Annotated in this window: 50 protein-coding genes (1 of these 50 cut by a window edge); 17 read left to right on the top strand and 33 right to left on the bottom strand. The window is 67.6% G+C overall.

Annotated elements, in window-relative coordinates; all coding sequences use genetic code 11:
• Positions 1-581, top strand: the 3' portion of a protein-coding gene (locus ABE463_RS17425) for a response regulator transcription factor (protein ID WP_123731154.1). The gene continues 22 nt to the left of window position 1, outside the view; only the last 581 of its 603 coding nucleotides appear in the window; the start codon falls outside the window, past its left edge; the stop codon is at positions 579-581.
• Positions 582-702: 121 nt separating this feature from the next.
• On the opposite strand, the gene ABE463_RS17420 is transcribed toward ABE463_RS17425, so the two are convergent.
• The 10 genes from ABE463_RS17420 to ABE463_RS17375 all read right to left on the bottom strand — a co-directional run bounded on the left by ABE463_RS17420 (position 703) and on the right by ABE463_RS17375 (position 9,391).
• A complete protein-coding gene (locus ABE463_RS17420; protein ID WP_346469015.1) occupies positions 703-1,269 on the bottom strand; it encodes a cytochrome b/b6 domain-containing protein in 567 nt (188 codons plus the stop codon).
• The gene (locus tag ABE463_RS17415) at positions 1,266-2,378 is read right to left on the bottom strand and encodes a catalase family peroxidase (RefSeq protein WP_346469014.1); all 1,113 of its coding nucleotides are present in this window, start codon (positions 2,376-2,378) and stop codon (positions 1,266-1,268) included. Before ABE463_RS17415 ends, ABE463_RS17420 begins: the two co-directional genes overlap by 4 nt.
• Positions 2,379-2,546: 168 nt before the next feature.
• Positions 2,547-3,914 (bottom strand): leucyl aminopeptidase family protein, encoded by a 1,368-nt coding sequence (locus ABE463_RS17410; protein WP_265309990.1) that lies wholly within the window; start codon positions 3,912-3,914, stop codon positions 2,547-2,549.
• Between the two features lie 28 nt (positions 3,915-3,942).
• Positions 3,943-4,653, bottom strand: coding sequence for an HAD family hydrolase (locus ABE463_RS17405; protein WP_346469013.1), 711 nt, complete (start codon positions 4,651-4,653; stop codon positions 3,943-3,945).
• A gap of 64 nt (positions 4,654-4,717) precedes the next feature.
• Positions 4,718-5,194, bottom strand: coding sequence for a hypothetical protein (locus ABE463_RS17400; protein WP_346469012.1), 477 nt, complete (start codon positions 5,192-5,194; stop codon positions 4,718-4,720).
• An 85-nt stretch (positions 5,195-5,279) separates the two neighbouring features.
• On the bottom strand, positions 5,280-6,371 hold the full coding sequence (locus ABE463_RS17395; RefSeq protein WP_346469011.1) for an AI-2E family transporter: 1,092 nt from the start codon (positions 6,369-6,371) through the stop codon (positions 5,280-5,282).
• Between the two features lie 136 nt (positions 6,372-6,507).
• A complete protein-coding gene (locus ABE463_RS17390) occupies positions 6,508-6,981 on the bottom strand; it encodes a protein sip-5 (RefSeq protein ID WP_346469010.1) in 474 nt (157 codons plus the stop codon).
• Positions 6,978-7,478, bottom strand: coding sequence for a phage holin family protein (locus ABE463_RS17385; protein ID WP_346469009.1), 501 nt, complete (start codon positions 7,476-7,478; stop codon positions 6,978-6,980). The genes ABE463_RS17390 and ABE463_RS17385 overlap by 4 nt, the downstream gene beginning before the upstream one ends.
• Before the next feature lie 8 nt (positions 7,479-7,486).
• Positions 7,487-7,852, bottom strand: coding sequence for a hypothetical protein (locus ABE463_RS17380; protein ID WP_121044161.1), 366 nt, complete (start codon positions 7,850-7,852; stop codon positions 7,487-7,489).
• A gap of 111 nt (positions 7,853-7,963) precedes the next feature.
• Positions 7,964-9,391, bottom strand: coding sequence for a Do family serine endopeptidase (locus ABE463_RS17375; protein WP_346469008.1), 1,428 nt, complete (start codon positions 9,389-9,391; stop codon positions 7,964-7,966).
• Between the two features lie 555 nt (positions 9,392-9,946).
• Here ABE463_RS17375 and ABE463_RS17370 point away from each other — a divergent pair.
• The gene (locus ABE463_RS17370) at positions 9,947-10,966 is read left to right on the top strand and encodes a histone (protein ID WP_259260480.1); all 1,020 of its coding nucleotides are present in this window, start codon (positions 9,947-9,949) and stop codon (positions 10,964-10,966) included.
• A 197-nt stretch (positions 10,967-11,163) separates the two neighbouring features.
• Entirely contained in the window at positions 11,164-11,844 is a 681-nt protein-coding gene (locus ABE463_RS17365; RefSeq protein WP_346469007.1) for a hypothetical protein, read from the top strand.
• A gap of 16 nt (positions 11,845-11,860) precedes the next feature.
• Here ABE463_RS17365 and ABE463_RS17360 read toward each other — a convergent pair whose 3' ends face one another.
• Complete coding sequence (locus ABE463_RS17360; protein WP_259260478.1) at positions 11,861-12,220, bottom strand: DUF1428 domain-containing protein; 360 nt, start codon at positions 12,218-12,220, stop codon at positions 11,861-11,863.
• Between the two features lie 622 nt (positions 12,221-12,842).
• Here ABE463_RS17360 and ABE463_RS17355 point away from each other — a divergent pair.
• Positions 12,843-13,415 carry an Ax21 family protein gene (locus tag ABE463_RS17355; protein WP_346469006.1) on the top strand — a complete coding sequence of 191 codons (573 nt, stop codon included), beginning with the start codon at positions 12,843-12,845 and terminating at the stop codon, positions 13,413-13,415.
• A gap of 133 nt (positions 13,416-13,548) precedes the next feature.
• A complete protein-coding gene (locus ABE463_RS17350; RefSeq protein WP_346469005.1) occupies positions 13,549-13,974 on the top strand; it encodes an NUDIX domain-containing protein in 426 nt (141 codons plus the stop codon).
• A 19-nt stretch (positions 13,975-13,993) separates the two neighbouring features.
• Here ABE463_RS17350 and ABE463_RS17345 read toward each other — a convergent pair whose 3' ends face one another.
• The 6 genes from ABE463_RS17345 to ABE463_RS17320 are packed head-to-tail and all read right to left on the bottom strand — an operon-like array spanning position 13,994 to position 22,814.
• Positions 13,994-15,097 (bottom strand): sugar kinase, encoded by a 1,104-nt coding sequence (locus ABE463_RS17345; RefSeq protein ID WP_346469004.1) that lies wholly within the window; start codon positions 15,095-15,097, stop codon positions 13,994-13,996.
• Positions 15,094-16,275 (bottom strand): GDSL-type esterase/lipase family protein, encoded by a 1,182-nt coding sequence (locus ABE463_RS17340; RefSeq protein ID WP_346469003.1) that lies wholly within the window; start codon positions 16,273-16,275, stop codon positions 15,094-15,096. The genes ABE463_RS17345 and ABE463_RS17340 overlap by 4 nt, the downstream gene beginning before the upstream one ends.
• A gap of 30 nt (positions 16,276-16,305) precedes the next feature.
• The gene (locus ABE463_RS17335; protein ID WP_346469002.1) at positions 16,306-17,061 is read right to left on the bottom strand and encodes a glucose 1-dehydrogenase; all 756 of its coding nucleotides are present in this window, start codon (positions 17,059-17,061) and stop codon (positions 16,306-16,308) included.
• Between the two features lie 43 nt (positions 17,062-17,104).
• Positions 17,105-18,397: an MFS transporter gene (locus ABE463_RS17330; protein WP_346469001.1), complete on the bottom strand. Its 1,293-nt coding sequence runs from the start codon at positions 18,395-18,397 to the stop codon at positions 17,105-17,107.
• A complete protein-coding gene (locus tag ABE463_RS17325; protein WP_346469000.1) occupies positions 18,394-20,634 on the bottom strand; it encodes an oligoalginate lyase in 2,241 nt (746 codons plus the stop codon). The genes ABE463_RS17330 and ABE463_RS17325 overlap by 4 nt, the downstream gene beginning before the upstream one ends.
• A complete protein-coding gene (locus ABE463_RS17320; RefSeq protein WP_346468999.1) occupies positions 20,631-22,814 on the bottom strand; it encodes a polysaccharide lyase 6 family protein in 2,184 nt (727 codons plus the stop codon). The genes ABE463_RS17325 and ABE463_RS17320 overlap by 4 nt, the downstream gene beginning before the upstream one ends.
• Positions 22,815-23,137: 323 nt before the next feature.
• Between ABE463_RS17320 and ABE463_RS17315 the strand changes: the two genes are divergently transcribed.
• Complete coding sequence (locus ABE463_RS17315; protein ID WP_346468998.1) at positions 23,138-26,029, top strand: TonB-dependent receptor; 2,892 nt, start codon at positions 23,138-23,140, stop codon at positions 26,027-26,029.
• A 90-nt stretch (positions 26,030-26,119) separates the two neighbouring features.
• Positions 26,120-26,863, top strand: coding sequence for a FadR/GntR family transcriptional regulator (locus tag ABE463_RS17310; RefSeq protein ID WP_088432357.1), 744 nt, complete (start codon positions 26,120-26,122; stop codon positions 26,861-26,863).
• A 21-nt stretch (positions 26,864-26,884) separates the two neighbouring features.
• Here ABE463_RS17310 and ABE463_RS17305 read toward each other — a convergent pair whose 3' ends face one another.
• Entirely contained in the window at positions 26,885-27,274 is a 390-nt protein-coding gene (locus ABE463_RS17305; protein ID WP_259260470.1) for a DUF6165 family protein, read from the bottom strand.
• A 174-nt stretch (positions 27,275-27,448) separates the two neighbouring features.
• Here ABE463_RS17305 and ABE463_RS17300 point away from each other — a divergent pair, with 174 nt between their 5' ends.
• Positions 27,449-28,147, top strand: coding sequence for a TorF family putative porin (locus tag ABE463_RS17300; RefSeq protein WP_346468997.1), 699 nt, complete (start codon positions 27,449-27,451; stop codon positions 28,145-28,147).
• 72 nt (positions 28,148-28,219) lie between these two features.
• On the opposite strand, the gene ABE463_RS17295 is transcribed toward ABE463_RS17300, so the two are convergent.
• Positions 28,220-29,401, bottom strand: coding sequence for an MFS transporter (locus ABE463_RS17295; RefSeq protein ID WP_346468996.1), 1,182 nt, complete (start codon positions 29,399-29,401; stop codon positions 28,220-28,222).
• Positions 29,402-29,573: 172 nt separating this feature from the next.
• Positions 29,574-30,044 carry a DUF1456 family protein gene (locus ABE463_RS17290; RefSeq protein ID WP_046274114.1) on the bottom strand — a complete coding sequence of 157 codons (471 nt, stop codon included), beginning with the start codon at positions 30,042-30,044 and terminating at the stop codon, positions 29,574-29,576.
• Positions 30,045-30,234: 190 nt separating this feature from the next.
• On the opposite strand from ABE463_RS17290, the gene ABE463_RS17285 reads away from it, so the two are divergent.
• On the top strand, positions 30,235-30,687 hold the full coding sequence (locus ABE463_RS17285) for a hypothetical protein (protein ID WP_346468995.1): 453 nt from the start codon (positions 30,235-30,237) through the stop codon (positions 30,685-30,687).
• A gap of 97 nt (positions 30,688-30,784) precedes the next feature.
• Positions 30,785-31,534, top strand: a complete 750-nt coding sequence (locus ABE463_RS17280) for an SDR family NAD(P)-dependent oxidoreductase (protein WP_121044105.1) — start codon at positions 30,785-30,787, stop codon at positions 31,532-31,534.
• Positions 31,535-31,734: 200 nt separating this feature from the next.
• On the opposite strand, the gene ABE463_RS17275 is transcribed toward ABE463_RS17280, so the two are convergent.
• The 3 genes from ABE463_RS17275 to radC form a co-directional block, all read right to left on the bottom strand.
• On the bottom strand, positions 31,735-32,601 hold the full coding sequence (locus ABE463_RS17275) for an SPOR domain-containing protein (protein WP_346468994.1): 867 nt from the start codon (positions 32,599-32,601) through the stop codon (positions 31,735-31,737).
• An 18-nt stretch (positions 32,602-32,619) separates the two neighbouring features.
• Complete coding sequence (gene argS, locus ABE463_RS17270; RefSeq protein WP_259260463.1) at positions 32,620-34,308, bottom strand: arginine--tRNA ligase; 1,689 nt, start codon at positions 34,306-34,308, stop codon at positions 32,620-32,622.
• A 101-nt stretch (positions 34,309-34,409) separates the two neighbouring features.
• Positions 34,410-35,099 carry a DNA repair protein RadC gene (gene radC, locus ABE463_RS17265; protein WP_346468993.1) on the bottom strand — a complete coding sequence of 230 codons (690 nt, stop codon included), beginning with the start codon at positions 35,097-35,099 and terminating at the stop codon, positions 34,410-34,412.
• 194 nt (positions 35,100-35,293) lie between these two features.
• Here radC and coaBC point away from each other — a divergent pair, with 194 nt between their 5' ends.
• Genes coaBC through ABE463_RS17250 form a run of 3 tightly spaced genes read left to right on the top strand, consistent with a single transcriptional unit; the run spans position 35,294 to position 39,384 of the window.
• A complete protein-coding gene (gene coaBC, locus ABE463_RS17260; RefSeq protein WP_346468992.1) occupies positions 35,294-36,553 on the top strand; it encodes a bifunctional phosphopantothenoylcysteine decarboxylase/phosphopantothenate--cysteine ligase CoaBC in 1,260 nt (419 codons plus the stop codon).
• Positions 36,550-37,023 carry a dUTP diphosphatase gene (gene dut / locus ABE463_RS17255; protein ID WP_046272982.1) on the top strand — a complete coding sequence of 158 codons (474 nt, stop codon included), beginning with the start codon at positions 36,550-36,552 and terminating at the stop codon, positions 37,021-37,023. Before coaBC ends, dut begins: the two co-directional genes overlap by 4 nt.
• Before the next feature lie 12 nt (positions 37,024-37,035).
• Complete coding sequence (locus ABE463_RS17250) at positions 37,036-39,384, top strand: phosphomannomutase/phosphoglucomutase (protein WP_346468991.1); 2,349 nt, start codon at positions 37,036-37,038, stop codon at positions 39,382-39,384.
• A 30-nt stretch (positions 39,385-39,414) separates the two neighbouring features.
• Here the strand turns inward: ABE463_RS17250 and ABE463_RS17245 are convergent, their stop codons facing one another.
• From ABE463_RS17245 to pyrE, 8 genes are all read right to left on the bottom strand, one after another.
• Positions 39,415-40,134 (bottom strand): response regulator transcription factor, encoded by a 720-nt coding sequence (locus ABE463_RS17245; RefSeq protein WP_346468990.1) that lies wholly within the window; start codon positions 40,132-40,134, stop codon positions 39,415-39,417.
• Entirely contained in the window at positions 40,115-42,775 is a 2,661-nt protein-coding gene (locus ABE463_RS17240) for a sensor histidine kinase KdpD (protein WP_346468989.1), read from the bottom strand. Before ABE463_RS17240 ends, ABE463_RS17245 begins: the two co-directional genes overlap by 20 nt.
• A 37-nt stretch (positions 42,776-42,812) precedes the next feature.
• A complete protein-coding gene (kdpC, locus tag ABE463_RS17235) occupies positions 42,813-43,475 on the bottom strand; it encodes a potassium-transporting ATPase subunit KdpC (RefSeq protein WP_346468988.1) in 663 nt (220 codons plus the stop codon).
• Positions 43,472-45,523: a potassium-transporting ATPase subunit KdpB gene (gene kdpB, locus ABE463_RS17230; RefSeq protein WP_346468987.1), complete on the bottom strand. Its 2,052-nt coding sequence runs from the start codon at positions 45,521-45,523 to the stop codon at positions 43,472-43,474. The genes kdpC and kdpB overlap by 4 nt, the downstream gene beginning before the upstream one ends.
• 11 nt (positions 45,524-45,534) lie before the next feature.
• On the bottom strand, positions 45,535-47,253 hold the full coding sequence (kdpA, locus tag ABE463_RS17225; protein ID WP_346468986.1) for a potassium-transporting ATPase subunit KdpA: 1,719 nt from the start codon (positions 47,251-47,253) through the stop codon (positions 45,535-45,537).
• Between the two features lie 12 nt (positions 47,254-47,265).
• A complete protein-coding gene (locus ABE463_RS17220; RefSeq protein ID WP_019183961.1) occupies positions 47,266-47,358 on the bottom strand; it encodes a potassium-transporting ATPase subunit F in 93 nt (30 codons plus the stop codon).
• 601 nt (positions 47,359-47,959) lie between these two features.
• Positions 47,960-48,622 carry a hypothetical protein gene (locus ABE463_RS17215; RefSeq protein WP_152152856.1) on the bottom strand — a complete coding sequence of 221 codons (663 nt, stop codon included), beginning with the start codon at positions 48,620-48,622 and terminating at the stop codon, positions 47,960-47,962.
• Between the two features lie 18 nt (positions 48,623-48,640).
• On the bottom strand, positions 48,641-49,300 hold the full coding sequence (gene pyrE / locus ABE463_RS17210) for an orotate phosphoribosyltransferase (RefSeq protein WP_046272987.1): 660 nt from the start codon (positions 49,298-49,300) through the stop codon (positions 48,641-48,643).
• 207 nt (positions 49,301-49,507) lie between these two features.
• Between pyrE and ABE463_RS17205 the strand changes: the two genes are divergently transcribed.
• From ABE463_RS17205 to ABE463_RS17195, 3 genes are all read left to right on the top strand, one after another.
• Entirely contained in the window at positions 49,508-50,308 is an 801-nt protein-coding gene (locus ABE463_RS17205) for an exodeoxyribonuclease III (RefSeq protein WP_346468985.1), read from the top strand.
• Complete coding sequence (locus ABE463_RS17200; RefSeq protein WP_152152854.1) at positions 50,305-51,600, top strand: MFS transporter; 1,296 nt, start codon at positions 50,305-50,307, stop codon at positions 51,598-51,600. Before ABE463_RS17205 ends, ABE463_RS17200 begins: the two co-directional genes overlap by 4 nt.
• A gap of 81 nt (positions 51,601-51,681) precedes the next feature.
• Positions 51,682-51,909 carry a hypothetical protein gene (locus ABE463_RS17195; protein WP_259260452.1) on the top strand — a complete coding sequence of 76 codons (228 nt, stop codon included), beginning with the start codon at positions 51,682-51,684 and terminating at the stop codon, positions 51,907-51,909.
• 66 nt (positions 51,910-51,975) lie between these two features.
• Here the strand turns inward: ABE463_RS17195 and ABE463_RS17190 are convergent, their stop codons facing one another.
• Positions 51,976-53,103, bottom strand: coding sequence for an anhydro-N-acetylmuramic acid kinase (locus tag ABE463_RS17190; RefSeq protein WP_346468984.1), 1,128 nt, complete (start codon positions 53,101-53,103; stop codon positions 51,976-51,978).
• Positions 53,104-53,169: 66 nt separating this feature from the next.
• Complete coding sequence (locus ABE463_RS17185) at positions 53,170-54,633, bottom strand: peptidoglycan DD-metalloendopeptidase family protein (protein ID WP_346468983.1); 1,464 nt, start codon at positions 54,631-54,633, stop codon at positions 53,170-53,172.
• Between the two features lie 168 nt (positions 54,634-54,801).
• Here ABE463_RS17185 and tyrS point away from each other — a divergent pair, with 168 nt between their 5' ends.
• Positions 54,802-56,013: a tyrosine--tRNA ligase gene (tyrS, locus tag ABE463_RS17180; RefSeq protein WP_259260449.1), complete on the top strand. Its 1,212-nt coding sequence runs from the start codon at positions 54,802-54,804 to the stop codon at positions 56,011-56,013.
• The last annotated feature ends 361 nt before the right edge of the window (positions 56,014-56,374 follow it).

Here is a 56,374-nt window from a genome sequence, read left to right as displayed (position 1 = left end):
AAGACCAGGCGATGGTGCGTGGCGCCTTGTCCGCGCTGCTCGGGCTGGAGCCGGACATCGAGGTGCTGGGCAGTGCGGCCGACGGCGAGGCCGCGTGGCGGATGCTGCAGCAGCTGCAGCCGGACATCCTGGTGACCGATATCGAAATGCCCGGCCTGTCCGGGCTGGAGCTGGCGCAGCGGATCGCCCGCCAGGGGCTGCCGATCAAGGTGGTGATCGTCACCACCTTTGCGCGCTCGGGTTTCCTGCGCCGCGCGCTGGATGCCGGCGTCTGCGGCTATCTGCTCAAAGACGCCCCGGCCGAGCGCCTGGCCGATGCACTGCGCCAGGTGCAGCACGGCGGCCGCGCGATCGATCCGCAGCTGGCGCTGGATGCGTGGTCGCAGGCCGATCCGCTCAACGACCGCGAGCGTCAGGTGCTGCGCCTGTCCGGCGACGGCCGCTCGGCCAGCGAGATCGCCACGCAGTTGGGGCTGTCGCACGGTACGGTGCGCAACTACCTGTCCGAGTGCATCGGCAAGCTCGGCGTGGCCAACCGCATCGAAGCGTATCGGCTGGCGCGGCAGAAGGGCTGGCTGTAGTGCCGGCCGCTGGCCGGCTCTGCACCCTCTCTGTCGAGAATAACGGGAGCCGGCCAGCGGCCGGCACTACCGGGGTGCCAGCGATGCATGCGATCCGATACCACCGACCAACGGTCGGTGGCTACCGGGGATCGGTGTCGGTGGGGGAGGTGCGGCCCGGCCCCTTCGCCATCGCCTGGAACACGCCATCGCGGCGCACCCACAGGTGGAACAGCGCGGCTGACAGATGCATCACCACCGTGGCGAACAGCACATAGGCCAGCAGGCTGTGCGCATTGCGCAGCGCCGCGTACAGCGCCGGGTTGTGCGGCAGGATCGCCGGCAGGTGCACGCCGGCCCCCATCACGATCGGGTAGCCGCCGGCAGAGAGCATGCCCCAGCCCACCAGCGGCATGGCCAGCATCAGCCCGTACAGCACCCAGTGCGAGGCATGTGCGGCCGCGGCCTGCCAGGCGGGCAGGTCGGCCGGCAGCGGCGGCGGGCGATGACGCAGGCGGTTGTACAGGCGCACCAGCACCAGCAGCAGGATCGCGATACCGAGTGGCCGATGCAGATCGATCAGCATCGGCCGCCAGTGCAGCGACGCGACCATGGTCACGCCGACGAACAGCATGGTCAGGATCATCGCCGCCATCAGCCAGTGCAGGACGCGTGCGAGGAGATTGAAATGGCCGGCATCACGGTTCATCGCGCACCTTCCTTGCCCGTCGCGGCGGGTGCTTTGCCGCTGGCGATCTCGCGCTCGCGGCGATTGAACGATTGCGAATACACCGCCGAGCGTGCGGCCAGGATCGGGTCATCCGTGCCTGCCACGCCGCTGGGCAGGATCAGCGGATCGTAGTTGAGGTCGCGGCAGGCGCCGGTCGCCTGCGGTTGCATGCTGCTCAGGGTCAGCGTGCCGGCCTTCACCTGGCGGCGGTCTTCCGGCCACACCTGCGAGGGATCATTGATCGGGTCGCCATCATTGGCGATGGTCACCCACATGTCCCAGCGCACCGGACCCTGTGCCAGCCGCTGCGCGAACTCCTCGCTGAGGAAATCATCGTCGGACTGCGCGCGCTGCTCCGGCGTCATGTCTTCGAACGGCGCCTGCGGGCGCATGCTCCAGCGCACGAAGCGGTGGCTGCCATCGGCGGCGGTGAAGCGGAAGCTGTTGACGCCGTTGTAGGCGGTGTTGGCCCAGCTGTTCGACCACGGGGCGGTCTTGGCCCACTGCTGGAAGGCCCGCGCGGACGGGTACTTTTCCAGCACGGCGGCCATCTTCGCCGGGTCCGGTTTGCCGGTGGCCGGGTCCGGCGTGCCGGCGCGGGTCTGTTCCAGGAAGGCCTCGGCGGTGGGCACCGCGAAGAACGGGAAGCTGTTCATCGCCATGCGCCATTCCTGGCCATCGTCGCTGACCAGCTGCAGCGCCATGCTGCGCACGCGGGCCTTGTTGTCGGCGCCGTGCGGGTCGCCGCCGCCGATCGAGAGGCGGCCCAGAACCGGTACCTGGCGCTGGCGGAACACGCGTGCCGAGCTCAGTGCCGCGCCTTCCGGCGTGCCCTGGAACACACCGCTGACGCAGACACCCTTGGTATGCGCACGGCGGAAGCCGGGCTGCGGTGGCCCCGTCGCCTCGATGGCATCGGTGAAGGTCTGCGCGGTGACGCGGTCGCGGCCGATCCAGCCGGCCAGCCAGGCAAAGGCCAACACCAGGCCGCCGGCGATCAGGGCGATCAGCGCGATCCACAGCAATGGTGAGGGAGGGCGTGGGCCGCCCGGTTCGCGACCAGCGCGGGTGTAGCCGAAGAGCGACATGTCCGGATTCCTGCCTTCACGATGCGTGTGGGTGGGCGACAGCGGGCATCGTCGCAGAACACGGCGCAAGCCGATATTCACATTTTCGACAACTCTTCAAAAACGAGGATCCCCGCCGGGGCGGGGATCGTGTGGTTCAGCGCGTGCCGGGCAGTACCCGGCCGTGCCTCAGGCGTAACGCGTCTTCAGCATCGCCCACGCCGAACGCAGCGCCAGCGCTTCGCCACCGGCCGGGCGGCCGGGGCGCTCGCCGTCGTTCCAGGCGTACACATCCAGGTGTGCCCAGGTCTGGCCTTCCGCGATGAAGCGCTCCAGGTACAGCGCGGCGGTGACCGAGCCGGCCATGCGCGAACCGGCATTGGCCAGATCCGCAATGTTGCTGTGCAGGTAGCGCAGGTACGGGCGCCACAGCGGCATGCGCCAGACCGGATCGCGCACCGATTCACCGGCCTGCAGCCACTGCTGGGCCAGGGTGTCGTCGTTGCTGAAGAGCGCCGGCAGGTCCGGGCCGAGCGCGATGCGGGCCGCGCCGGTCAGGGTGGCGAAATCGAGCACGATCTCCGGCTGCTGCTCGCTGGCATAGGTCAGCGCATCGGCGAGGATCACGCGCCCTTCGGCGTCGGTGTTGTCGATCTCGATGCTCAGGCCCTTGCGGGTGGCGATCACTTCGCCCGGGCGGAACGCATCCGGACCGATCGCGTTTTCCACCGCCGGGATCAGCAGGGTCAGCTGCACCGGCAGCTGCTGGGCCATGATCAGCCCGGCCAGGCCGAGCGCATGCGCCGCGCCGCCCATGTCCTTCTTCATGTTGCGCATGCCGTCGCCCGGTTTGATATCCAGCCCGCCGGTATCGAAGCAAACGCCCTTGCCGACCAGCGCCACGTGCGGCTGGCCTGCAGTGCCCCAGCGCAGCACGATCAGGCGCGGCGCGCGATGCGAGGCCCGGCCCACGGCATGGATGGACGGGAAGTTCTGCTCCAGCAGCGCATCGCCGGTGATCACCTCGATCTGCGCGCCATGCGCGGTGGCCAGTTCGCGCGCGGCATCTTCCAGCTGCTGCGGACCCATGTCCTCGGTCGGGGTATTGACCCAGTCGCGCACGCGCAGGCTGGCGGCGATCACGTCGCGCACTTCGGCCGAGGGCGTGGCGGCCAGCTGGGCCGGCGCGCGGTTCGGTTTGCGATACCGCGCGAAGCGGTAGCTGCCCAGGCCCCAGCCAAGCTGCAGCAGGGTCTCGATCTCCGGTGCCAGTGCATCCGCCAGCGTCCAGACGGTGCCTTCCGGCAACGCGAACGGCGCATGCGCGTAGCTGTAGACATCCCCCGGGTCACCCACGCCGACGATGGCGCCGGCCAGGCCGTGTTCGCCCGGCAGCAGGACCACGCTGCCACCGCTGCCGTTGAACCGCTGCGCATCCAGCCACGCGCCGAGCGCGTCGGACTGCTGCGCGCGCCAGCCGGCGTACTGCTCGCGGGTCATCACGTGCAGCGGCAGGGCGTTGCGCGTCTCGGAAGTGAAACCGTTGATCTGGGACATGGGACTCGAGTGCTCCTTGGGCGGCGGCTTACGCGTGCTGGGCGGATGCGTTCGCATCCAGCCAGTCGGCCAGCCCGGTCAGGGTGTCGAACTGCAGATCGGGCTGCAGTGAAGGGTGGGACCAGGTGTGTTCTTCGCGGTTGATCCAGCAGCCGCGCAGGCCGGCCTGCATCGCACCGACCACGTCCATCTCGGCGTGGTCGCCGACGTGCAGGACCTGGGCAGGCGCGACGCCGAGGCGGTCGCAGGCGGCATGGAAGATGCTGGCGGCCGGCTTGGCCGCACCGTGCTCGCGCGAGCCGAGCTGGAAGGAGAAGTGGTGTGACACGCCGATCCGCTGCAGGTCGGCATTGCCGTTGCTGAGGGCGGCGACCGGCACGCGTGCGGCGATCCGGGCCAGCGCCTCCATCGCATCCGGGTAGAACTCCACCTGGTTGCGCGCGGCGTAGAACGCCTCGTAGGCCGGCTCCAGCAGCGCCGGATCGGCGCCGCTTTTCTCCAGCGCCTCGCTCAGCGTCAACCGGCGCAGCGCGCTCAGGTCGTAGTGCAGGTGCGGGTTGTCATGGAAGGAGCGCTCGCGCAGTTCGCGCATCGCCGCCACCGGGTACATCGCGGCAGTGGCGGGGCTGTGCTGGAGCATCCACTCGTACAACACCTGGTCGATGCGGGCGCCGATGGGGGCGAACGGCCACAAGGTGTCGTCGAGGTCGAGGGTGATGGCTTGGACGGGGAAATTCACCCCGCCATTCTACGCCTGCGCGCGCGGGCTTTCATGGCGCGCGCAGGCGCCGAGGTGTGGTGCTTCAGCGCAGGTCGTAGGAGCAGGCGATGGATGCCTGGCCCTCGTCCTGCCGCACGCTCAGGTCGTGGCGGCCCACTTCCAGGGTGTAGTCGCCAGCTTCGTTGCGCGGAATCTTCGCCAGCGCTGCGATCTGGTCGATACCGGCTGTGCTGAAGTAGGCGGTATAGCTGTCGATGCTGTCCTCGCCGTTGGCACCGTCGTACAGGTGCAGGCGGTTCACTGGCTGGCCCAGCACGAGCAGCGGCGTGGTCAGCGCATACTCGCCATCGGACAGTTCGCCGTACGCCTGCAGTTCGGTCGGCTTGAGCACCTTCGCCAGCGCGGCGAACTGCGCAGGCGTCAGGTGACGCTTGCAGGTGACCGCCTCGACCAGCTGGCGGCTGGCCACCTCGGCGCTGGGCAGGGGTGCGGCCAACGTCGGGGCGGCGAGGGTGACAAGGCCGGCGAGGGCCAGGCAACGGGTAGCGAAGGAAGACATCAGGGTCGGGATCCATCCGAAAAGGTGCCGGTATTCTGGCAGCACCCGGGATCGCGCGGCCAGTCGTATCCTTGCCCTGAACCGCTTATTCCAGCAGCTTGGCCCAGCCCTGGGTGCCATCCAGCCGCGCCAGCACCAGCTTGATGCAGACCAGCAGCGGCACCGCCAGCAGCAGGCCGATCATGCCCCACAGCCAACCGAACACCATCAGCGCCAGGATCAGGATCAGCGGCGAGATCGCCATCTGCCGGCCGAGCACGATCGGTGTCACGACCTGGCCCTCGATGGTATGCAGCGCCAGGTAGCAGGCCGCCGGCAGCAACGCCTTGAAGGGATCACTGAACTCCACAAAGCCCATCAGCAGCATCAGCGCCACGCCGATCAGCGGACCCACGTAGGGCGCGAAGTTCAGCAGCGCGGCCACGGTGCCCCACAGCAGTGCCTCCTGCAGCGAGATGCCGAGCAGCAGCAGGATGCCGGAGAACACCAGGCCGACCAGCGTGTTGATCACCGTGATGGTCAGGACATAGCGCGACACTTCACGTTCGATCGAACGCAGGATGTCGGTGGTGAACCGTTGCTGCTGGCGGCTGGGGAACAGCGCGATGGCGTGCTTCTGCAGGCTCTGCCCGTAGATCATGAAGAACAGGGTCAACAGCACCACGGCCAGCACCGAGGCGGCCAACCGGGGCGCCCGGGTCAGTACCTTGTAGGGATCATCGAGCTGGGTGCGCACGATCTGCACGCGGCGGCTGCCTTCGCCCCCCGCCACACGTGCGAAATTCTCGGCCGCCTGGTTGGCCTGCTGCACCGGCTTGGTCAGGTTCTGCACCTGGCGGGCGACCTTGCGCAGCTGCTGCGGTGCCTCCTGCGCCCACTCCATTGCCGGGCCGACCAGCTGCACACCCAGTGCGGCAGCGCCACTCAAGCCAACGCCGAGCACCAGCACCGCGCCAAGGAAGCGGGGAATCCAGATCTTCTGCAGCATCCTCAGGATCGGGTTGCCGACCAGCGCGAAGAACATCGCCAGCAGGATCGGCAGCACCACGTCCTGTGCCGCCCACAGAGTAAAGGCCACGGCCAGGGTGGCCAGGATGACCAGCGACATTGGCGCGCGTGGACGCGGCGGGGAAGGTGCGACAGCGGCTTCAGCGGAAGGGGACACCGGAACGCTCATGCGGGTCGCACACGGGAAAGGAGCGTCATTATTGGGCAAGCCGGGTGCGCGTGGCGTGTGGGGGACGTGCAGATGAAGAAAGGCCCCGCGGCGACGCCGCAGGGCCTTCGGAAGAGACGGCTGAGCACAACTGCGATCAGCGTTCGGAGATATCCGTGGCCGCCTCGGCTGGCTGCGGCTGATGCGGCGAGGCTGGATCGGCACGCCGTTCCGGGTTGAGCCGTGGCGCTGCTGCTGCGGGAGCCGGCGCCGCCTGACGCGGGGCCTGATCGGCGGCATCATCTACCTTGTCCGCCGCCTGCTCGGCGGTGTCAGCCGCTTCGCTGGCCTGCATCGAGGCAAACGCCGCCTGGGTGCTGGCGACGAGATTGGAGACCGAGCCGATCATCTGCAACCACCGTGCGCCCTGCACTTTCGCGCCGAGACCGGTGGGTTCCAGTTTGCCGGCCAGGAAGCCGCCGGCCAGACCCACGGTGATGATGCGCAGCGGTGTCCATCCGGTACGCCAGACGGTGCTGAGGGTGGACCAGCTGCTGCGGGTCTTTTCCACCCGCACCGCCACCACCAGCTCGGCGCGCTGGACGCGTTGCCGCAAGGCTTCGAAGTTCATCGCTTCACCCCCGTGGTATCCACGTCGGCATCAGGATCTTCTTCACTGGGTTCGTCATACAGGCCCAACCGCGACAACTGGCGGCGGGTGGCATGCATGCCGGTATGGCGGAAGAAGAACGAGACACGCCACATGGCGTAACCGGTGACCAGCAGGCTGATGATCGAGGTGATCAGCAGCGAATGGAACCATGACAGGCCCCAACGCTGCATCAGGGCGATCAGCGTACCGGCCAGCAACAACCAGGCCGAGGCGCCGAATACGATCGCTACGCCTGCCCAGGCCAGCGCCCGGCCGAACGCACTGCGCGCCAGTGCGAAATCGGCAGAGGCCAACCGTCGCAGCGAGCGCAGCGTGTGCTTGGCCGAATCGACCGTCTCACGGCCGGCCTCACCGACCTGGCGGATGCTCTCGTCCAGGCGTGGTGCTTTTTCACCGCTGTCCGGTGGCGGGGTATCCGCGCCACCGGGGGCGGTCGACTGGGCTTGATCGCTCACGCCGCTGCTTACTTATCGCCGCCGCTGCGGGCCAGCTTGGCGATGATCCAGCCAGCCGCGAAGGCCACGCCGAAGGAGGCCAGCGGACGCTCACGGATCAGTTCGGCGGCGCTGTCGACCAGGTCCTTGCCCTTGTCCATCAGTGCATCAACCTGTTCCTTGGCGGCGGCACCGCCGAACTCGGCAGCGGCCAGGCCGGACAGTGCGGTATCGGACAGCTCGGCCTTGACGTTGGCCTTGCCGAGGCGCAGCTCGTCACCGGCAGCACCGGTGGCGCCCTTGATTGCACCGCCTGCGGCGGTGGCGGCCGACTTCAGGTGCGAGCCGGCTTCGCCCAGGTGTTCCTTCAGGTTCTCGGTATTGGTGGGGCTCATCGTGTATCTCCTGCTGTGCGATGGGGAAGGTGACCGCGGACGATCCGACGGCACCGAACACAAGGTAATAGCATCGGCCGGGTGTAAGCGACGTTACGGCTGACGCCGCGTTCAGCGCATCACCAGCTGGCCGCCGCCATTTCCACGGATGATCCTGAGCATCAGCTGGGCCGGGCGCTGCTGGAAGTTGGCGCGCCAGCTGGCGAGGTCGGCAAACTCACCTGCCGTTGCCGCGGTGATCACGTCACCCTGTGCAAGCCCGGAGGCTGCCGCGCGGCTGCCGCGTTTGACGTCACTGACCAATACCCCGCTGACGCCGGCCTGGCGCAGCGACTCGGGCAGATCGACGAACGTGGCCCCGCCCAGGCGCGGGTCGAGCGACTCGCCGGTGACCGCGCGCGCCTGTTCCTTCAGCGTGGCCTTGATCTGCAGCGGCTTGCCTTCGCGGCGCACGTCCAGGGTCAGCGTACTGCCGACCGGTTGCAGGCCTTCCACGTTGTGCAGCGCCTGCGCGCTGTCCACGCGCTGGCCGTTGGCCGACACCACCACATCGCCCGGCTTCAGTCCTGCAGCGGCTGCACTGGAACCGGCCAGCACGCGGGTGACCAGCGCGCCGCGTGTCTCGGTCAGGCCCAGGCCCTGCGCGATCTGCTGGGTGAGGTTCTGGCTCTCGATGCCCAGCGTGCCGCGCACCACCACGCCGTGTTTGACCAGCTGGTCGACCACGTCGCGCGCCAGGTTGGAGGGGATCGCCAGGCCCAGGCCGATGTTGCCGGCCATGCTGCCCTGCGGATTGAAACTGGCGGTATTGATGCCGACCAGCTGGCCCTGCAGATTGACCAGCGCGCCGCCGGAATTGCCCGGATTGATCGAGGCATCGGTCTGGATGAAGTTCTGGTAGCCCAGCCCGCGGATGCCGCTGCGGCCCACCGCCGAGACGATGCCGGAGGTGACCGTCTGGCTGAAACCGAACGGGTTGCCGATCGCCACCACGAAGTCGCCCACGCGCAGCTGCGCGCTGTCGCCGAGCTTGATCTCGGTCAGGTTGCCGGTCGGAATGCGGATCAACGCGACATCGGTATCGGCATCGGAGCCGATGAATTCCGCCTTGACCGTCCGCCCGTCGGCCAGGGTCACCTGCACGTCGTCGGCGTTGTCGATGACGTGGTGGTTGGTCAGCACCAGGCCCTCGGCGGCATCGATGATCACCCCCGAGCCCAGCGATTCGTTGATGCGTTCCTGCGGCACTTCCGGGAACAGGCGGCGGAAGAACGGGTCGTTGAAATAGGGGTTGCGCACGCGCACCACCTGCTTGGTGTTGACGCTGACCACCGCCGGCATCACACGGTCCAGCATCGGCGCCAGCGAGGGCACAGGTTGCCCGGCGACCGCTGCGGGCAGCGCGGCCGCGCTGGGAATCGTGTACGCGGCCGGCGCCGCTTCGGCACGGTTGTCCAGGTGCGCGTTGATGGCCGTGGCGGTGAACCCGCCGAAGGCAGCGGCGAGGGCGAGCGTGAGCAGGGTAGGTAGCGGTCGCATGGTCCGGCGGTTCCGTGTCGGAGGGGGCGGGGGCAGGGAAAACACGTATACGGTAATTCAACCTGAATGAGTGTGTCCGCAACCGGCTAAACCCGGGATGAAATTCGCCACGTCGTCAGCCTTCCGGTGACGCTCCCTGGGCGCGGAGGGTGGTGCCGATAGGGCCGGTGGCGAGGCACGAAGGTGGGTGGTGTGGTGCGTTCGGCGTCGTCCAGATGCACCTTGGTCGTGCGCCGGCAAGGCGCATCCGCGTCATTGAAACCAGCGCAAATACCGGGCGCGAGGGCAGGGAATGGATCAAGTGCGACGACCAATCGTCAGCTCATTGCATGCAGCCGACATGCGCATCGAGATACATCGCGCGTGCCACGCGCTGGAACGCCACTGCTGTTTTCAAGGGGTTTCATGCACGTGACCGGTGCGTTGCTTGCTGCCGCCGATGAGGGTGCTACTGTCGGCTTGGCACGAGCATCGCATCAAGACCGTTCCACGATGGACCGCGCCGGTATAGCATCGCCAGCGATTTGACTAACCAGGCCCCTTAGGAGGCACTCAATGAGCAACGGTAATGGTGTGACCACGGTTCTCTCGCAGACCGTCGAAGATGCAAAAGAAACCGCCACCAATGTGGGCGAGACCATCGCACACGTTGCGGAAGATGCAGTGGCTTCGGTGAAGAAGACCGCCAAGCGTGCACGCAAGGCTGCCACCACCCAGGTTGCCAAGGTCAAGAAGGCCGTGACCAAGGTCGAGAAGACCGTCGCCAAGAAGGCTGACAAGGCCGCCAAGTCGGTCGGCAAGACCCTGGCCACCGCCAAGCAGAAGCTGGAAGCAGCCAAGAAGAACGCCAAGGCCGAAGCCACCGCCATCAAGAAGCAGGTCGCCAAGAAGAAGGCCGCCGCTGAAAAGGCCGTGACCAAGACCACCAAGGCTGCCGGCAAGAAGGCCACGACCGCCAAGAAGGCCGTGACCAAGAAGGCGGCTGCTGCCAAGAAGACCGTGACCAAGAAGGTCGCCACCGCCAAGAAGGCTGTCGCCAAGAAGACCGCGACCGCCAAGAAGGCCGTGACCAAGAAGACCGCCGCCGCCAAGAAGACCGTCGGCAAGAAGGTCGCCGCTGCCAAGACCGCTGTTGCCAGGAAGTCGGCGACCGCCAAGAAGGCCGTGACCAAGAAGACCGCAGCGGCCAAGAAGGTGGCCGGCAAGAAGAGCGCCGTCGCCAAGAAGACCGTCGGCAAGAAGGTCGCCACGGCCAAGAAGGCTGTGGCCAAGAAGTCGGCCACCGCCAAGAAGGCGGTGACCAGGAAGACCGCGACCGCCAAGAAGGTGGCCGGCAAGAAGACCGCCGTCGCCCGCAAGTCGGTTGGCAAGAAGGTCGCCACCGCCAAGAAGGCCGTGACCAAGAAGACCGCGGCCGCCAAGAAGACCGTCGGCAAGAAGGTCGCTACCGCCAAGAAGGCGGTGGCCAAGAAGGCCCCGGCGAAGAAGGCTCCGGCCCGCAAGGCCGCCCCGGCCAAGCGTGCCGCCGCCAAGCCGGTTGCACGCAAGGCACCGGCCAAGCGCGCCCGCAAGTAAGTCAGTAGTTACGTGCTGCTCCTGCCTGAGGGCGGGAGCGGCATGGTGGGAACGGCCTTTGCCCGTCCCCGGTCAATTCGGCATCCCCGGTCGAGCGCATCGCGTCACTGTGCGATCAGGCTCCCGGACCCCGTCATCACCATCACCTCCCTGCGTCCCTTGCTAACCTGACCGGCAGACCTTCACGGGGAGACGCAATGCGCGGACTCGACTTCAGCTCCTGGCAGGCCATGCTCTCCACCCTGGTCGGGTTGTCGGTCATCACCCTGATCGGCGTCGGCATCCGGCTGCTGGTCATGCAGACCATGCAGCAGCGCCGCGAGCGCGAGAACCGGCAGATCAACGAGCGTCTGCGCACGCTGATCGCCGCGTACAAAGTCCTCGGCGGCTCGTTCACCGGCACGCTCGATGTCGATCCACGCCATCGCCGTGATTTCCGCGCGCTGCCCGACGGAAACCAAGAAGGCGATGCGCTGCATCTGCCCACGGAGGCGGAGAGCGGTGGCGAGCGTGCGCGCCGGATCCGTGATGCGGTGGAAGCAGCCCTGTCGGACATTGTGCTGCTGGGCACGGATGAGCAGGTGCGCCTGGCTGCGCATGCGGCCAACGAGATGGCCCAAGGCCGCGCCGTGCCCACGGCCGCGCTGGTGGTGTCGCTGCGCGACTTCATCCGCCAGGCGCTGGACCTGGATCCGATTCCCGCCTCGGTCACCATCCCGCGGCAGGGCCCGGCACGGCCCTCGGCCGGTGCGAAGGGCAAGGGCGATGCGGCAGAAAAAGGCGGTGGAAAAACCGGCGGTGGTGGTGGAGGAATGGGCGGCGGTGGCGGCACGGGCGGCGGATTCCAGAGCGACGACGAATCCGCCCACCCGCGCTGAGCGCTAGCAGAACCGCTCAGCCCTTGAGTTCCACCACCGGCACGAAGCCGCCGTAGATCATCCGCTTGCCATCGAACGGCATCGGGTTGTTCTCCGGGTTCATCCGCGGGTCTTCCATCATCTTCTGCATGCCGGCATCGCGCGTGGCCTTGTCCGGCCATTCGATCCAGGAGAACAGCACCGTTTCATCCTCCTTGGCCTCCACCGCGCGATGGAAGTCGGTCTGCTTGCCGTGCGGGACGTCATCGCCCCAACACTCCACCACGCGCAGCGCACCATGCTCGATGCAGATCGCATCGCCCATGCGGGCGTGCGTGAGGAAGGCGTCTTTGTTCGCGGTCGGGACAGCCAGTACGAAACCATCGATGTAAGCCATGGCAATGCTCCAGATGACGCGCCGGAATGGGCGTCTTCAAGACATACGACGAACCAGGGGGCGGGCAATCGACAGTGCGCCGGTGGCCCTTCGCAGCGGGTGAACGCCTTTGATCAGGGGCCGGGGGTCAGAAAACTCTGAATCAGAGTGAGGAACTTCCTGATGTTGCAGCTGACGCATTCAGCACATGATGGCGATGCCGGGCAGGACGCCCCACGGCGCCCTGCGGTCCAATGCCTCGCGGCACGGACCTCGGTGCATTCAGGAGGATGGACGCGTTAGCCGATTACTCCCCAAGAGCGGCTTCCCCAGCGCGTGACGCCCCGCAAGGGCACCGTCGTGACCAGAATCCTTTCCGTGCGCGGTTCGCGCGCGCGGCCCTCGCCCGCCTTTTCAGTTGCCCCTGTGACGGCCCTCGCCGTATGGGCATTCACGCCTTCCTCGCCTGAAAAACGCCACGCGCGTATGCCAGAGCGCGTCTGAACGCCGCCCCAAAATTCACTTTTGTGCACGCGGTCAACTTCAGGGCGGGTTGTGTCGAATAACGGAGAATTTACATTCCCGATGCAGTCCGGCCTCCATGCCGGGTGCAAGTAGTCCAAGACATAAAAGGTGTACCCCCATGAAGACCTCGTTGATTGCTCTGGCCCTGGCTGCCGCCCTCCCGTTCACCGCTTCGGCGGCTGAAGGCCAGTCCTACAACTACGCTGAAGCCGACTACGTCAAGACCGACGCAGATGGCGGCAAGGCCGATGGTTGGGGCGTGAAGGGTTCCTATGCCTTCCTGCCGAACTTCCACGCCTTCGGTGAGTACAACCAGCAGAAGACCGATATCGGCAACTTCAAGGTTGACCAGTGGCGCGTCGGCGTCGGCTACAACCAGGAAATCGGCAACAGCACCGACTTCGTGGGCCGCGTTGCCTACAACAAGTTCGACCCGAAGGAAGGCCTGGATTTCAACGGCTACAGCGCTGAAGCCGGTATCCGTACCGCGTTCGGCCAACACGCCGAAGTCTATGCCATGGCCGGCTACGAGGATTACAGCAAGAAGCACGGCGTCAATCCGGATGGCCAGTTCTACGGCCGCCTGGGTGGCCAGGTGAAGTTGAACCAGAACTGGGGCATCAACGGCGACATCAAGATGGATCGCCACGGTGACAAGGAATGGTCGGTCGGCCCGCGCTTCAGCTGGTAATTCCAGCGTGACCGCATCGCCACGTGCCTGATCGGCGTGGCAGAAAAGGCCCGGCATTGCCGGGCCTTTTCCGTGGGGCGCGATCCAGGCATGGGGCCCGAGGGATAATGAGTCACTTTCATGGAGATGACCGATGTCCCCATCCACCGATCTGCAGCAGCCTCGCCTCGGCTGTGGTGCCGTCATCCAGCGTGCCGATGGCGCGATCCTGCTGGTCCAGCGCGGGCGCCCGCCCGAGCAGGGGCATTGGGGGTTGCCCGGGGGCAAGGTCGATTGGATGGAAACCGTCGAACACGCGGTGATCCGCGAGGTAGAGGAGGAGACCGCGCTTCAGGTGACCGTGGAGCGTCTGTTGTGCGTGGTCGATCATTTCGAGCCGGCGCTTGCCCAGCACTGGGTCGCCCCGGTGTATCTGGTGCGCGCGCAGGACACCACGATCGCCTCCGTGCAGGAGCCCGAGGCACTGCTCGGGCTGGGTTGGTTCACCGCGGATGCACTGCCCGCGCCGCTGACGCTCTCTACGCGCAAGGCCCTGGAACACCTCTCGATCGCCCACTGAGTCCCCGCGCGCAGGGCGCTCAGCGTCGTGCGGCGGCGCCATCTCCCCGCGCCACGGCCTCTACTTCGGCCAGGCTGGTGATGGCGTAGTCACCCGGCGTGGACATCGCCAGCGCGCCATGTGCCGCGCCCAGATCCACGGCCGCCTGCTCGCCCTTGCCGCTGAGCAGGGCATGCACCACGCCGGCCACGAAGGCATCGCCGCCGCCGACACGGTCGAGCAGATCCACTTCGCGTGCGTCGGAGACATACAGCTGCGACCGCGTGCGCAGCGCACCGGCCCAGCCGTGGCGGGCGGCGTTGGCGGCGTCGCGCAGCGTGAAGGCCACCGCCTGCAACGCCGGGAACTGCGCCATCGCGCGCACGGCGGCCGCCTCCGCCGGACCGACATCCATCGGCGTGTGGCGGCAACCGAGATCGCTCAGGTCCATGCCCAGGCACGCCGCGAACGAATACTCATCGCCGATCAACAGGTCGCACTCGGCCGCGATGGCGCAGTTGGCGTGGCGCGCGGCATCCGGGTCGGGGTGGCTGTTCCAGAGGCTGGCGCGGTAGTTGAGATCGTAGGACACCGCCACGCCGTGCCGGCGCGCGGCCCGCACCGCGGTGATCGCGGTCTGCGCGCTGTGCTCGGACAGCGCGGCGAAGATCCCGCCGGTGTGCAGCCAGCGCACGCCGTGCTGCCCGAACAGCGCCTCCCAGTCGAACGCCTCCGGCTGCAGCTGCGAGGCCGCCGAGTACGCGCGGTCGGAAATACCCAGCGGCGCACGCACCCCGAAGCCGCGCTCGGTGAAGTTCAGGCCCATCCGGGTGTTGCGGCCGATGCCATCGTAGTCGCGCCACACGATCTGGCTGGCATCCACCCCGCCGCCCTGGATCAGCTGCTGGGCAAGCAGCCCCAGCTCGTTGCGCGGCAGGGCAGTGAGCACCCCGGTGCGATGGGCGAAGGTGCTGCACAGGCCGCGGGCGACGTTGTATTCGCCACCGCCTTCCCACACGGTGAACTGGCGCGCGCTGCGGATCCGGCCTTCGCCGGGATCCAAGCGCAGCATCACCTCCCCCAGCGCCAGTGCGTCCCAGCGCTGGCCGTTCTCGGCCGCAACCTGGAAGGTCTGGGCACTCATCGCGCCGGGCACCCGAGCAGCGCCAGATCGATGCCCGCGGCCATGCGCCGGTAGCCCTCGTCGTTGGGATGCAGGTGGTCGCGGGTGATCGCCTCGGGCAGGTTCTCCGGGTGGGACGGATCGCGCAGGATCTGGTCGAAGTCGATCAGGCCATCGAAGCCGCTGCGGCCGCCGCGCATCCAGGTGTTGAGCGTGGTGCGGGTGGCGGCCGCGATGGGCTCGTAGCGGTCCGAACCACCGAAGGGCGTGATCGTGGCGGCAATCGGGCGGATGCCGTGGCTGTGCAGGCGTTCGGCGATCTGCCGGTAACCCAGCACCATGTCCTCGGCATTGCGGCCGGCGACGGGCGGGGCGCCGCCATCATGGCGGATGTCATTGATGCCTTCGAACAGGATCACGCGGTCCACGTTCGGCAGCGCGATCACATCGCGGTCCAGCCGCGCCAGCGCGCTGTGGCTGCGGCCGTGATCCATCACCTTGTTGCCGCTGATGCCGGCGTTGACCACCACCACCTGGTCCGGGCACGCCTGCTGCAGACGGGCGGACAGCAGCGCCGGCCAGTCGCCATTGCTGCCGCGGGTGGCAGTGGCGCCTTCGGTGATCGAGTCGCCCAGGGCGACCACCACCACCGGCTTGCTGGCGCGTTCGGCGAGCACGGCGGAGACCACGTTCTGGCGGTAGGCGAGCTTGACCGCGTCGCCGACGGTGGCTGCGCGGCCATCGGCGATGCGCAGCGCGTTGCGGCGCACGGCCGGGCGGGTGGCATCCGGGAAATACACGGTGAGCGAGACGTCGGCCAGCGCCGGCGCGGTGATCGCGACCGGATCGCTGAGCAGCGCGGCGCCGACCGGCACCACGATCTCGCCGCGACCATTGAAGGTGACCGGCTTGGCCGCGGTGGCGGTGCCGGTGAGGTGGGCCGAGGCCCCGCCGATATGCAGCGGGGCCTGGCCGAGTTCATTGCTGATGCGGAAGCGCAGGGCGCGGGCCGAACTGGCCAGGCGCATGTCCTGGCGCACGGTCTGGTTGGCGAACTGCACCGGGGCCTCGGGGGTGCCATCAAGACGATCCGGCGCCGGCGAGGCGGTCCAGGCCGGCACCCAGACCTGGGCCTGGGCGGGCAGCGCCGCGGCGCTGGTGGCAAGTGCAAGAGAGAATGCAGTGATCCAGCGCAGCATGGCGGCCCTCCCAGGCGGTCAGCGGGTCAATCAGGAGAAGTAGGTGCCGCCGTTGACGTCGACGTTGGCACCGGTGATGAAACCGGCTGCATCCGAGGCCAGGTACACCGCGGTATCGGCGGCTTCCTGCGGTCGGCCCTGGCGGCGCAGCGGGGTGTTGCCGGCCACCGCGGTGCGCACTTCCGGCTTGGTGAATTCGTCATGGAAGCGGGTGGCGATCATGCCGCAGCACAGCGCATTGACGCGGATGCCGCGCGGGCCCAGTTCCTTGGCCATGGCGCGGGTGAAGGTCATCACTGCGGCCTTGGCGGTGGCGTAGATCGCCGCGCCCGGGCCACCGCCATCGCGGCCGGCCTGCGAGGCGAAGTTCACGATCGCGCCGCCTTCGGGCATGTGCGGCACCACCGCATGCGTGGTCAGGTAGACCGAGCTCATGTTGAGGTCCATCACCTTGTGGAAGAACGCCTCATCGATCTCGGCCAGCGGACGGCGCTGGACCATGCCCCCGGCGACGTTCACCAGCACATCGATCTGCGGACCGAACGCGGCCTGGGTCGCAGCGACCATCGCCGCCACGGCCTTGGCATCGGTGACATCGGCGCGATACACGATCGCGGTGCCGCCGGCGGCTTCGACCTGCTTGAGGGTCTCCTGCGCGCTGGCTTCGTCGTTGGCGTAGTTGATGCAGACCTTGGCACCGGCCGCGGCCAGCTTGAGCGAGATCTCGCGGCCGATGTCACGGCCGCCACCGGTGACGATCGCCACCTTGTCCTTGAATTGGGTCATGAAACACTCCTGTGATGCGTTGGGGGAAAGGGAAGAAGAGGGCTCAGCGGCGCTCGACCGGGCCGTGGAGTTTTTCCACGCGACCGGTGACCAGCCACAGCGCCAGCAGGGAGGCCGGCACCAGGGCGGCCACCAGGATGAAAATGGGTGCGTAGGAGTCGTGGGTCATCGCCGGCACCAGCCAAGTGGTGATCAGCGTGCCGGCCACCGCGGCCATGCCGCCCAGGCCGGCGACCGAGCCGACCGATTTGCCGCTGAAGATGTCGCCGGGCAGGGTCTGGATGTTGCCGATGGCGATCTGGAAGCCGAACAGTACGAAGGCGATGGTCACCACGGCCCAGACCGGATCGGTGGCCAGCACCGCGCCCAGCAATGCCGGGGCCATGATCGCGCCGCCCAGGGTGATCACCACCTTGCGGGCCTTGTCCACGCTCCAGCCGGCGCCGATCAGGCGCCCGGACAACCAGCCGCCGCCGAGGCTGCCGATCATCGCGCCGACATACGGCACCCAGGCGAAGATGCCGATCTGCTTGATGTCGAAACCGAAGGTGTCGGCCAGGTAGAGCGGCAGCCAGGACACGAACAGCCACCAGATCGGGTCCAGGAAGAACCGCGAGATCAGGATGCCCCAGGTCTGCCGATGTCCCAGCAGCTGGCGCATGCTGGGCACGTACTCGGGGACGGGCACGGCTGGTTGTTCGGTGGGTGCATCCAGGATCAACGCGCGCTCGGCGGCGCTCACCCACGGGTGCTTGTCCGGGCCGGCGCGGTAGATGATCAGCCACGGCAGCAGCCAGATGAAGCCGATCGCACCGATCAGGATGAAGGTGCCGCGCCAGCCCAGCCACAGGAACAGCACGGCGATCAGCGGTGCCGACACGATCGCCCCGATCGAGGCACCCGCATTGAACACGCCCTGCGCCAGCGCACGCTCACGCGCCGGGAACCACTCGGCATTGGCCTTGACCGCACCCGGCCACGCGCCAGCTTCGCTGATGCCGAGCATGGCGCGCACGATGCTGAAGGACAGGATGGAGTGGGTAACCGAGTGCAGCGCGATCGAGATCGACCACACCGCGATCGACAGCGCGAAGCCCAGGCGCGTACCGATGATGTCGAACAGGCGGCCGAACACGAACTGGCCGGCGGCATAGAACAGCATGAACACCGTGACCAGCAGCGCGTAGTCTTCCTTGGTCGCGCCGACGTCCTTGGAAATCTGCGGCCACATCACGGCCAGGGCGTTGCGGTCGATGTAGTTGATCACCGTGGCAATGGCGATCAGCGCCACGATCAACCAACGGACATAGGTGCGGGCCTGCGTAGTGACCTTCATTTGCCGTCCTTGCCAGTACGGGTGCCGGTATCGAAGCGCTTCCAGCCACCGTCCCAGCGCCAGCTGTGTCCGCCGCCGCTCACTTCATGCGACCCGCCCTTGGCCGGATCATCGGCGATGCCCACGGCGAGCTGCTTGCCGCCGGCCAGGTCGAGCACCAGCACGTCCGCATCCTTGCCGCGGTAGTGGGTGAGGCGGTCGATGCGGCTGTTGGCGCCCCGCACGGTTTCGGCGGTGCCGTCGTACTGGCCGTGCGGTTCGAGCACGCCGTAGAACGTGGTGGTGGCCTGGCCATCCACCCGCTGCAGCAGCAGCGGCTCACGGCGCAGGTTGAACGAGGGGTCATTCGCGCCGCTCTCGCCGATCAGGGCGCGCGAGGGCGCGGTGCTCGCGAAGCGGTAGGTATAGAAGCGGCCGTCCAGCAGCCAGGTCAGGCTGCGTGCGTCGCGGGTCGGCTCGCTGGCCGCATCGATCCACACATGCTGGTAGCCGTTGGCCTTGCCCAGAACCGGACGTGCGGCGACCGCGGACTGCGTCTTGAAGCCCACGTCCATGATGTGGCCATTGAAGTGCAGCGGCAGGTCATAGCGTGCGGCCTTGCTGCCGGTGACACGCAGCAGATCCAGCACCACCGGCTCGCCGAGCGAGGGGTGCGAGAGCAGCGCCTGGGTACGGGTGAAGCTGACCCCGTCGTAGGCGCCTTCCATCCGTGCCGAGGCGATCTGGGTGTCGTCGCTGACCGCGAACAGCAGCGGTGTCGGCGCCAGTGGCTGGCCCTTCTTCCAGTCGCCGCCGAAGTGGCTCTGTTCGTTCACCACCAGGGTGTTGTGCGCGATGGTCTGCCGGGCCCAGCTGCTGTTCTCCGGCAGGTAGATGCCACCGGCCTTGGCCTCGATGTTGAGAAAGCGCGCCGCGCCGTAATCGGTCACCACGCGCTGGCCGTTGTCGTAGAACAACCAGTTGAGCTTGTCGAAGTGGCCGTGACCCATGCCCTGCTTGGTGTTCTTCATCACCAGCGCCTGGCCGTTCTCGCCACCCATGCGCAGGATCGCCAGTGCCCCTTCGGTGCCATCCGGGCCATCGCGCAGCTGGGTCGGTACGAAGGCAAATGGCTTGGCCTTGTTCTCCGCCAGCGCCTGGGCCACCTGCAGGCCTTCGGGCGAGAGCAGCACGCGCTTCTGTGTTTTGGCGACGGACAGCAGGCGTGCATCACCGGTCTGCGCGTAGGCGATATCGATGCCGGCCACCAGTTCCTCGGTGTCCAGGCCCTTGTCGAGAATGGCGTCGTTGATCGGGAAGAAGTAGCTGCCGTAGCTGCTCTGCACCAGCGCATCGACTGCCTTGAGCAGCACGCCGTCGCGACGCTTGAAGATGCCGCGTTGCGGTTCGTTGCGCTCGATGGCGTTGGCGAACAGGATGAACGGGGCCAGCGCATAGCGCTGGTAGTACGGGCCTTCTTCGTAATACCCGTCCGGCGAGAACAGCTGATCCACCTGTTTCAGGAAGCCAGCGCTGCCATCGCCTTTGCTGCCCTGCAACGCCTTGTCGACGTAGTTGGTGTCGCGCAGCACATAGCCGGTCATGCCGACGGCAGCGACCGCCCAGGTGGCGTGGTTGTGGATCTTGTCGAAATTTTCCGGTGTGCCGGACAGAAAGTCGGCCATCGCGCGGAACACGTTGTCGTCGATCGTCTTGCGATCCGCGTCACTGAGCGTGTCGCGGATCGCGTCGTAGCCCTGCGCCGCGCTGACCAGCCAGACCGAATCGTTGAGGGTCTGCCAGAACAGCCGGCCGGGAATCTGGCCGCGGCCCTGCGGGTGCGCGCCCAGCCCCGGGTAGAGCTTGGCGTAGCCCAGCAGCAGGTCGCGGGCGAAGGTGGCATAGGCCTTGTCACCGGTCAGCCGATACAGCGCGCCGGCGGCCTGGATGGCCTGGTAATTCCGCTTGTGCTGTTCGTGCGTGTAACCGCCGCCCTTGTCCTTGGGCACCGGCACGTCGATGCCGGCCTTCATCATCGCGCGCACGCGCTGTTCGGCACGCTGTTGTTCCTTGGCGAACAGCGGCGAGCGCGCACCTTCGGCACGCATCTGCGTCCACTGCGCGGCGGTGACCAGCACCGGTGCGGTGGCGGCCTCGGCGGGCGCCTGCCGGGCGGCGGGTGCGGCCTGCGCAGCGGGCAACGCGGCCCCGCCAAGGGTGGCGGCGAGCAGCAGCATCAGGGGCGGGGCGTGATTCATGGCAGGGCCTCAACAGGGGTATCGGACAGCAACGGCGCGGTGGCCGTCAGCGGGTTGTCGCCCATGCGCAGGGTCGGTTCCCCGACGCGATGGCTGAAACGGATGCGGCCGCTGCGGTCGAAGCGGTTGCCGCGGATGCTGGCGAACTGCACGCCATGCAGGCGCAGGCTGGTGTCATCGACTACCCCTGCCTGCTCGAACTGGTTGCCGTGCACCTGCAGCGCCGGACCGAAGGTGCTTTCGTCGGTGCCGCCGCGATACAGGTTCACCACCGGCCCGCCGATGCGGCGGAACCTGGAGTCCAGCAGATCCACCTGCTCGGCGTTGTAGGTACCCAGATCGTCGGTCTCGGCGGCCGCAGCGATCACGCTGCCGGTGATGTCCTCCACCGTGACGTTGGCCAGTGCGATCCGCGCGGCCAGGCTGCCTTTGCCGGTGGCGATCACGTCGAAGGCCTTGTTGGCGGTCAGCCCGTGTACGCGGCTGTCCTCGATGCGCAGCGTGTAGTTGAAGGCCTGGCTGCCCGGCGGCACGCGGATCACCGCGTTGCCGGCGGCATCCGGGGCGAGCGCGCCGTCGATGTCCAGCCGCGCCAGGCGCAGCGAACCGCGCGCGCCGATCTCGAACAGGCTCGGCCGCAAGAACTGCACGCTGGCCTGGCCGCGTGCGGGGCCGACCACGCTGAGCGGATGGTCCACCGCCAGCACCTGGCTCACGGTGTAGCGGCCGCGCTGCAGCTGCAGGCGGTCGCCGGGGGCGCTGGCGGCCACGGCGGCGGTGAGGGTGTCCTCGCCCGGTGCGACCTTACGCACGGCGCCGCTGTCCAAGGCGGTGGTCGGCTGGGTCTTGGGGTACCAGTCCACGCCGACCTGGTCGCGGGCAATCGGGTTCAGATCGCGCGGGGCACCGGCATCGATGGCGGCGGTGGGGTAGAGCAGGCCGTTGGCCGCGCGCTGTAGGGTCAGGGTCTGGCCGCTGACACCGCCAGGGAAGCCGGAAGACGCGGCAGGGCTCTGCACATTGCCCGCGAACGTGATGCCGGAGAGATCGCCCTGCGTGCGCAGCAGCTCGCGGTGTCCATCGCCGATGAACAAGTTGCCGGCGATGCGGCTGTTCACCGGCATCGCATTGCGCTCTTCATCCAGCCCCGCGCCCAGCAACAGGGTACCGACCTGGATGAAGCTGTTGCGTTCGATCACCGCGTGATCGATCTGCTCGTAGCGGTTCAACGGTGCGTTGTGGGTGCCGGCCATCACGCTCAAGGCTGCGGCGAAATTGTCGCCGGCAATGCCTTCGAAATAGTTGTCGCGCACCGTCTGGTTGCGGTTGATCACGCGCACGCCGCCGGTATGCGCCTTGCCATGGCCGAGGAACACATTGCGCTCCACCCGATTGCCGTGGCCGTGGCGCAGCACCAAGGAGCCGCGCGAGTCCTGGAAGACGTTGCCGCGGTAGATGTTGCCGCCGGACTTGTTGGAGACGATCTCCACCTCGCCATCGCACTGCTCGAACCAGTTGTTCTCCACCACGGTGCGCGAATCGGACTGCGAATCGTGGCTGGTGCCGATGCGCATCGTCTCGCCGCCGTTGGAACCGAGGTTGGGGCGCGGGCCGAACCAGTTGTGATCAATGCGGTGCTGGTTGTCCAGGCCGCTGGTGGCGTTGCGCACCACCACCAGGGTAGTACCCGCATTGGTCTTGCCGACCAGCTGGTTGTGGTCGAAGCGGTTGTGCTGGCCGTACAGCGCCACCCAGTGATCGGACTGCTGGCGGTCCGGTTTGTTGTAGCGGTCGATCACGATCCCGGTCACCCGGCTGTGGTTGGCCCACTCACTGGCTGACCGCCGGAATGAAACCACTTCGCCCCCCGGTGCCCAACCATCGCGGAAGACCAGGTTGGACACCTCCAGGTGCTCACCGGCCAGACGCAGCTGGGACTGGCCGCTGAGAATCACCTTGCCGGGGGTCTGCGCCGTCAACTTAATTGGTTGACCAATTTTGCCGGTGGCCCGGAAAAGCAGGTCCACGTCGCGCCAGACGCCGTCCGCCAGGATCACCGTATCGCCGGGGGCGAGGGCGCGTACGGCGGTGGCATAGGCAGCAGCGTCGCGCACCAGATAATCGGCCGCTACGGCAGGGAATGCCGCCAGGGACAGGCTCAACAGCAGGGCTTTGGTCATGGGACGCCGCGCCAACGGCGCATGCGAGTCTTGCAAAGTCACGGGCTTACCCTCCCAGATGAACCGTGGCGACTGACGCGAGCCACGATCCTAACAGGTTGCCCGGCGCGCACGTCAACCACAATCGCATACCACTTTAGGTGCATGTGGTATGTGGTTTGCGCATTTTTCTGCTGCGTCCGCACATTAATTCCATGCAAAGTGGTCTGGACGGTGGTGCGGGGTAGACTTTAGTACCAATTAATTGACATTGGTTCATCAGTCGTGAATCTTCCGGATCGAATCCGTGTAATCGGACGATCCATCCTGGGAGGGAGATCACGATGTTGCATGACCGCCGTACGGCCTCACCACGAGGCCTCCGCCGCACCGCGCTGCACAGCGCGCTGTTCTATGCCCTGTGCGCCACCGCGGCACTGCCGTTGGCCCACGCACAGGATGCCGACGCACCGGCCTCGCCGCCGGGGCAAGCCACCACGCTGGATCAGGTCCAGGTGACCGGCATCCGCGGCACCATCCAGACCTCGATCGACAAGAAGCGCGAGGAGACTGTGGTCTCCGATGTGCTGGCCGCTGACGACATCGGTGATCTGCCGGCGCTGTCGATCGGTGAAGCGATCGAAACCATCACCGGTGCTTCCACCCATCGCGAGAAGGGCGGTGCGTCGGAGATCTCGATCCGTGGCCTGGGCCCGTTCCTCGGCTCGTCCACGTTCAATGGCCGCGAGGCCACCAATGGCAGTGGCGACCGCTCGGTGAACTTCAACCAGTTCCCGTCCGAGCTGATCAACACCGTGGCGATCTACAAGACCCAGCGCGCCGACTTCGTCGAAGGTGGCGTGGCCGGCACGATCAACATGGAGACGGTCAAACCACTGGAGTACGGCAAACGCACGTTCCAGCTCGATGGCCGGGGCACCTGGCAGGACTACGATGACCGTCTGAAGGACAAGGACGGCGTCGGCTGGCGCGGTACCGCCAGCTACATCGACCAGTTCGACATGGGCAATGCCGGCAAGCTCGGTGTCTCCATCGGTGTGCAGGCGCTGGAAGGCAGCAACCCGGAAGAGATGTTCTCCAGCAGCTCCACCTGGGTGGCCTGCGATGGCCGTGAAGTGGTCGGCGCGACGCGCAACTGCACCCAGGTCAACGGCAACCAGGTCGCCAACGGCGTGCCGTATTACCTGGTGCCCAGCAGCCGCATCTACCGTCAGTTCATCGAGCACGACAAGCGCGATTCGCAGTTCGCCGCGCTGCAGTGGCGGCCCAGCGATACGGTGGAAGTGAACCTGGATTACCAGCACTCCAAGCGCGATTACACCGAAGACCGCTCGGATCTGTCGCTGTCCTCGATGATGCGCAACCTCAACAACCGCGTGGTCACCGACGATGGCGCGCTGCTGCACCACACCGGCAGCACCACGGTCGATTCCACCGGCAATTTCCTGGAGCGGCAGGAGGAATACACCGGCGGCGGGCTCAACGTGATCTTCCGGCCGAGCCCGGCGTGGACGTTGTCCACCGATCTGTCCTACTCCAACACCGAGCGCGATCAGATCGAACGCAGCACCCGCCTGCGTGCCGGTCGCACCGACGTCAACGGCAGGCCGGTCGGCGGCATCAAGAACACCCGCTACGTCGATTACACCTACGACTACAGCGGTGACGTGCCGAGCATCTATCTTGATCCGGCGTTCGATGTGAACAACCCGGACAACTTCACCGATTCGGCGCTGGTACGTCGTCGCCAGCAGCATCGCGAGCACACCATCCGTGCCGGCCGCTTCGATGCCACCTTCACCCCCGAAAGCGGCTTCTTCACCGCGATCAAGGGTGGCCTGCGCCGCTCCGAGGCGACCTACACCGATTACACCGACACCGTGGATGTGACCACCACCAATGTCGCTGCGATCCGCGCTGCCAACCTGGCCTGCCGCCAGGCCTTTCCGCAGGACGATTTCCTGGCCAATGCCAGTGGCAACACCATCGACCAGTGGGCCAGCTTCGACAGCCGCTGCCTGTTCAAGGCCTTCACCGGCGCCGACGACACCGGCCTGAGCGCGGACCTGCGCAACCCGGCCAACAACGATGTCACCGAGAAAACCAGCGCGCTGTACCTGATGGGCGATTACAGCGCCGAATGGTTCGGCCTGCCGGTGACCGGCAACATCGGCGTGCGTGGCGTGCGGACCGAAGTGCGCTCGGTCGGCCTGCGCAGTGGCCTGGATGTGATCAACAATCCCGACGGCACCGTGACCCTGGAGCCGACCGGCGATTTCACCTCGCAGGTACTCAAATCCAGCAACACCGAATGGCTGCCCAGCTTCAACGCCGCCTTCGAACTGCGCCCGGACCTGCTGCTGCGCGTCGGCGCGTATCGGGCGATGTCGCGTCCGGATCTGGCCGCTGAAGGCTACGGCCGCACCTTCAACCTGGGGGAGGTGGATACCGAGTTCAACAGCGTGGGCGATGCGCTGCGCAGCATCACCGCCACCGGCAACCCGCGCGCCAAGCCGTTGATGTCATGGAATGGCGATCTCTCGCTGGAGTGGTACGCCAACGAAGACACCATGCTGTCCGGTGCGCTGTACTACAAGCAGTTCAACGGCGGCTCGATGCCGGTGATCGTCAACGAGACCTTCGATATCGATGGTCAGAGCGTGACCGTGCCGGTGGAGCAGCTGGCCACCAGCGACCAGAAGAGCGATCTGTTCGGCGTGGAGTTCACCGCCTCGCACAGCTTCTCCTACCTGCCGGGCATTTTCTCCGGGCTGGGCGTGAAGGCCAGCTACAACTACGCCGATTCCAACTTCAAGACCGAAGACCTGCGCCTGGGCGAGTCCACCGACCCGGCCACCGGCGTGGTGACCCCGGGCATCGTCGAGCCGGCCAACATCTTCGGTTTGTCCAAGCATGTGGCCTCCGCGCAGGTGTACTGGGGCCTGGGCAAGCTCGATCTGCAGGCGATCTACAAGTACCGCTCCGACTATTACCAGCAGTTTGTCGGCGACCCGTCGCAGAACCGCTATGTGCGGGACAATGGCTCGCTGGACTTCCGCGCCACCTACAAAGTGAACAAGCACTTGTCGTTGTCGCTGTCGGCCAGCAACCTCACCGATGAGCCGCGGGTGTCGGATATGCCCATCCTCGGCAGCTTCCGCGAGTACACCACGTACGGGCGGCGGTATTATCTGGGGGTGCGCTACCGCTTCTGAGGTCAGTGGCGCGGTTTTTCCGACCGCGCCGCTCTCTGAAGGCGCGGTCGCGTGTCGGTCCCCAGCCACCTGTCAGCCAGGCCTTTGATGATGTCCGAACCCCGTCTGTACCAGTCCATTGCTGCCGAAATCGTCGCGCTGATCGAGAAGGGCGAATTCCCGCCGGGCTCGCGCCTGCCGGGCGAGCGTGACCTGGCCGAACGCCTGGGCGTGAGCCGGGTGACGGTGCGCGAGGCGGAAATCGCGCTGGAAGCGCAGGGCCTGATCACTATCAAGACCGGCTCCGGCGTGTACGTGAAGGCCAAGCCGTCGCAGGCGCCGGGCGCACTGCCCGACGTCTCGGCGTTCGACCTGACCGCGGCACGTGCGGTGATCGAGGCCGAGGCGGCCGCGATGGCGGCCAGCCGCATCACCGATGCCGAACTGGAGGACCTGGCCGGCCTGATCGCGGCCATGGTCGACCCGAATTCGGGCGAGGCGGCGGCCAGCGAGGCGGATCGGCAGTTCCACCTGTCGATCGCGCGGATCGCCGGCAACCCGGTGGTGGAGCACTGCGTGCAGCTGATCTGGCGGATGCGCAACGAGCTGCCGCGGGTCAAGCAGGTCTACGCCAACGTCTGCCACAACGACGATGACACCCGCGACGAGGAACACACCCGGATTCTGGATGCGTTGCGCCAGCGCGACCCGGCAGCGGCGCGGTCGGCCATGCGCAACCACTTCCAGCGGCTGTTCGAATCGATGCTGGAAGCCACCGAGAACGAAGCGCTGGCTGAAATCCGTCGGCGCACCCAGCAGGACCGCGAACGCTTCATGGCCGCGACCGGGCACTGAGCCCGGCGCGCACCGGCGGGCTTACTCGCCCTGGTACTGCTTTTCTTCGACCAGCTGCGAACCGGCGATGCGGTTGATCTCGTTCTTCACTTTGACCCGCTCGCCATTGGTGCCATAGACACCACGCGCCAGCTGGATGAAGGCATCGTCGAACACCTGCGCCGCTTCCTTGTCGCGCAGCTGATCCTGGATCTCCCACATGCGCTCGTTGATCGCCTTGAGCTGCGTCTTCAACGCCTCCAGCCCCGGCTGAGCGCTTACCTGCTGCTGCCACAGCGGCCACAGGCCCTCGAGTTCCTTGCGGACGTTGGCGTTCTTGCCGGCATCGGCGATGCGTTCGGCCTTGATTTCCAGGATGGTGATCTTGTCGATCAGCTCGCCAATCGATACCGGGGTCAGGATCGCGTCCACGCCATTACTCGCAACAGGTCAGAGCGGCCATGATACCGCGCACCCCCGGGCATCACCTGACGCAGGATTTACAGAAACGTTGCGCCGATCACGCGGGTACGCCATGGCGGCGTTACGCCCCGCCTGACGACACTGTCGCTCTCGACGGCGCGGCCGTCATCTGGAGTGGGTCACGTGGTGGATCAACAGTGGAAACAGCGCCTGTGCTGTGGCGCGGTGCTGGCGGGGCTGGTCATGAGCGGGGCGGCATCGGCCGCGGTGGAAGGCAATGCGACACTGACCTCGGATTACGTCTGGCGCGGCAGCTCCCAGAGCGACGGCGATCCGGCCGCGCAGGCCGGCGTGAAGCTCGGTACGGCCAACGGCTGGTATGCCTCGGCGTGGGGCTCGGGCGTCTCGTTCCGCCCGGACAACAGCGCGCGCAGCGAATTCGATCTCATCGCCGGCTGGAGCGGGGCGGTGACGCCGGACTGGAGCGTGGACGTCAACCTGACCCGCTACCTCTATCCCTCGACCACCGTCGATCTGGACTGGACCGAGCTCAATGGCACGGTGACCTGGCGGCAACGCGCCTGGCTGCAGGTTGGCGTCTCCGACAACGCGCTGGCCGGCGGCCACGGCGGCACCTATGCGCAGCTCGGCGCGCGTCTGCCGCTGGGCGAGCAGTGGCGTGTCGAGGGCGCGGTGGGCCATTACTGGCTGGACAGCGCGCAGGCCGATGATTACCTGCACGGCCAGCTCAGCGTGGTGTGGCGTGTGCACGGGCCGTGGGAGCTGCGGGTGACCGGGCACGACACCGACGGCGCCGCGAAGCAGCTGTTCCCGGGCAATGCGGGATCGCGCATCGAGTTCGCGCTGCAGACCGCCTTCTGAGGCGCGTTCGGGTAGATCCACGCCATGCGTGGATCTACCGTTCCCTTGCCCACGTCCCGCAGTGGCGTGGATTCAAAGCTTCCGCTTTGCCTGCGACACCGCCCAGATGCCCATCGCCACCAGCGCAACGCTTGCACCGGTGACACACACGCCGGTCCAGCCGAAGCGATCAAAGACCTGTGCCGAGACCAGTGAGCCCAGTGAACCACCGATGAAGTAGCCGGTCATGTAGCCGGCATTGAGCCGGTTGCGTGCTTCCGGGCGCAGTGCATACACCACGTTCTGGTTGCTTACGTGCAACAGCTGCGCAGCCAGATCGAGCACGATCACGCCCAGCACCAGTGCGATCAGCGAGTGCGTGGAGAAGCCCAGCGGCAGCCACGACGCGGCCAGCAGCACCAGCGCCACGGTCGTCGCCAACGCAGCCCTGCCACGGTCGGCCATGCGCCCGGCCACACCGGCGGCCAGCGTGCCGGCCGCACCCACCAGCCCGAACAGCCCGATCGTCGCATCGCTGTAGCCATAGGGTTCGGCCGCGAGCAGGAACGCCAACGGCGTCCAGAAGATCGCGAACATCGCAAAGCTCAACGCGCCCAGTACGGTGCGCAGGCGGAACACCGGTTCCTGCGCGAACAGCGTGCCGATCGAGCGCAGCAGCTGCAGATAGCCCAGTCCGGCGGTCTGATGGAAGCGCGGCAGATGCCGATACAACATGCCCGTGGTCAGCACCAGCGCGGCCGCGGCGATCCAGTACACGGTGCGCCAATCGCCCAGCGAGGACAGCGCCCCGGCTACGGTGCGCGCCAGCAGGATGCCGAGCAGCAGGCCGCTCATCACCGTGCCGACCACCTGGCCACGCTCTTCCGGCCGGGCCAGCGTCGCCGCGAACGGCACCAGCACCTGCGCCACCACCGAGAACAGCCCGGTCAGCGCGGTGCCCACCAGCAGCCAGACGAACTGATGGCTGAGCGCGCTCAGCACCAGCCCCGCCGCCGACAGCAGCGACATCACCACGATCAGCCGGCGCCGTTCAAACAGATCGCCCAGCGGCACCAGCAGGATCAGGCCCGCCGCATAGCTCAGCTGGGCCACGGTCACCACCGTCCCGGCACGCGCGAAGGACACCCCGAACTGCCCGGCGATGGTGTGCAGCAGCGGCTGCGCGTAATAGTTGCTGGCCACGGCCACGCCGGTGGCGAAGGCCATCAGCAGGACCTGCCAGCGGCTGAGCGGGGAGGGCGCGTCGTGGGTCATGACGGGCTCCAGGAAAGAAGGGGCGCCAGTGTCCGCCCGATCGGCGGATGAGGGAAATGAAACGTCTTCATCCAACGCATCTGGAATCCAGATGGCCAGCCATTTCGGGCAGCCGAGTTCGCAGCACTGCAGCACGTGGCCCCGACACCGGAGCCACGCACCAAGGCCTCACTCAGGCGCCGCGCACGCGCAGGGTCAGGCCCTTGAGGAAGTTGCGCAGCATCTGGTCACCGCAGGCGCGGTAGTTCTTGTGGTCCGGCTGACGGAACAGTGCGGACAGTTCCGGCTTGGAGACCGAGAAACCCGCGGCGTCGAACACTTCGTGCATGTCCACGTCCTTCAGCTGGAAGGCGACGCGCAGCTTCTTGAGCACCAGGTTGTTGGTGATGCGCTTTTCCACCGGGCGCGCCGGCTGGCTCTCGTCGCGGCCACGGAAATGCACGATCAGGCCATCCAGGAAATGCGCCAGGGTGCGGTCGTCGCAGGGCACGAAGCCTTCTTCGTCTTCCTTGCGCAGCCAGCCGGCCACATCGGCCTTGTCGACCACGAAGGCCGGATCGGCCAGGGCACAGGTGTCGGCGATCATGCCGTCGCTGAGGTCGAGCATGTAGCGGATGCTGCGCAGTACATCGTTGTTGATCATGGGACGTCCAATACCGCCGGCGCGGCTGCGCGGCTGGCCGCCATTTTACCCCGTGCCGGGCGCGCCGCCGGCTGCGACCGGTGGTCGCTGTCATCTGGCTGCCATGAAAGTGAAGCACAGTGCCGCGATCAGGCATCGACAGGCAGTGGAGCAGGCAATGCGCAGGTGGCAGATACTTGGGTGTGTGGGCATGTTGCTGGTGGGCCCAGCGTGGGCGCAGGCTCCCTATGTGGCGTTGGAGCAGCGCTTGGATCCGCAGGCGCTGGCCGAGGTCGGGCTGACCCCGGCCCAGCTTCAGGCCCTGAACCGCCTGCTGCGCCAGGCCGAGGCCGATGCCCCCGCCCCGGTGGCCGTCGCGGCGGCACCTGCCGCAGGCCCGGGTGTGCCGACGCCGGCACCCATGTTCCCCGGGCTGGACGACGGCCCCATCACCGCCAAGGTCACCGGCCAGGTGGACGGCTGGGCCCCCGGCACCGTGTTCACCTTGGACAATGGCCAGCAGTGGCAGGTGCTCAAGGGCGACATGAAGCTCAAGACCGCCCGCAGCAACCCCGAGATTGTCGTGGTGCCGGGCATTGCCGGCCGCTGGTTCCTGCAGGTGGATGAAGACCTGCCCAAAGCACGGGTGTTCCGCATCCGCTGACGCGACGCCCCGTAGCGGCAGGCAGCAGAGCAGCGCACGGCGCTGCACCGGGCGGGCATCGGTGCGAAAATGGTCGGGATCTCCACGGAGTACCTCGATGACCCGTACCGCTCTGATTACCGGCGCCACCTCCGGCTTTGGCGCCGCCGCTGTCCACCGTTTCGCCCAGGCCGGCTGGCGCGTGATCGCCACCGGGCGCCGTGCCGAGCGCCTGCAGCCGCTGGTCGATGCCTACGGTCCCGAGCGCGTGCACGCGGCGGTGTTCGACGTGCGCGACAGCGCGGCAATGGAAGCGGCACTGGCCGCCCTGCCGGCCGGCTTCGCCGACATCGACCTGCTGGTCAACAACGCCGGCCTGGCCCAGGGCACCGCCCCGGCCCAGAGCGCCTCGCTGGAGGACTGGCGCACCATGATCGACACCAACGTCACTGCCCTGGTGACGCTGACCCACCGCCTGTTGCCGCAGCTGGTCGCGCGCAAGGGCGCGATCATCAACATCAGCTCGGTGGCCGGCGTGTACCCGTACCCGGGCGGCAACGCCTACGGCGGCACCAAGGCCTTCGTCAGCCAGTTCTCGCTGGGCCTGCGCTCGGACCTGCATGGCAGCGGCGTGCGCGTGACCACGATCGAGCCGGGCATGGCCGAAACCGAGTTCACCGTGGTCCGCACCCATGGCGACCAGGCCGCCTCGGACAAGCTCTACACCGGTGCCAACCCGATGACTGCCGATGACATCGCCGAGCAGATCTTCTGGGTCGCCTCGCTGCCGGCGCACCTGAACATCAATCGCCTCGAAGTGATGCCGGTCAGCCAGTCGTTCGCCGGGTTCCAGGTCGCGCGCGACTGATCGCACGCGCCGTTAGCTGCTCGCGAGGGGGCTGCCTGAAGCAAGAACGCCGACCCAAGGGTCGGCATTCGGAGTGCATCTGGAGCAACAGCCCCCTTGGAGTACAAGGGGGCGCGCCGGCAGGCGCGGGGATGTGGAGGTACCAGCAGGGGCCCGAGGTTTCGCGTAGCGCAACCTTGGGGTAGTCGCGCGGCGCGCGGCTACTGCGCTTTGATCGCCATCGCCTGCAGCCCGGTCCCATCCAGCTTCTGCTTGGCTTCGGCCAGCTCGCCCGCGCTGCCATACGGCCCCATGCGCACGCGGTACACCGTCTTGCCGTTGATCTGCGCCGATTCCACGCGCGCGGCCAGGCCGATCATAGCCAGCTTGGCCTTGGTCGCTTCGGCGTCGCCGGAGGCACCGAACGCACCGGCCTGCAGGATGTAACGCACGTTGCCCGCGGCCGGATCGGCGGCTGCAGCGGCAGCCGGCGCGGTGGCCGCAGGTGCATCCGGCTTCGGCGCGGTGGCCACCGTGGCCGGGGCCGATGCCGCCGGTGCCGGCGTGGCGGCCGGACGTTCATTCACCGGCGCCGGCAACGCAGCGGTACTGACCGGCGCAGGCGTGGTGGTCGCGGCGGTGCTGGTCGGTGCCGGTGCGGGCGGCAACGGCCGCCCTTCCAGCGCCGCCTGCGCGCGCTGCGCATCGGCCTTGGCGCGGCGCTGGTCTTCGGCGCGTGCGCTGGCCGCCAGCTCGGCATCGGACATTTCCACTTCCTTGCCGGGCAGCAGGGTGTAGAAGTCGTACTGCGTCGCCGCCGGCTTGGCCGGTTCGGCAGGCTTGGCAGCGCCAGGCTTGGGCAGCTCGGTGCCGACGTCGGTATCGGCGTCGCTCACCGGGGCCGGCTGGGCGTTCGGGTCCGGCTGCGGGCCGACCCGCAGGAAACCATCACCGTCGTTCTTGAACAGGTTCGGTGCCGCCAGGAACACCACGGCCGCAATCGCCACACCCGCGACCAGCCACACCCATCCCGGGGTGCCCTGGTTGCTGTTGCGCCGTGCCTGGCTCTTGCCGCGTCGTGCTGCCATTTACTGCTTCTCCACTGCTTACATTTTTTCCGGGGCGGAAACACCCAGGATGTTCAGACCATTGGCCAGGACCTGGCGCGCGGCGCAGGCCAGCGTCAGCTTGGCGTTGCGTTCGTTTTCGTCGGCCACCAGTACCTGCGTGCCGTGATACCACGTGTGGAAGGCGTGCGCCAATTCACGCAGGTACTGCGCGATCAGGTGCGGTTCCAGCGCCAGACCAGCCGCTTCGACGACTTCCGGGAAGCGCGACATTTCCACCATCAGCCACAGCGACGCCTCATCGCCGAGCGAGGACAGCCCGGTCAGACCTTCGGCCGGCGTGTAGCTCAGTTTCTTCTCCTGCGCCTGGCGCAGCAGGCTGCACACCCGGGCGTGCGCGTACTGCACGTAGAACACCGGATTGTCGTTGCTCTGCTGGCGGGCCAGATCGATATCGAAGGTCAGCTGCGAATCGGGTTTGCGCGCGATCAGGAACCAGCGGGTGGCATCGCGGCCGGCTTCTTCGATCAGGTCGCGCAGGGTCAGGTAGCTGCCGGCCCGCTTGGAGAGCTTCACTTCCTCGCCGCCGCGCATCACCGTCACCATCTGGTGCAGCACGTATTCCGGCCAGCCCTTCGGGATGCCGACGTCGAGCGCCTGCAGGCCGGCACGCACGCGCGCCAGCGAACCGTGGTGGTCCGCGCCCAGCTCGGTGATCGCGCGCTCGTAGCCGCGCTGCCACTTGGAGAGGTGGTAGGCCACATCCGGCAGGAAGTAGGTGTAGGTGCCGTCGGACTTGCGCATCACGCGGTCCTTGTCGTCACCGAAGTCGGTCGAGCGCAGCCACAGCGCGCCGCCTTCCTCATACGTATGGCCGGCCGCGTTGAGCTGGGCGACGGTCTCTTCGACCTTGCCGTCCTTGTACAGCGAGCTTTCCAGGAAGTAGATGTCGAAATCCACGCCGAACGCGGCCAGATCCTGGTTCTGCTCGTTGCGCAGGTAAGCGACCGCGAAGCGACGGATCGCATCGAGGTTGTCCGGGTCGCGCTCGCCGACCACCGAGTGGCCTTCCAGTTCCACCGTGGCACCGGCCAGGTAGGCCTTGGCCACATCCTCGATGTAATCGCCGCGATAGCCGGCTTCCGGCCAGCCGGCGTCGTCGGGCTTGAGGCCCTTCGCACGCGCCTGGGTGGACAGCGCCAGGTTTTCGATCTGTACGCCGGCGTCGTTGTAGTAGAACTCGCGCTTGGCGTTCCAGCCGTTCACTTCCAGCAGGCGCGCCAGGCAGTCACCGATCGCCGCCGCGCGGCCGTGGCCGACATGCAGCGGACCGGTCGGGTTGGCCGACACGTATTCCACGCCCACGGTACGGCCGTTGCCGCTCAGGTTGTGGCCGTAATCGGCGCCTTCCTTGAGCACGCTGGCCGCTTCGCGCTGGTAAGCGCTGGGGGCGAGGTGGAAATTGATGAAGCCCGGGCCGGCGATCTCGACGCGCAGCACATCATTGCTCTTGGGCAGCGCATCGAGCAGCGCCTGGGCCAGGGCGCGCGGGTTGCTGCGCGCCGGCTTGGCCAGCAGCATCGCGGCATTGGTGGCGAAATCGCCGTGCTCACGGGTCTTCGGGCGTTCGACCACGAATTCCGGGGTCAGGGTATCGGCCGGCAGAGTGCCGTTGGCGCGCAAGGCTTCGATGCCTTGGCTGATCAGGGCGCGGAGGAGATTTTTCACAAGGCCTGCTTTGGGACTGGAGCGGCGGAATCGGCAATTTTAGCCCAGAAGCCACCCCGATCCATTGAACCGCGGCCGAGCGGGGCGCTGGGCGTGCCGGATCAGGGCGTTCCCGCGGCCATCCACCCGCGCGCGGCCATCGATACCGGGGCTCCGTCGCCGATCACGACATGGTCGAGCAGGCGGATATCCACCAGGGCCAGGGCCTGCTGCAGCAGCGCGGTGATCCGGCGGTCCTCCAGCGAGGGCTCGGCACTGCCGGAAGGGTGGTTGTGGCTGACGATTACCGCAGCCGCGTTGTGCAGCAGGGCGCGGCGGACCACTTCACGCGGGTAGACCGCCGCGGCATCCACCGTGCCGCTGAACAGCTCCTCGCAGGCCAGCGTGCGGTGCTGGTTGTCCAGGAACAACGCGGCGAATACCTCGTTGGGCCGCGCCCGCAGCCGCTGCTTAAAGTAGCGCCCGGCGGCGGCCGGGTCACGCAGGCTCTCGCCGCGGGCCAGCTCGGCCGCCAGATGGCGATGCGCCAGCTCCAGCCCGGCCACCAGCTTGCAGCTGCGGGCCGGCCCAAGCCCGGGCAGGGCCGCCAACGCTGGGGCCGGCAGGTCGAGCAGGTTGCGCAGGGGGCCGTGGGCCTGCAGCAGGTCGCGGGCGGTTTCGACCGCGTCGCGGCCGCGCAGGCCCGACCCCAGGAAGATCGCCAGCAGCTCGGCATCGGACAGGGCGCCGGCGCCGTGGGCGAGCAGCTTTTCGCGGGGACGCTCGGCACTGGGCCAGTCTCGGATCGACATGGCGCCAGTCTCCCTCGATGCCGAGCGGGCCACCATCGGTGAACCGGGTGGCATCGTGTCGGTAAATGCAGCGCATCGTGCCAAGTTGGGCGGTTGCTTATGACGAAAATCTGGCTGCTTATGCCGCTGGCGCATCAGGCGGCTTACGGACCATCGGGTAAGCTAATCGCCTCGGTTCGACAGGAACACCCAAGGTGGCTGACTCCCCCCAGGCTTCTCCGGCGGCCGCGCGCCCGTTGGAAGGCCAGAAGCTGTTGTTGTGCGTTGGTGGCGGGATCGCTGCCTACAAGTCGCTGGAACTGGTGCGCCGCCTGCGCGATGCCGGGGCCCAGGTGCAGGTCGCCATGACCGCCGGGGCCCAGCAGTTCGTCACCCCGCTCAGCTTCCAGGCGCTGTCCGGCCAGCCGACCCGCACCACCCTGTGGGACAGCGCGGCCGAGCAGGCCATGGGCCATATCGAGCTGGCCCGCTGGGCCGATCGCATCGTGGTCGCGCCGGCCACGGCCGATCTGCTCGCGCGCCTGGCCAACGGCCACGCCGACGATCTGGTCACCACCCTGTGCCTGGCCACGACCGCGCCGCTGACCGTGTGCCCGGCGATGAACCATCGCATGTGGCTGCACCCGGCCACCCAGGCCAATATCGGCCTGCTGCGCGAGCGCGGGGCCCAGGTGATCGGGCCGGAAGACGGGCCGCTGGCCGAAGGCGAGTCCGGCCCCGGTCGGCTCACCGAACCGAACGCGATCGTGGCCGCGCTGGCCGGCCTGCACGCGCCGGCCCCGGTCGAGCCGCCGGCGAGCAGTGAACTGAAGGGTCTGCGCGTGCTGATCAGCGCCGGCCCCACCTATGAAGATATCGATCCGGTGCGCTACGTCGGCAACCGCAGCAGCGGCAAGATGGGTTACGCCCTGGCCGCCGCCGCCGCCCGCCTGGGCGCGCAGGTGGTGCTGGTCAGTGGCCCGGTCCAGCTGGCCACGCCTGCGGGTGTGCAGCGCGTTGATGTGCGCTCGGCCGCGCAGATGCGCGAAGCGGTGCTCGGTGCGTTGCCGGCCGACATCTACATCGGTGCGGCCGCAGTGTCCGATTACACCCCGCGCCAGGTTGCCCCGCAGAAACTGAAGAAGACTGCCGACACCCAGAGCCTGACGCTGGAGCTGGTGCGCACCCCGGACATCCTGGCCGAAGTGGCCACGCAGACCAACGCGCTCAAGCTGGTGGTCGGCTTCGCCGCCGAGACCCACGATGTGGAGAAGTACGCGCGCGGCAAGCTGGTCGACAAGCGCCTGGACCTGGTGATCGCCAACCAGGTCGGGATCAGCACCGGCGGTTTCGAAAGTGATGAAAACGCGGCCACGGCCTACTGGCAGGGCGGCGAACAGGTGTTCCCCGGCACCTCCAAGGCCGTGTTGGCCGAACAATTGTTGTCCCTGATTGCCCAGAGGTTGCGCGCATGACCATCGATTCCTCCCTGCAGCCGTTGCAGGTCAAGCTGCTCGACCCGCGTTTCGGCGACGAATGGCCGCTGCCGGCCTACGCCACCGAGCACAGCGCCGGGCTCGATCTGCGTGCTGCGCTGGAGACCGAGCTCACGCTGCAGCCCGGCGACACCGCGCTGATCCCCAGCGGTATCGCCATCCATATCGCCGATCCGAACCTGGCGGCCGTGGTGTTGCCCCGCTCCGGCCTGGGCCATCGCCACGGCATCGTGCTGGGCAACGGCACCGGCCTGATCGACGCCGATTACCAGGGCCCGCTGCTGATCAGCGCCTGGAATCGCGGGCGGGAACCCTTCACCCTTCAGCCCGGCGACCGCATCGCCCAGCTGGTCGTGCTGCCGATTGCACGCGTGGCCCTTCAGGTAGTGGATACTTTCACCGACAGCGCCAGGGGAACGGGTGGATTCGGCCATACCGGGGTGCGCTGACAGGGGAGCGTCATGAGCAAGGCGAAGGCGGAAGGACGGCCGCGGTTGACCACAGGGCGCTCGGTGCCGCTGTTGGCCGTGCTGCTGGTGCTGTTGGCGATCTGGTTCGGGTGGAGCGGCGTGCGCCAATGGCGCCAGGCCGCCGTCGGTGACGCGCTGGAGCAGTCGCGCGACCGCGTGGTCGAAGGCCTGCAGACGGCGCTGACCGGCCAGCTCGGCAAGCTCGCCAAGGTGCTCAAGACCGAGCGCGTTGCCACTGCATTGGCCAGCGGCAATGCACAAGGCGCCGCTGTCGCCATCCGCGAAGGCTGGCCGGGCGTGGAAGACGTCCAGATCCTCACCGCCGATCTCGATGCGGCCTACGCCGATCCGAAGGCCTTCGGTTATTCGCGCCTGGCCCTGCTCGAGGCGGCCATCGCCGATGACAAGCCTGTCGGTCGCGTGGTGCGTGATGCCGGCGGCCAGCGTCTCGGCCTGGCCGCGGCGGTCGAGCTTGGCCCGCAGGGAGCGGCCGTGGTCTACGTGCGCCAGCCGCTGCTGCGCTTGACCGGCATATTCAACCAGATCGCCGTGCCGGGGGATGGTTATCTCGCGCTTCGCCAGGGCAGCCACAACGTCGTCGAACAGGGCAGCCGCGGGCTGTCCGGTGGTGCGGAAGCACTGGCGCGCCCGATCGGCCGCAGCGGACTGCGCCTGTCGGCCGCGGTGCCGGACATCGAGCCGGGTCCGCTGGGCCTGGGCGCGATCTCCAGTGCGATCGTGGCCGTGTTGCTGCTGTTGATTGCCGTGCTGCTGGTGCTGGGCAAAGGCAAGGTCCCGTTGCCGCGTCGCCGTGGTGCTGCCGACAGTGGTGCCGACGCCGGCCCCACCTTGAGTGAAAGTCTGGCCCAGGTACCGCTCGCGGTGGCCGCCGTCGAAAGCAACGACGAGACAGCAGCGACCTCGCCGCCGCCGTCCGTGCCGGGCGAGACCGTCGCGGCCGAGATCTTCCGCGCCTACGACATCCGCGGCATCGTCGGCCGCGAGCTGACCCCCAAGGTCGCCGCCCTGATCGGCCAGGCGATCGGTTCGGTGCTGCAGGTCCAGGGCCTGCGCGACATCGTGGTGGGCCGCGATGGTCGCCTCTCCGGCCCCGAGTTGACCGCCGGCCTGATCGAAGGCCTGCGCCGCGCCGGCTGCAACGTCACCGACATCGGCCTGGCGCCGACCCCGGTGGTGTACTTCGCCAGCTACCACCTGCGCGCGGGCAGCTGCGTGGCGGTGACCGGCAGCCACAACCCGCCGGACTACAACGGCTTCAAGATCGTGGTCGGCGGCGAAACGCTGTCCGGCGATGCGATCACCGAGCTGTACCACCGCATCCGCGATGGCCAGCTGCACGTGGCACCCGAGCCGGGCAGCTTCCAGACCCGCGAGGTCAACGCCAATTACATCCAGCGCATCGCCGATGACGTGCAGCTGGATCGCCCGCTCAAGGTGGTCGCCGACGCGGGCAATGGTGTCGCCGGCGAGCTCGCCCAGCCGCTGCTGGAAGCGATCGGTGCCGAGGTCATTCCGCTGTACTGCGATGTGGACGGTACCTTCCCGAACCACCATCCGGACCCGAGCGACCCGCACAATCTGGAAGACCTGATCCAGACCGTGAAGCGCTTCGATGCGGATATCGGCCTGGCTTTCGATGGCGACGGCGACCGTCTCGGCGTGGTCACCCGCGAAGGCAGGATCATCTACGCTGATCGCCTGCTGATGCTGTTCGCCGCCGATGTGCTGATGCGCAACCCGGGCGCGCTGGTGATCTACGACGTGAAGTGCAGCGGCAAGCTCTCCGATTACGTGCTGCGCAACGGTGGCAGCCCGCTGATGTGGAAGACCGGCCATTCGCTGATGAAGGCGAAGATGCGCGAAACCGACGCCGAACTGGCGGGCGAGATGAGCGGGCACTTCTTCTTCAAGGAACGCTGGTTCGGCTTCGACGATGGCCTGTACGCCGCCGCGCGCCTGCTGGAGATCCTGGCCCAGCGCGAAGAGAGCCCCTCGGAGGTGTTGGACGAACTGCCCGACAGCGTCTCCACCCCGGAGCTGAAGGTGCCGGTGGACGCGGGCACTCCGCACGCGCTGGTGTCGTTGTTCGTGTCCTCGGTGCAGGTGGAGGACTCGCCGTTCGCCGGTGCGCGCCTGTCCACCATCGACGGCCTGCGTGCCGATTTCCCCGATGGCTGGGGCCTGGTGCGCGCGTCCAACACCACCCCGGTGCTGGTGCTGCGTTTCGAGGCCGATGACGAGGCGGCGCTGGAGCGCATCAAGGCGCTGTTCCGCGCGCAGCTGCAACCGCTGCTGCCGGGTGTGGATCTGGGCTTCTGATCTGGACGGGTACCGACCAACGGTCGGTACCTACCCCTTGAACCGCAGCCCCACGCCCGGCTCGGTGAACAGATAGCGCGAATCCAGCGCCGAGTCACCCAGCTTGTGGCGCAGCTTGCCGACCAGAATCCGCAGGTAATGCGTGTCGTGCTGATGCGTCGGCCCCCAGATGTCCTGCAGGATCTGCGGTTGGGTCACCACCCGCCCGGCATTGCGCAGCAGCAGTGACAACAGCGCGTACTCCTTGCGCGTCAGCGCCACCGGCGCACCGTCCAGATGTACTTCGCGCCGTACCAGGTCGATATGCAGGTGCCCATCATCGAACTGCGGCAGCACGCCCTCGCTGGAGACCGTGCGCGAGCGCAGCAGCGCCCGTACGCGCGCCATCAGCTCTTGCGTGCCGAACGGCTTGGTCACGTAGTCGTTGGCGCCGGCGTCCAGCGCCCGCACCTTCTCGGTCTCGCTGGCGCGCACGGTCAGCATGATCACCGGCACCTGGCTCCACTGGCGCAGCTCGCCCAGCACGTCATGGCCTTCCATGTCGGGCAGGCCGATATCCAGGATCACCAGATCCGCGCCTTCGCCGACCAGCGCTTCCAGACCGGCCTGGCCGGTGGCGGCCTGGGACACGCGGTAGCCCTGCGCGCGCAGGCTGATCTCCAGGAAGCGCCGGATCTGCGCTTCATCGTCGATCACCAGCACGCGCGCCGGGGGCACGCCGTGGGAAGCCTCAGGAATCATCGGTGTCATCGGCAGGGTGGGGGTGCAGCAGGGGCAACGTGATGCGGATCAGGGTACCGCGTCCGTCGCGGCCGGGCAGCGCCTGCACGCTGCCGCCATGCGCGCCGATCATGCCCTGGCAGATGGTCAGGCCCAGGCCCGTGCCATGCCGGCCACGATCACCGCGCTCCACGCTGTAGAACATGTCGAAGATGCGTGCGCGCTCGTCGTCGGGAATACCGGGGCCGGCATCGAGCACGTCGATGCGCAGCTCACCCTCGACCAGCCGCGCCTGCACCTCCACCGCCGCACCCGGCGGAGAGAACTTGGCTGCGTTCTCCATCACGTTGAATACGGCCTGCTCGACCAGCGCCGGGTGCACCCAGATCGGGGCCAGTTCAGCGGGAATATCCAGCTTGAGCAGTACGTCGGGCTGATAGCGCTGCAGGCGGCGCGCGGCCGAACCGACCAGCTCGTCCACGCCGATCCAGTCCCGGTTGATCTGCAGCCCGTCATGGCCGAGCCGGGTCATGTCCAGCAGGTTCTGGATGTAGCGGTCCAAGCGCTCGCCTTCGACCAGGATGGTATCGAGCAGGGCGCGCCGGTCGCTGGCATCCATCGCATCGGCATAGCTGGAGAGGCTGTCGGCCGAGCCGATCATCGCTGCCAGTGGCGAGCGCAGGTCATGCGACACCGAGGACAGCAACGCCGAGCGCAGCCGCTCGGTCTCGTTGCTCACGTGCGCCTTCTCCAGATCCGCCACCAACTGGGTGCGCAGCGCGGCCTGGGCAATGTCGTCCACCATTGCCTCGGCCAGCTGGCGCTGCTCCGGCGTCAGCCGGGGCGCCTCGCGCGGGAAGCGCATGCCGGCCACGCCGATCGCCCGGTCGTCGCCGTCCAGCAGCGGCAGGAACCACCAGCCGGCACCGGCCAGCGTATCGGTGAAGCGCCCGCTGGGCTGGCCGTGCCGGTGCGCCCAGTCGGCCGCGGCGAGATCCGTATCGCCCGGTGCGGCGCTGCCACTGGCGCTGGTGTGGTGCCCGATGCGCAGCCACGCCGGCGCATCCATCGCCTGTTCCAGCGCCTCGCGGCCGGCCTGCGCGACCTGCTCGTTGCTCGGTGCACTGGCCAGCTGCCGGCCAAGCACTTGGCGCGCATGCGCGTGCCGGTTGGCCGCGCGCAAGGCCACCACCTGCATGCGCAGGCGCGAGGCCAGTCGCCCGGCCACCAGGGCGGCGGCCAGGAACAGGAAGACCGTGATCACGCCCTGGCGCGCGCTGATTGCGAAGGTGAATCGCGGCGCGATGAAGAAGAAGTTGTAGGCCAGGAAGCACAGCGCCGCGGCGATCACCGCTGCACTGGTGCGGCTGCGCGCGGCGACCATCACCACCGCCACGATGAACACCATCGACAGGTCGTACAGCCCGATCCAGCGTTCGGCGATCAGCGCCACCAGGCAGGCAACGGCCGTAGCGCCGAGCGCCAGCAGCGCATCCTTGCCGGCACTGCGGCTGGGCATCGACAGCCCGGACCGGCGTGCCCGCGCGCGCGCCTGTGGCGTACCGATGATGGTGATCTCGAAATGCGCACCGCGCCGGATCAGCTGCTGGGTCAGCGTGCGGTTGAGCATGCGCGCCAGCGGGCGCTCGCGCGTGCGGCCGAGCACCAGCGTGGAGACACCGTTGTGTGCGGCATGGTCAAGCAGTGCATCGGCGATGCTGGAGCCATGCAGCAGCTCCGCTTCACCGCCGATGCGGCGGGCGAGGGCGAACGCCGCATCGATCTCGCGCCGGGTCTGCTCGTCATGCGCGCGCGCCTGCACCGTCACCACCGTCCACGGCGCATCGCGCCGCTCGGCGATGCGCCGGCCGACCCGCACCAGGTACTCACTCTGGCCGCCGCCATCGATCGCCACCAGCACCCGCCGGCGCAGCGGCAGGTTGCCTTCGCCGCGCGCGGCACGGGTTTCGCGCAGGCTGCTGTCCACGCGGTCGGCAGCCTCCTGCATCGCCAGCTCGCGCAGCGCGGTCAGGTTGGCCGGCGAGAAGAACGCCTGCAACGCCTGCGCCGCCTGCTCCGGCACGTAGACCTTGCCCTGCTGCAGCCGCTCGATCAGTTCGCGCGGCGGCAGGTCCACCAGCACGATGTCGTGCAGGCGGTCGAGCACCGCATCGGGCACGGTCTCGCTGACCCGCACCCCGGTGATCCGCATGACCACGTCGTTGAGACTTTCCAGATGCTGGATGTTGACCGTGGTCCACACGTCGATGCCGGCATCCAGCAGCTCCATCACGTCCTGCCAGCGCCGCTCGTGGCGGCTGCCGGGCACGTTGCGATGCGCCAGTTCGTCCACCAGCACCAGCGCCGGGCGACGCGCCAGCACCGCGTCCAGGTCCATCTCGTCCAGTGCGTGCTGTTGATACTCGCGCTGCAGCAACGGCACCTGCGGCAGGCCCGCCAGCAGCGCCGAGGTCTCGGCGCGGCCGTGGGTTTCCACCAGCCCGATCACCACGTCCACGCCGCGGCGCAGCTGCTCGTGTGCGCGGGTGAGCATGCTGAAGGTCTTGCCCACGCCGGGGGCCGCACCCAGGAACACGGTGAGTTTGCCGCCGGCTTCGCGCTGTAGGCTGTCGACCAGGGCATCGGCCTGGCGGGTACGGGAGTCGCTCATGGGCGGGGATTGTGCGCCCAGGACAATACGCAGCGCATCAAGGCATGCCGTGCAGCCGGGCCGTGCCCTGCTGCGCGTCGAGAGCAACGTTCAACGTCATCACGTTCACCCGCGGCTGGCCGAACACACCCCATTGCGGTCCCCGGGTATTGGCCTGCACCAACGCGGCGACGCGCTCCACCGGCAGGCCACGGCTGCGCGCCACCCGGGCGATCTGCACCTGCGCGGCGGCCGGGGAGATCTCCGGGTCCATGCCGGCGCCAGACTGGGTCACCAGATCGCCGGGAACTTGGGCGGCAGGCACGCCCTCGCGTGTGGCGACCGCAGAGATGGCGGCCTGCACGCGCTCCTGCAGCGCCGGGTTGCTGCGCGCCATGTTGCTGCCGGCCGCCGCCATCGGGTCATAGCTGGCCGCCGACGGCCGCGCCTGGAAGTAGCCATCGCCCACGAACGGTTGGGAGATCAACTGCGAGCCGCGTACCTGCCCATCGCGGATCAGCAGGCTCCCATCGGCCTGCGCCGGAAACAGCAGCCGGCTTACGCTGGTGGTAGCCACCGCGTAGGCCAGGCCGAGCAGCAGCAGGCTGCTCACGCCGAGCACGAGGGCCGGGCGCCAGGCGCTGTCCTGTTGCAGCTGGGTGGAGGTGGCAGCGCGGCTGCGCGCCGAACGGGGAACGGACGTAGCAAGCGAGCGGTTCATGCGCCGAATACCGAGACAAGGAAGAGGTCGATCACTTTGATGGCCGCAAACGGCAGCAGTACGCCACCCAGGCCGTACACCAGCATGTTTCGGCGCAGCAGCGCCGTCGCCGTGGCCGGGCGGAAGCGCACACCGCGCAACGCCAGCGGGATCAGCGCCGGGATCACCAGGGCGTTGAAGATCAGTGCCGCCAGCACGGCATTGCGCGGGCTGGACAGGTGCATCACGTTCAACGCCGCCATCGCCGGCAGCGTCGAGGCGAACAGCGCCGGCAGGATCGCGAAATACTTGGAGACATCGTTGGCCAGCGAGAAGGTGGTCAGTGCACCACGCGTGATCAGCTGTTGCTTGCCCACCTCCACCACCGCCAGCAGCTTGGCCGGATCCGAATCCAGATCGACCATGTTGCCGGCCTCCTTGGCCGCCTGCGTACCGGAGTTCATGGCCAGCCCGATGTCGGCCTGGGCCAGTGCCGGTGCATCGTTGGTGCCGTCGCCGACCATCGCCACCAGCCGCCCACCGGCCTGCTCGGCACGGATGCGGGCCAGCTTGTCTTCGGGGCGGGCCTCGGCGATGTAATCGTCCACGCCGGCCTCGGCCGCGATCGCCGCAGCGGTCAGCGGGTTGTCGCCGGTGATCATCACCGTGCGGATACCCATCGCGCGCAGCTGCGCGAACTTCTCGCGCATGCCGTGCTTGACCACGTCCGACAGCTCGATCACGCCCAGCACATGCCGGCCTTCGCACACCACCAGCGGGGTAGCACCATTGCGCGCCACCTGCTCCACGCGGCCGGGCAGCTCCGACGGCACCGTGCCGCCCAGCTCACGCACATACGCGGTGATCGCATCGGAGGCGCCCTTGCGGATGCGGCGCCCGCCGTCCAGATCCACACCGGACATGCGGGTCTGCGCACTGAAGGCCAGATAGTCCGCACGGTCCGGCTCGGCGGTGGTGCAGCCCTGCTCACGCGCCAGCCGCACCACCGACTTGCCTTCCGGGGTCGGGTCGGCCAGCGAGGAGAGCAGCGCCGCCTCGCGCAGCTGGCTGGCGTCGATACCGGCAAGGGCATGGAAATGCGTGGCCTGGCGGTCGCCGTAGGTGATGGTGCCGGTCTTGTCGAGCAGCAGCACGTCCACATCGCCAGCCACTTCCACCGCCTTGCCGGACTTGGCCAGCACGTTGGCGGCCAGCGCACGGTTCATGCCGGCGATGCCGATAGCCGGCAGCAGGCCGCCGATGGTGGTGGGGATCAAACACACCAGCAGCGCGATCAGCAGCAGCGGATCGACCTGCACGCCAACGAACGCCCCGATCGCCGGCAGCGTCGCCACCACCACCAGGAAGGTCAGCGTCATCGCCGCCAGCAGCAGGGTCAGGGCGACCTCGTTCGGGGTCTTCTGGCGGTTGGCGCCTTCCACCAGCGCGATCATCCGGTCCAGGAAGCTGTGGCCCGGCTCGGCGGTGATGCGCACGATGATCTGGTCGGAAAGCACCTTGGTACCGCCGATCACACCACTGCGGTCAGTACCGGCCTCGCGCAGCACGGGCGCCGATTCACCGGTCACCGCCGCTTCGTTGATGGTCGCCAGGCCCTGCACGATCTCACCATCGGCCGGGATCAATTCACCGGCACTGACGATGACATGATCGCCCGGACGCAGTTCGGCCGCCGGGACCTGGGTCTCGCCGGCCCCGGCATGCGCGGCGGCCAGCCGGCGCGCAGTGAGATCCTGGCGGGCCCGCCGCAGCGAGGCGGCCTGGCCACGACCACGTGCTTCGGCAACGGCCTCGGCGAAGTTGCCGAACAGCACGGTCAGCAGCAGGATCGCAGTGACCGCCAGGCCGAAGCCCAGCGGCGCATTGCCGGTCAGCGTCACCAGCGCGCTGACCACCGTGCCGACCATCACCACGGCCATCACCGGGCTGTGCAGCAGATGCCGCGGCGAGAGCTTGATCACGGCATCGCGCAGGGCACGGCGCCAGCCGGCACCATCCAGCAGGCGCTGGCGGCGGTGGGAAGAAGCGTTCAACGGATACGTACTCATGGGAGGCGGTCTCAGTGCAGCGTCAGCGACAGGTGGTCGGCCACCGGGCCAAGGACCAGCGCCGGCATGAACTGCAATACGGTGAGGATGACGACCAGCGCGATCAGGGTCAGCGCGAAGGTCGGGGTTTCGATCTGCAGCGTGCCGGCCGATTCCGGCGCACGCCGCTTGGCCGCCAGCTGCGCGGCCACGATCAACGGGATCACCAGCACCGGATAGCGGCCCAGCAGCAGCACCAGGGTGCAGCTCAGGTTCCACCACACCGTGGCATCGCCGAGGCCCTCAAAGCCCGAGCCATTGTTGGCGAACGCCGAGGTGTACTCGTAGAACACCTGGCTGATGCCGTGGAAGCCGGGGTTGGAGGTGCCGGTGATCGAGGGGATCGCCAGGGTCAGCGCGGTGAAGCCCAGAATGGTGATCGGCTGCAGCAGCACCAGCAGTGCGAGCAGGCGCACCTGCGGCGTTTCCAGCTTGCGGCCGAACAGTTCCGGGGTGCGGCCGGTCATCAGCCCGGCCAGGAACACGCCCAGCAGCAGGTACACGATGAACTGCTGCAGGCCACAGCCGATGCCACCCCAGATCGCATTCACCAGCATGTTGACCATCGGCACGGCACCGGCCAGCGGGCTGAGCGAGTCATGCATGCCGTTGACCGAACCGTTCGACACCTGGGTGGTGATCGCAGCCCACAACCCCGTGCCATCGGCACCGAAGCGCACTTCCTTGCCCTCCATCAGCAGCGGGCTGGCGGCGGTGGCCGAGTGACCCTCCAGCCACACCGTGGCGGCGATCGACACGCTGGACATCGCCAGCATGCAGCCGAACACCAGCCCGGCCAGGCGCTTGCGCCCGGTGAACGCGCCGAGCATGAAGATCACCGCGATCGGGATCAGCAGGATGCCGATCAGTTCCAGCGCGTTGGACAGCGGGGTCGGGTTCTCCAGCGGCATCGCGCTGTTGGGGCCATACCAACCACCGCCGTTGGTGCCCAGCTGCTTGGCCGCGACCATCGCCGCGACCGGGCCGAGCGGAATCTTCTGCGTCTCCATGCCGGCCGCGGCATCGATCGGCGTCGCCTGCGGACCCCCGGCGAACGTGGCGGGCACGCCCTGGCTGGTCAGCAGCACCGCCCACAGCAGGCACAGCGGCAGCATGAAGCGCACGCACGCGCGCACCACATCGGCGTAGTAGTTGCCCACATCGACACGGCGGTCCGCACTGAGCAGCGCGGCCTGGTCGGCCGGCACGTCCTCAGGGCGCGCACTGAACAGCGCACGCAGGGTGGCCACCACCAGCGCCAGGCCCATCATCGGCGTCACCACCTGCAGGCCGGTGATCGCGGTCATCTGCGAGAAGTAGGACAGCTGCGCCTGGCCGGAATAGTGCTGCTGGTTGGTGTTGGTCAGGAACGACACCATCGTGTGCAGCGCGGTATCCCAGCGCATGTTGGGGATCTGGTCGGGATTGAACGGCAGCCAGGCCTGGGTCATGAAGACCGCCTGCACCAGCACCGCGATCACCACGTTGCTGAGCAGGAAGGCGCCCACGTAGCCACGCCAGGACATGCCGCGCGCCGGGTTCACCCCGAGCAGCCGGTACAGCGGTTTCTCAATCCACCCGAACAGCGCGTCGCCGCGCATCGGCCCACCGCGCATCACCCGGGCCAGGTACAGCCCCAGCGGAAAGGCCAGCACGATGCTGGCCAGCAGGATCAACAGGATCTCGGTCATGGTCGGCTCCGGTCAGAAGGTTTCGGGCCGAAGCACGACGTACAGCAGGTAGGCGGCGGCAACGAGCACCAGCACGCCGCACAGCAGGGAAAGCCAGGCAGACATGGTCGTGGCCTCAAACGCGGGAAAGGGAGCGCGCGGTGCACGGGGCACCGGCGGGGAAGACAGGCAGATACAGGCGCATGGGACGTCCAGGTGGAACCACTCCACGTCAGGCGCTCATGGTCTGCCTGCCCGGCATAAACGCTCCACGCCCGAAACCGGCGCCCCGCGTAAAAAGTGCATAAAAAGGTGCTTCCCGGCCGCGAGCGTTACGCCCCGCAGCGACCGGCAGGCCCCTCGGCAAATGTCCCCCGGCCGCCGCCTGGCGGCGACGGCCTCCTCCTTGATTTTGCCCAGGGACCTACCAGCCGCTACGGAGCTCAGCGTGCGGTACGCGTGCGAGACAGCGAACTTGCTGTTGGCCGCCAGTGGTCTGTACACGTGGGGCGCGATGCCCTTGTGGGCGAAATCAAGGAGGAGGGGACGGCCACAGGCCGGCGCCGGGGGACATTCGCCGACAAGGGCATCGCGGCCCGCCGCCCGACCAACCCACCGCCCCCGCGTCCGGAACAGTTCAGAGCGCGCTCCGTGCCTGCCGCGAGGACAAAAACAGAAAAGGCGACCCAAAGGCCGCCTTCGTTTCAACGCAATCGCACATCCACCCTTACCCGCGCGGATCGCTCCCCACACCCTTCAACAACCGATAGCGCTGCAGCGTGCTCTCGATCTCCACATCCAGCGCCCGGCGCTGCTGCTCGAACGACGCCTGCATGCGCCGCTGCGCCACCAGCTCGGCATGCCGCTCACGGATGCGCTCGGCCTGCTTGTCCGGCACCGGCTGGCCATCCAGCTCGCGGTTGCCCGCAGTGGCCAGCAGGGTGACCAGCGCATCACGCACGCTGGCCACGTTGTAACTGGCGGTGTGGATGTTGTTGTCCAGGATCCCGCTGCGCTCGGCGAACACCCGGCGCAGCTCGTCCTCGCTTTCATACGTGGCCAGCATCGCCTGCTCGGTGCGCTGGCGGGTCTGCTCGGCCGCCAGGTCCAGGCGCTGCTGCGCGGCCTGCGCAGCAGCGTCGGCGCGTTCCTCGTCGGTCAACGCGCGCTGTACTTCGCCACTGCGCATGCCGCTGCGCAGGTTGAACTCCTCGCGCGCGCTGTTCACCGCCTCCTGGGGCAGGGCATCACTGCAGATCCGCTCGCTGCCCTTGTTCCAGCAGTACAGCTTCTTCGGCGTCGCATCGGCCGTGCGCTTCTGCGCCTGGGCAGGCAACAGCGGCACGGCCAGCAACAGGCCGACAACGGTGAACGTGGCAAACCTGGACATGGTGAAAGCCCCCTGCTCTCAACGCGTAGGACGGCTGCCGTAGCGGGAACGATAGTCCTCCAGCGGCTGCCGGTAGCCGACAAGTTCCGGATTTCCGGAGGCAAAATCAAGCAGGTCGGCCAGCGTGGCCACGGCGACCACCGGAATCCCGGCTTCTTCGGCCACGGCCTGGGCTGCCGAACGGCGGTCGGTTTCCGAGGCGATCTCCTGACGGTCCAGTGCGACCACGATGCCGGCCGGGGTGCCACCGGCGCCCTTGATGATCGCCAGCGCTTCGCGGATCGCGGTGCCGGCGGTGATCACGTCATCCACGATCAGCACGCGCTTACCGTTCATGTCGGCGCCGATCAGGTTGCCGCCTTCGCCGTGGTCCTTGGCTTCCTTGCGGTTGAACGACAGCGGCAGGTCGCGGCCGCGCTGGGCGAATTCACAGGCGGTCGCGGTGGCCAGCGGAATGCCCTTGTAGGCGGGGCCGAACACGACGTCGAACTTCAGCCCGGTCGCTTCCACGGCATCGGCGTAGCAGGCCGCCAGCTGGGACATGCGCGCGCCGGAATCGAACCGGCCGGCATTGAAGAAATAGGGGCTCAGACGGCCGGACTTCAGGGTGAACTGGCCGAAACGCAGGGCATCGGCGGTCAGGGCCAGTTGCAGGAAACGGTGGCGATGGTCGCTCATCAAGACTCAATTCAATTCATTTGGAGCGCAAATCCTAATGCATGCCCGCACTTTTCCGCTCGCCGGCTCCTGCGGCCCGGTGTCGCACGGGGCGGCGAGACGACCCGCAAAGGCCCCGGCGCGCGGTAATCGCGTCCGTTTCCAGCCAGCCCCTGCAAGGGCCGAAACGGTATGCTCTTGCGGGTATCGTTCCAGACCCGGGTCAGCATGCGCATCATCAGTTTCAACGCCAATGGCATCCGTTCCGCCGCCACCAAGGGCTTCCTCGAGTGGTTCCGCGCCCAGGACGCCGACGTCCTGTGCATCCAGGAAACCAAGGCTCAGGAGGACCAGCTGACCGACCCGATGTTCCGCCCGGACGGCCACCACTGCTTCTACCGCGACGCCATCACCAAGAAGGGCTACAGCGGCGTGGCGATCTACAGCAAGCGCGAGCCGGACCAGGTGATCACCTCGCTGGGCTGGGCCCCGTTCGACGATGAAGGCCGCTACATCGAGGCCCGCTACGGCAACCTCAGCGTGGTCTCCTTCTATATCCCCTCGGGCAGCTCGGGCGATCTGCGCCAGGGCTTCAAGTACGAAGTGATGGAGTGGCTGCGCCCGATCCTGGCCGGGTGGCTGGCGAGCGGCCGCGACTACGTGGTGTGCGGCGACTGGAACATCGTGCGGTCCGCGCTGGACATCAAGAACTGGAAATCCAACCAGAAAAACTCCGGCTGCCTGCCGCCCGAGCGCGACTGGCTCAACGGCCAGTGCGTGGACGCCGACCAGGCGCTGGATATCGCCGCCGGCCAAGGCTGGACGGATGCGTACCGCCTGCTGCACCCGCAGGGTGAGGACTACACCTGGTGGAGCAACCGCGGCCAGGCGCGCGCCAACAACGTCGGCTGGCGCATCGATTACCAGTTCGTCAGCCCGGGCCTGCGCGAGCGCCTGCGCAGCTGCGCGGTCTATCGCGATGAGCGCTTCTCCGACCATGCCCCGTTCACGGTGGACTACGCCCCATGAGTGAAGCGGTCGAGCCGATGTCCTACAAGGGCTGGGCGGGGATCAAGCGTGCCTTCGGTACGCCCTCGGCGCTGACGATGGCCTTCCTCGGCTTCGGCAGCGGCCTGCCATTCCTGCTGATCGCCTCGCAGACCCTGTCCACCCGGCTGCGTGATGTCGGCCTGGACCTGGGCAGCATCGGGTTGATCAGCCTGGCCAGCTTCTTCTATCTGATGAAGTTCGTCTGGGCGCCGCTGATCGACCGCTACGCGTTTCCGCTGATCGGCTTCCTCGGGCGCCGCCGTTCCTGGCTGCTCGCCTCGCAGATCGCGGTCACCGGCGGGTTGTTCGCGCTGGCCTTCGTCCGCCCCGAACTCGGCGTCACCCCACTGGTCCTGTGGGTGCTGGTGGCTTCGTTCGCCGGCGCCACCCAGGATTCGGTGGTCGACGCCTACCGCATCGAGATCGCGCCGGAGAGCGCCCAGGCCGCGTTGGCCGCGACCTACACGCTGGGCTATCGCATCGGCCTGATCCTGGCCGGCGCGGGTGCGCTGTATCTCGCCCAGTTCGAGAGCTGGATCGTGGCATACCTGGCCATGGCCGCCTTGATGATCCTGCCGATCATCACCACGCTGCTGTGCCGCGAGCCGGAGCAGCCTGAGGTGCGCATCCAGCGCCGGATCGATTTCTTTGGTGCGTTCTGGCAGCCGATCGCCAGCTTCTTCAGCACCAACGGTGTGGTGCTGGCGCTGGTGCTGCTGGCCTTCGTCGGGCTCTACAAGTTCCCGGATCAGGTGATCGGGGTGATGGCCGGTCCGTTCTATCTGGATTCGGGCTTCACCAAGGCCGATATCGCCACCGTCTCCAAGCTGTTCGGGGTGTGGATGGGCATCGGCGGTGCCTTCCTCGGTGGCATCGCGGTGGCCGCGTTCGGCTTCCGCCGCATGCTGCTGGTCGCCGCGCTGGGCGTGGCGCTGTCCAACCTGGCGTTCCTGTTGATGGCGCACAACCCGGGCCAGCTGTGGGCGTTCTACGCGGCGCTGAGCGCGGACAACCTGTTCCAGGGCTTTGCCGGCACGGTGCTGGTCGCCTTCATGTCCTCGCTGACCGACCGCAACTTCACCGCCACCCAGTACGCGCTGCTGGTCTCGCTGGCCAACCTGCCGGGCAAGTTCGTCGGTGGCGTCTCCGGTTACATCGTGGAGGCGAGCTCCTACAGCACCTTCTTCATCCTCAGCGCCACCACGGTCATCCCGACCCTGCTGCTGCTGATCTGGCTGTGGCCACGGATCCGGGACCGCAGCACGGCCTGAGTGGTTTGCGTGCCGGCAGGGCCTGATGGATCATGCCGGCACAACGGCCGCGGGGATGGCGGCGCGCCAACGGGGAGAACGATGGCTGATCTACTGCTGCGGGAGGTGGACCCGCTGTTGCTGGAACGTATCCGCCGCATTGCGGTTGCGCGTGGCTGGACCCGCGAGGAGACCTGCGTGGCGCTGCTGGAACAAGGCCTGTTCGCCAGCGAACTGGAGGTCCGCAGTGGCTTCCACGATCCCGAGGTCGATGCGCTGGCCGATGCCATCGCCGCCCTGCAGGCGCTGCCGGACGCGCAGGGGCTGTAACGGCGGCACGCGCCGAACCGCGCATCGGCGATCACCGCCGCACGCAGCGCCCGCCGCCGTGGCCCCTCAGGCCGGGTGGATCGCCCCGAGAATCCGCGGCCCCCGCGCCCCACTCACGCTCGGCAGATTGCCCGGCAACCCGGCCAGCGTGCGCTGCGCCAACCAGGCGAAGCCCATCGCCTCCAGATAGTCCGGGTCCAGCCCGTGCACCGCGCTGGATTCGATCACCACGCCCGGCAGCCGCGCACGAAGGCGCCGCAGCAGCTGCGGATTGCGCATGCCACCGCCGCACACCAGCACCCGCTTCGCGCCCGGCAGGTGCGCCAGCAGCGCATCGGCCACGGTGGCGGCGGTCAGTTCCAGCAGGGTCGCCTGCACGTCCGCGCCGGACACCTGTCCCTCGCCCAGCTGCGCCTGCGCCCAGTCCAGGTGGAACTGCTCGCGCCCGGTGCTCTTCGGCGGCGGCAGCGCGAACCACGGATCGGCCAGCCAGCGCGCCAGCAGCGCGGCATCCACCTGGCCACTGGCCGCGAACGCGCCGTCGGCATCGAACGGTTCGCCGCGATGGCGCTGGCACCAGGCATCCATCAGCGCATTGGCCGGGCCGGTATCGAAGCCGCGCGGTGTGCCCTCGCGCGGGATCAGGGTGAGATTGCCGATGCCGCCCAGGTTGAGCACGGCGCGGTCTTCATCGCTGTCGCCCAGCATCGCCAGGTGGAAGGCCGGCATCAGCGGCGCGCCATGGCCGCCGGCGGCGACATCGCGGCGACGGAAATCGGCCACGGTGGTGATGCCGGTCAATTCGGCGATGCGGTTGGCATCGCCGATCTGCATCGTGAAGGCGGGGTCGGCCAGCGGCCGATGGCGCACGGTCTGCCCATGCGAGCCGATCGCCTGCACCTGGGTGCGGTCGATGCGCGCGCTGTCCAGCAGGCGGTTGGCGGCCGCGGCGAACGTGATCCCGACCTGGGCATCAAGGCGGCCCAGTGCATCAAGCGAGGTGATGGTACCGCCTTCTCCCAGTGCGATCAGCTCGGCGCGGATCGCCGGATCCCAGTCGTGGGTCAGGCCTTCGACAAAGCGGCAGCCGCCCTCGGCGGGGAACTGCACCAGCGCGGCATCGATGCCGTCGGCGCTGGTGCCGGACATCAGGCCCAGGTAGAGCGGGGTGGTGGGATCAACAGCAGAGGTCATGGCCAGGCGGTCCAACGGGTTGCGTGCAGCTTCCGCGCAACCCGTTGCCGCCGTCAATCGCAGCGATCAGCCGCGGTTGGATTTGACCGGCTTGCCGGCCTTCGCCGTGGCCGTATCGGCGGCCTTGGCATCCGGTGCCGGGCTGGCATCGGCGTAGATCAGCTTCTCCATGCCCTGGATGCGGGCCAGCGCCGGGGCGGTCTGCGCCCGGAAGGCAGCCAGCTCGGCGCCCTGCAGCGGCTCCGGCGGCGGCATCGTCACCGACAGCGGATTGCGGTGCACGCCGTTGACGCGGAATTCGTAGTGCAGGTGCGGGCCGGTCGCCAGGCCGGTCGAACCGACATAGCCGATCACCGTGCCCTGCGCCACGCGCTGGCCGGTCTTGATCTTGCCGAAGCGCGACATGTGCCCGTACAGCGTGGTGTGGCCGCGGCCATGATCCAGAATCACCACGTTGCCGTAACCGCGCTGGGTCCCGGCGAACTGCACGCGGGCATCGCCGGCGGCCATGATCGGGGTGCCGGTGCGCGCGGCGTAGTCCACGCCCTTGTGCATGCGCATCTTGCCCAGCACCGGGTGCTTGCGCGCGCCGAAGCTCGAGCTCAAGCGCGCGAACTGGATCGGCATGCGGATGAAGCTCTTCTTCAGCGGCCGGCCGCTGGCATCGAAGTACTCGGATTTGCCGTTGCGGTCGAAGCGGAAGCCGCTGTAGGTCTTGCCGCCCGAGCTGAAGGTCGCCGCGAGGATCTTGCTGGTGTCCACCTTCTCGCCTTCGCGCCAGGTTTCATCCAGCACCACGCTGAAACGGTCGCCCGGCTGCAGGTCCTTGGAGAAGTCGATGTCGTACTTGAAGATCTCGTCGGTCATCGTCGCGATCGCCGAGGGCGACAACCCGGCCTTGCGCGCGGCGGCATACAGCGAGCTGGTGATCTCGCCACTGGCGACCACGCGGCGGGTCGAGCTGTCGCGCTTGCTCACCGTTTCGGTGATCTTGTCGCCGGCCAGGGACAGCTCCACGCGGTTGTCGGCATCGCGGTCGAAGCGGATCGTGCGCAGCTCACCGGATAGCGGCAGGTCGAAGGCGATCTCCGCACCCGGGCGCAGCTTGGTCAGCGATTCGCGCACACCGGGGTGCTCCAGCACCTGGTGCATCACCGTGGCCGGGATGCCGGCCTGGTCGAACAGATTGCTCAGGGTCTGGCCGCGCTGCACGCGCAGCACCTGCCAGCTGTCGCCCGGGGTCTGCTGCTGGCGTTCCAGCGACAGCGGCGGCAACGGCAGCGCCAGGGTCGAATGGCTGACCGAGTAGGGCGAGTCGATGGTGTGCGAGAAGCCGGGGACGATCGTGGCCACCAAGGCGCCGATGGTGGCGAACAGGCTCGCGTGCATCCAGTGGCGGCGGGTCCAGCGCTGGTTGAAGGCCGCAGGAAGATGCTGTTTGAGCTTCCGATGGAGGGCAGTGTCGTGGAGGACGTGGAGACGTTCCTTGAAGCGCTGCTTGCGCGCGCGGCCTTGATCGGAATTGAGCATCGTCGGTCTGTTCCTGGCTGGCCCGGGAGCGCGGGCCCAAACGTCGGTAACATAGACAGGTATAAATACCGCGTCAAACCCTTGTGCCTATTGGCTTTTGTGAAGCACCTGCGGTTAACTTGTACTTAACGTCATTCATATAAATAAGGCATTGCCGGGAGTTGTCACGTGTCCTCGATTGAAGAAGCCATTGCCCTGATCGGGCGAGGCGCCGATGAGATCCTCAAATCCGACGAACTGCGCCAGCGTCTGGAAAGCGGCCGTCCGCTGCGGGTCAAGGCCGGCTTCGACCCCACCGCACCGGACCTGCACCTGGGCCACACCGTGCTGCTGAACAAGCTGCGCCAGTTCCAGGACCTCGGCCACCAGGTGATCTTCCTGATTGGCGACTTCACCGGGATGATCGGCGACCCCTCGGGCAAGAACGTCACCCGCAAGCCGCTCACCAAGGAAGACGTGCTGGCCAACGCGCGTACCTATGAAGACCAGGTCTTCAAGGTGCTGGACCGCGAGAAGACCGAAGTGCGCTTCAATTCGGAGTGGTTCGGCAAGATGGCCGCCGCTGACATGATCCGCCTGGCCGGCCAGCACACCGTGGCGCGCATGCTCGAGCGCGACGACTTCGCCAAGCGCTATGCCGCCCAGCAGTCCATTGCCCTGCATGAGTTCCTGTACCCGCTGGTGCAGGGTTACGACTCGGTCGCCCTGGAAGCGGACGTCGAACTGGGCGGTACCGACCAGAAGTTCAACCTGCTGATGGGCCGCGGCCTGCAGGAGCACTACGGGCAGAAGCCGCAGATCGTGCTGACCATGCCGCTGCTGGAAGGCCTGGACGGCGTGGCCAAGATGTCCAAGTCGCTCAACAACTATATTGGTATCAGCGAACCGGCCATCGACATCGTCACCAAGACCATGAAGATCGGCGACGACCTGATGTGGCGCTGGATCGAGCTGCTCTCCTTTGATATCAGCCAGGCCGAGGCCAAGGCCCTGCGTGAGCAGGTCGAGGCGGGCGGGTTGAACCCGCGCGAGGTGAAGCTGCGCCTGGCCCGTGAGCTGACCACCCGCTTCCATGATGCGGCGGCGGCCGAACAGGCCATCGCCGGTTGGAATGCCGCGGTGACCGGGCAGGGCGATGTGACCTTGCTGCCGCTGCAGGAAGTGACCATTCCGGCCGAAGGCCTGCGTATCGGTGCCCTGCTGACGGCTGCAGGCCTCACCCCGAGCAACTCCGAAGCCTCCCGCAAGCTCAAAGAGCGTGCGGTGAAGGTGGATGGCGAGGTGGTGGAGGATGCCCAGCAGGTGTTCGTGCCCGGTTTTGAAGGCCTGCTGCAGGTCGGCAAGCGCACCTTCGCACGCGTGTTGCTGGTCGCGGCCTAAGTGGCACAAGGGGTTCGGGCGATCCGGACCCCTTCCAGCATGAATGTGGGCGAGACGACGTGAAAAAATGTCGTCTACCCCCTTCACAAACGACCCGGATAGGGACATACTTTCCCTCCCCCGACGCAGGGGCCACCGCAAGGCGGCAACCGCGAAGGAACAGGACTTCAACTTCTTCGAAAGAAGGTGTTGACGGAAACGAAAAGCCTGACATAATAGGCGGCTCGCAACGACGAAAGCCTCTGAGGCGAACGACGAAGCGGCATCGGCAACAACGGTTCACTTCGGTGAAACGGCCTTGAAAAAAGGTGTTGACGAAGCAGATAAGCCGGTCTATAATGGGCGGCTCGCAACGACGGAA

This window comes from Stenotrophomonas sp. TWI819 (assembly GCF_039673075.1).
GTDB classification, from domain to species: Bacteria; Pseudomonadota; Gammaproteobacteria; order Xanthomonadales; family Xanthomonadaceae; genus Stenotrophomonas; species Stenotrophomonas rhizophila_B.
The sequence above is the reverse complement of the archived record's forward strand: the minus strand, read 5'-3'. Positions and strand labels throughout refer to the sequence as shown.

Excerpts from the sequence above, each read along its gene's own strand:
- pyrE (WP_046272987.1), bottom strand. The coding sequence starts at position 49,300 with ATGAGCGACCATCGCCACCGTTTCCTGCAACTGGCCCTGACCGCCGAT.
- ABE463_RS17325 (WP_346469000.1), bottom strand. The coding sequence starts at position 20,634 with ATGAATCACGCCCCGCCCCTGATGCTGCTGCTCGCCGCCACCCTTGGC.
- ABE463_RS17400 (WP_346469012.1), bottom strand. The coding sequence starts at position 5,194 with ATGTCTTCCTTCGCTACCCGTTGCCTGGCCCTCGCCGGCCTTGTCACC.
- ABE463_RS17275 (WP_346468994.1), bottom strand. The coding sequence starts at position 32,601 with ATGGCAGCACGACGCGGCAAGAGCCAGGCACGGCGCAACAGCAACCAG.
- ABE463_RS17315 (WP_346468998.1), top strand. The coding sequence starts at position 23,138 with ATGTTGCATGACCGCCGTACGGCCTCACCACGAGGCCTCCGCCGCACC.
- ABE463_RS17290 (WP_046274114.1), bottom strand. The coding sequence starts at position 30,044 with ATGATCAACAACGATGTACTGCGCAGCATCCGCTACATGCTCGACCTC.
- ABE463_RS17240 (WP_346468989.1), bottom strand. The coding sequence starts at position 42,775 with ATGAGCGACTCCCGTACCCGCCAGGCCGATGCCCTGGTCGACAGCCTA.
- ABE463_RS17220 (WP_019183961.1), bottom strand. The coding sequence starts at position 47,358 with ATGTCTGCCTGGCTTTCCCTGCTGTGCGGCGTGCTGGTGCTCGTTGCC.
- dut (WP_046272982.1), top strand. The coding sequence starts at position 36,550 with ATGACCATCGATTCCTCCCTGCAGCCGTTGCAGGTCAAGCTGCTCGAC.
- kdpA (WP_346468986.1), bottom strand. The coding sequence starts at position 47,253 with ATGACCGAGATCCTGTTGATCCTGCTGGCCAGCATCGTGCTGGCCTTT.
- ABE463_RS17295 (WP_346468996.1), bottom strand. The coding sequence starts at position 29,401 with ATGACCCACGACGCGCCCTCCCCGCTCAGCCGCTGGCAGGTCCTGCTG.
- ABE463_RS17395 (WP_346469011.1), bottom strand. The coding sequence starts at position 6,371 with ATGAGCGTTCCGGTGTCCCCTTCCGCTGAAGCCGCTGTCGCACCTTCC.
- radC (WP_346468993.1), bottom strand. The coding sequence starts at position 35,099 with ATGTCGATCCGAGACTGGCCCAGTGCCGAGCGTCCCCGCGAAAAGCTG.
- ABE463_RS17380 (WP_121044161.1), bottom strand. The coding sequence starts at position 7,852 with ATGAGCCCCACCAATACCGAGAACCTGAAGGAACACCTGGGCGAAGCC.
- ABE463_RS17200 (WP_152152854.1), top strand. The coding sequence starts at position 50,305 with ATGAGTGAAGCGGTCGAGCCGATGTCCTACAAGGGCTGGGCGGGGATC.
- ABE463_RS17350 (WP_346469005.1), top strand. The coding sequence starts at position 13,549 with ATGTCCCCATCCACCGATCTGCAGCAGCCTCGCCTCGGCTGTGGTGCC.
- ABE463_RS17190 (WP_346468984.1), bottom strand. The coding sequence starts at position 53,103 with ATGACCTCTGCTGTTGATCCCACCACCCCGCTCTACCTGGGCCTGATG.
- ABE463_RS17330 (WP_346469001.1), bottom strand. The coding sequence starts at position 18,397 with ATGAAGGTCACTACGCAGGCCCGCACCTATGTCCGTTGGTTGATCGTG.
- ABE463_RS17355 (WP_346469006.1), top strand. The coding sequence starts at position 12,843 with ATGAAGACCTCGTTGATTGCTCTGGCCCTGGCTGCCGCCCTCCCGTTC.
- ABE463_RS17245 (WP_346468990.1), bottom strand. The coding sequence starts at position 40,134 with ATGACACCGATGATTCCTGAGGCTTCCCACGGCGTGCCCCCGGCGCGC.
- ABE463_RS17195 (WP_259260452.1), top strand. The coding sequence starts at position 51,682 with ATGGCTGATCTACTGCTGCGGGAGGTGGACCCGCTGTTGCTGGAACGT.
- ABE463_RS17345 (WP_346469004.1), bottom strand. The coding sequence starts at position 15,097 with ATGAGTGCCCAGACCTTCCAGGTTGCGGCCGAGAACGGCCAGCGCTGG.
- ABE463_RS17365 (WP_346469007.1), top strand. The coding sequence starts at position 11,164 with ATGCGCGGACTCGACTTCAGCTCCTGGCAGGCCATGCTCTCCACCCTG.
- ABE463_RS17250 (WP_346468991.1), top strand. The coding sequence starts at position 37,036 with ATGAGCAAGGCGAAGGCGGAAGGACGGCCGCGGTTGACCACAGGGCGC.
- kdpB (WP_346468987.1), bottom strand. The coding sequence starts at position 45,523 with ATGAGTACGTATCCGTTGAACGCTTCTTCCCACCGCCGCCAGCGCCTG.
- ABE463_RS17375 (WP_346469008.1), bottom strand. The coding sequence starts at position 9,391 with ATGCGACCGCTACCTACCCTGCTCACGCTCGCCCTCGCCGCTGCCTTC.
- ABE463_RS17205 (WP_346468985.1), top strand. The coding sequence starts at position 49,508 with ATGCGCATCATCAGTTTCAACGCCAATGGCATCCGTTCCGCCGCCACC.
- ABE463_RS17335 (WP_346469002.1), bottom strand. The coding sequence starts at position 17,061 with ATGACCCAATTCAAGGACAAGGTGGCGATCGTCACCGGTGGCGGCCGT.
- ABE463_RS17320 (WP_346468999.1), bottom strand. The coding sequence starts at position 22,814 with ATGACCAAAGCCCTGCTGTTGAGCCTGTCCCTGGCGGCATTCCCTGCC.
- ABE463_RS17185 (WP_346468983.1), bottom strand. The coding sequence starts at position 54,633 with ATGCTCAATTCCGATCAAGGCCGCGCGCGCAAGCAGCGCTTCAAGGAA.
- ABE463_RS17340 (WP_346469003.1), bottom strand. The coding sequence starts at position 16,275 with ATGCTGCGCTGGATCACTGCATTCTCTCTTGCACTTGCCACCAGCGCC.
- ABE463_RS17410 (WP_265309990.1), bottom strand. The coding sequence starts at position 3,914 with ATGTCCCAGATCAACGGTTTCACTTCCGAGACGCGCAACGCCCTGCCG.
- ABE463_RS17370 (WP_259260480.1), top strand. The coding sequence starts at position 9,947 with ATGAGCAACGGTAATGGTGTGACCACGGTTCTCTCGCAGACCGTCGAA.
- ABE463_RS17360 (WP_259260478.1), bottom strand. The coding sequence starts at position 12,220 with ATGGCTTACATCGATGGTTTCGTACTGGCTGTCCCGACCGCGAACAAA.
- ABE463_RS17215 (WP_152152856.1), bottom strand. The coding sequence starts at position 48,622 with ATGTCCAGGTTTGCCACGTTCACCGTTGTCGGCCTGTTGCTGGCCGTG.
- ABE463_RS17280 (WP_121044105.1), top strand. The coding sequence starts at position 30,785 with ATGACCCGTACCGCTCTGATTACCGGCGCCACCTCCGGCTTTGGCGCC.
- ABE463_RS17420 (WP_346469015.1), bottom strand. The coding sequence starts at position 1,269 with ATGAACCGTGATGCCGGCCATTTCAATCTCCTCGCACGCGTCCTGCAC.
- ABE463_RS17310 (WP_088432357.1), top strand. The coding sequence starts at position 26,120 with ATGTCCGAACCCCGTCTGTACCAGTCCATTGCTGCCGAAATCGTCGCG.
- ABE463_RS17285 (WP_346468995.1), top strand. The coding sequence starts at position 30,235 with ATGTTGCTGGTGGGCCCAGCGTGGGCGCAGGCTCCCTATGTGGCGTTG.
- kdpC (WP_346468988.1), bottom strand. The coding sequence starts at position 43,475 with ATGAACCGCTCGCTTGCTACGTCCGTTCCCCGTTCGGCGCGCAGCCGC.
- ABE463_RS17390 (WP_346469010.1), bottom strand. The coding sequence starts at position 6,981 with ATGAACTTCGAAGCCTTGCGGCAACGCGTCCAGCGCGCCGAGCTGGTG.
- ABE463_RS17415 (WP_346469014.1), bottom strand. The coding sequence starts at position 2,378 with ATGTCGCTCTTCGGCTACACCCGCGCTGGTCGCGAACCGGGCGGCCCA.